Origin of the sequence: Corynebacterium glutamicum ATCC 13032, from assembly GCF_000011325.1 — a bacterium.
GTDB lineage: Bacteria > Actinomycetota > Actinomycetes > Mycobacteriales > Mycobacteriaceae > Corynebacterium > Corynebacterium glutamicum.
In genome coordinates, this window is record NC_003450.3 from 2996591 (window position 1) to 3054261 (window position 57671).

The window sequence follows — 57671 nt, forward strand, 5'->3', positions numbered from 1 at the left end:
TGGTGGTTCCGGCTTTACTGGCCAATCGCCCTCCAAGGCGTGGAGGTCGGTGTGGCAGATGCCGGAGGTGAGTACCTTCACCAATGCCTGGTGTGGCCCTGGCTTTGGAAGGTCAATATCCTTCACGGTCACGTCATGACCGAATTTTTCAACAACAGCAGCGGTAAATTCTTGGGGTGCAGCAGTGGTCATAAAACTCACTCCTTCTCGCTTGGATTACTTGGCAAATTGCTCTTCTGGCACATGTAATTTCACACCGACATAGATGTGCCTTAAATTACAATCCTTGCAATTGTGTGATTTACAACATTCAATTGCTGCCATCGTCCACCCTAGCGAAATCCCAATAAGGTGAAAATAGAAAGTTGAGTTATTACCCCCGAACATTTCAACAACCGTGAATGAACTGGCAATTGTAAAAAAACAAACCACCCCCGCACGTTGAAATTTCGAAAAATAGATTCACAAAACTCCAGCAAATCACCCCCTAATGGAAATGTTTTTCAATTAACTTTTCAAGATTCACACAATTCCCTTTAAAAGCATCAAAGATGCTTTTCGATGCCCCCAGCCACCCATTCCCCACCACCCCAGCGGGCAATTAAGGCACGCGCGCCGTACCTACTAGATAGACTCGACAAACATGCAGTACACAACAACATTCCAAGGATCGTTTTAGTGTCGATTTTCAAATGGAATGAATATATGCTGCCGGTGCTTAAGGCACTGCCCCAAGATCAGATTATGGTCCGTCGGGATTTGATTGAGCTCGTCGCCTAGTCAATAGGAATCACCGAAGAGGATCGAAAGGAATTCATCAGCTCAGGTCAGCTCACTTATGTCAGCCAAATTAACTGGGCAATCACTTATCTTCACAGAGCACTATGCTTAAACCGTCCGCAACGTGCTCACTACGCGATCAATAATCTGGGCAAAAAACTCCAAGCTCAGCACCCGGATGAAATTTCGCAAAGTGACCTTGCCAAGTTCGCCCAAGATCATGGAATAAAGTATCCAAGCGGTGTTGCTCAAAGAAAGCTGAATAATGAAGAACGGTCCGTCGACAAGCAAGAAGCCGAGCTGACGCCGACCGAGCAAATGGAAACCGGCCTTGTGCGGCTGTGCTCTAGGATTTCAGCCGATTTGTTGGAGCGATTGCACAACAACGCTCCGGTGTTATTTGAGCTGGGGTTGCCCGCAAGTGGTGGACACATAATTAAGCTACTTGTTAGTTTCCTACAGGTGAAACAGGGCGATCATGATCCTGCTCAAACTGAACAGGAGAGATAAACCCGAGCGAGGAATGCCTACGCTGGCGGTTATAAAACTCCTTCTTTACCGTTGACCAAAAGACTTAAGCTATCGAATTATCAAAACACACCCCAGTCCGGCCCATCGACTGAGCGATCCCCAATTCCTGACACGCCCGATACAACTGATCCGATGTGAACTGCGAAAAACCACACCATCAGGCACACCACACCGCAACGTATGCGCCATCCGCAACGCACGCCCAACAAGCCGTGTCGTTTGAGTATCATCCATGCCCATCCCAACACACGCCGTGAACAACCATCACGCACCACACATGGACTCAGCCAGCCCCACTTTCCCCTTTCCCATGAAAGATCCACGCGGAAAACTAAAACCCGCCCCGCTTGCGAAGCACTTCGATAGGTTTATGATTGTTTGAATGAGAGGTTTCTGAGTTTCAGCAAGGCTTTCGCAGACTATTCCAAGGAATTACCATTCAGGAAATTCTGCTCACTCTCAGCGAGTGTGAAAAAGCCACATCCGCTTTCCTTCTGAATGAAACAATAGAGTGACCTTAATATCTTTCTCGAATAGAATATTTGTTCTATAATTAGGTTTCACCTACCTGAAGCGGGAAAACGCCCACCCGCGGTGGTGCGGGTGGGCGTCGAAAAGCGTGTTTTAAGTGCTTTTAATCTTTTGGCCCTTTGGTTCGGAGACAACTTCGCTGGAGATGGTCTCGTTGAGGAGATTTTTGCGGTAGCGGCGGAAGCCGAGGTACGTCAGCGGCAGGCCGATGAGGAGGACGGTGACCTGGATGAGGCCGGTGGGGATGAAATCAAGGCCAACCACGTTGAGCACCTTTGGCAGGTTCAGTGTGACAATCAGGGTGCCCACGAAGCCACCGAGGACGGTTGCATTAACGCGAGAGATCATCCAGGCGCCGATTGGTGCTGCGATTGCGCCGCCGATGAGCAACGCGAGAACTGCAGAGAGGTTAGCTACTAGGTCATCCCACAGTCCCACGACGAAGCCCAATGTTGCGGCTAGGGAGACTAAGAATTCTGCGGTGTTGACGGTGCCGACTACTTTGCGGGGTTCGGTGCGTCCCAAAGACAGCAGCGTAGAGGTGGTCACTGGACCCCATCCGCCGCCACCGGATGCGTCAACGAAACCACCGACAATACCGAGTCCGCCGAGGAATCCCCTGCTGTGCGGGCGATCGGAATAGTCGCGGCGGATGCGTCCCTTGCTGAATCGCCAGACTAGGTTCATGCCGATCAGGGCAAGAATCAGGGAGGTGATCGGTGCTGCTGCTTCGGTGGAAATATTGGACAAGAAGGTAGCGCCAGCAAATGCGCCGATAGCGCCGGGGATACCGAGCCGGACAACTACTTTCCAATCCACGTTGCCAAATTTCCAGTGGCTTAAACCAGAAACTAAGGTGGTTCCAACCTCTGCGGTGTGCACGACGGCGGATGCCTGCGCAGGGCCTAAACCTGCGAGCATGATGAGGATGGTGGTTGAGGTGACGCCGAACCCCATGCCGAGGCCGCCATCAACAAGCTGTGCTGCGACGCCTGCAATGGCGATAAAGATTAATGTCTGCATAGCTGATTTCCTTAGCGGTCTTAGATATGTGCCAGCAGTGCGCTCAATGCAGCGTGGTAACGGGCTGCAACAAGTGGTGCGAGGTCAGTAGTTAGGGGTTCGGAATAGGTGAAGTTTGTGCCGGTGGCAGCTGCGATGTTGGCGGATTGATCAATAGCCCGATCCAGCAGCAAACCTTCCGTAACAAACAGCGGCAGGATGTGGACGGCCTTGTGTTTCGAGGCCACCTCTATTACTCCGGCGCCGCCGGCACCTGGCCCACCGGTAGCGGGCACCACCTCAACCGAAAAGCCAGTGAGGAGAGCAATGGTGTGGGCAAGATCGATGACTGATTCATTGGCGGACACGTGTGAGCTGCCAACGGAATACAAAATCACATGGGCATCTGTGGGGGCGTCCGCACTCAACCGCTGCGCAAGCACGCTGGCTACATCGGAGCCAGTGCCCAAATGCGGACCCACGAGAAGTTCCACACCATACTTTTCTGAAGCATCTTTTACTGCCTCAGGAACGTCAATCTTTGCGTGATACGCATTGCTAAACAGCAAAGGAACCAACGCTGCCCTGGTTACACCTTCCGCACTGAGCGTTGCCACAACCTGATCAAGGGAAGGTTCAGCAAGCTCTAAATGCGCTTCCACGGCTGGTGTTTCCAGCATTCGTCCGGCCTCATGAGTCAGCGCAGTAATGCCTGCAGCTGCGGACTTTTTGCGGGAACCGTGGGAAAGCGTAATCAGGGGAATCATGAGGTGTCCTAAATGGGGTCTTGCCTAAGACACTGGTCTAGATCGACCAGTTATTGCGTAGGCGGTGGCCAACCAAGCCAGCTGCGAGGGTATCGCCGGAGGATTGGTCGATGAGGAGGAAGGATCCGATGGCGCCGCGGGCAGCGTAATCTTCAACTTCGAGTTCGCCTGCAACGTCGATGCGCACGTGTGCGATGTCGTTGAGGCCGTAGGTTTCTGGTGCTTCGTTGTCGTTGACGCCGTCGATGTCGAGGACTCGTTCGATGGCTGCGACGCGTCCGCGGACCAGCTCGGTGCCGTAGCGAACCTTGACTGCTGCACCTGGTTTGATGGTGCGATCGGCCAAGCCAACAACAGTGGCGTTGAAGGAGCGAACGGATTCTGGGCGGTCTTCGCCAGCGATGAGTTCGCCGCGGATGAGGTCGATTTCCTGGGCTAGGCGCAGGACAACGGCTTCTCCAACTGATGCGGTCTGGAGGGATCCGTCAGCGGAATCGATGTGGGTGACCTGGGTGGTGCGGCCTTCAGGTAGGTACACGGTATCGCCCACGGAGACGGAACCAGCGTTGATGGTGCCGGCGTAGCCACGGTAGTCGGTGGCGTGCTCGCGGATGACGTACTGGATTGGGAAGCGGAAGCCCAGGTCGTGTGCACGGCCGTGGGAAACTTCTACGTTTTCCAGGATTTCCAGCACGGTTGGTCCGGTGTACCAATCCATGTGGGTGGAAGGTTCTGCAACGTTGTCGCCCTTGAGCGCAGAGATTGGAACAACGTGGGTGTCTGTGACATCAAGTGCAGATGCCAGGCCAACGAATTCCTTTTCAATGTTGCGGAAGACTTCTTCGCTGTAATCAACAAGGTCAATTTTGTTGACTGCGAGGATCACCGTGCGTACGCCCAGCAGAGCCGATACGGACAGGTGGCGGCGGGTCTGCTCGACGACGCCGTGGCGGGCGTCGACAAGCAAAACTACAACCTGGGAGGTGGAGACGCCGGTGACGGTGTTGCGGGTGTACTGCACGTGACCTGGGGTATCAGCCAGGATGAAGGTGCGCTTGTCGGTGGCGAAGTAGCGGTAGGCAACGTCGATGGTGATGCCCTGCTCACGCTCGGCGCGCAGGCCGTCGACGAGGAGTGACAGGTCGAGGCCTTCGAAGCCACGGTCGGCGGAGGTGCGCTCTACGGAAGCCAGCTGATCAGCAAGAACAGACTTGGTGTCGTGCAGGAGGCGGCCGACGAAGGTGGACTTGCCATCATCTACGGAACCTGCGGTGCACAGACGAAGGGTCTCGCGTGATGCAATCTTTTCGGATGCTTTATTCAAGGTTGGAGCAGTCATCAGAAGTAGCCTTCCTTCTTGCGGTCTTCCATTGCGGATTCGCTGAGGCGGTCATCGGCGCGGGTTGCGCCACGTTCGGTAAGGGTGGAGGTGGCGATCTCTTCGATCACATCGTCAATGGTGCGGGCTTCGGAGAGCACAGCACCGGTGCAGGACATATCGCCGACGGTGCGGTAGCGGACAGTCTTGGTGACGATCTCCTCGCCCTTCTTTGGTCCACCCCACTCGCCTGCGGTCAGCCACATGCCGTCGCGCTCGAAAACTTCGCGGTCGTGGGAGAAGTAGATCGGTGGAAGTTCGATGCCACGGGCGCCGATGTACTCCCAAATGTCAGCTTCAGTCCAGTTGGAGATTGGGAAAACACGGATGTTTTCGCCTGGCAGGTGGCCACCGTTGTAGAGGGTCCACAGCTCTGGGCGCTGACGGCGTGGATCCCAACCACCGAAGGAGTCACGCACAGAGAACACACGCTCCTTGGCGCGGGCACGCTCCTCATCGCGGCGAGCGCCACCAAGCACTGCGTCGTAGCCCTGCTCAGCGATGGTCTCCACCAAAGGGACAGTCTGCAGTGGGTTGCGGGTGCCGTCTGGGCGTTCCTGCAGGTCACCGCGATCGATCCAGTCCTGGACTTTAGCTACGCGCAGGCGGGCGCCGGTGCGCTCCACCAGGTTGTCGCGGAATTCCAAAACCTCTGGGAAGTTGTGGCCGGTGTCCACGTGCAGCAATTCAAAAGGCACGTTAGCTGGAGCGAAAGCGCGGCGCGCAAGCTCGTACACCACGACGGAATCCTTACCGCCGGAAAACAGCAGGCCGACCTTATCAAACTGGCCAGCTACCTCGCGGAGGATGTGGATGGATTCATTTTCAAGATCTTTAAGGTGTGGGGATAGTACTGATGCAACGGTTGTGGTCATGAGTGAAGTCCGCATTCTGTCTTGGCGTTTCCAGCCCAACGGCCGGCCCTAGGGTCTTGTCCTTCAGCAACAGGAAGGGTGCAGGTTTCGCATCCAATTGATGGATAACCCTGATGGGTAAGTGGGTGATCGATGAGGTTGTTGTCCGCAATGAACTCGTTGGTTTCCTCCAATGACCAGGTGATAATTGGAGAAATCTTGAGCCTGCCGGTGGCATCCAAGCTCAGCGCAGGGGCTTGAGCACGGGTTGGGCCATCAGCGCGGCGCAGGCCGGTGATCCAGCCAGCGTATGGGCTTAACGACGCCGCCAGCGGTTCAACTTTGCGCATTCGGCAGCACGCCGCTGGGTTGCTGCGGTACAGGTTGAGACCATAAATGGAATCCTGCTCCGTGCGCTTGAGGATCGGCAGCGCGGTGACAAGCTTCTGGGAATAGCGCTCATCTACCTGACGGGCAACTTCAAGGGTCTCCTTGAAGTGGTAACCGGTGTCCAAAAAGAGGAAATCAGCTTCCGGCAGGTGCCGCGCAGCCAGCTCCGCCAGCACGGTGTTTTCCATGCTCAAGGTCACTGCAATAGCGCCCGGCGCGTGCTCGGCTGTCCATTCCAGGATCTCTTGCGCGCTGGCGTCATACAACGCAGCAGCATGCTTTTCGACGAGTTCCTCGTTATGTTTTGCTACCTCTGGTGACAACGGTGTGGTCGTGCGAGGTCCTTCGGGTGAGATCTCGGGATCTTTTACCGAACCAGTATTTTTCAGGGCGTTAACTAGTTGAAAGCTCATTGTTGCGACTCACCTCTTTTGTGTCTTTCGAGAGATTCTTTTAATGCTTGCGATGTGGACTTTGCTGGTGCTGGCCTGTGCACTGGATCGTCCTGGCCGTGATATTTCACTTCAAAAACTCTGGTGCAATCCGCACACAACCACGCGAATTCTGTTTGCTCATCGGGGAAAAGAACTTCTCCCGCGCAGTATGGGCAGTACAGAGGGTGGTTGCGGTTGGGATTGGGTTTCCTCCGAAGACTCACACCAAATCTTCCTCAGCGGCCCGCTGGACCCAATCGCGGAAGTGCTCGTCCTCGTGGCGCTGTTCCTTGAAGTGGGTAACAACGCGAGTGACGTACTCTCCCACTTCATCGGCAATAACCTTGTGGCCCTTGAGCTTGCGTCCGAAGTTTGGATCCAAGTTCATGGAACCGCCCAGGTGAACCTGGAAACCTTCAACGCGGTTGCCGTCAGCATCAGTGACGGTCTGTCCCTTGAATCCGATGTCGGAAACCTGGGTGCGTGCACAAGAGTTAGGGCAACCGTTCAGTGCAATCTTGATGGGAACATCCAAATCGCCGAGGCGCTCTTCCAGTTCGTCGACAAGCTCAATTGCTCGTGACTTGGTGGTTGCGTGCGCAAGCTTGCAGAACTCCAAGCCGGTGCAGGAAATGATGCCGCGGCGGAACTCGGAAGGTGAAGAGTACAGTCCGATTTCATCCAGGTCGCGTGCAACGGTAGTAAGGTTCTTTCTCTCAATATCGAGGAAGAGCAGTTCCTTTTCCGCCGTGGTACGAATCCTGGTGATGCCGTGCTTTTCTGCAACATCAGCAATGGCAATGAGCTGCTCACCGGTGGTGTGTCCAACGGTTGGCTTCACACCGAGGTAGAACTTGCCGTCCTTTTGTGGGTGAATGCCAATGTGGTCACGGTAGCCAGGGTTGGTGGTAACAACTGGGCCATCGATCAGCTTGCGCTCGAGGTATTCGGTCTCAAGAACTTCACGGAACTTCTCAATACCCCACTGTGCCACCAAGAACTTGAGGCGAGCACGGTTACGCAGGCGTCGGAAGCCGTAGTCGCGGAAAATTCCGGCGACGCCAGCCCACACTTCTGGAACCTCATCAAGTGGAATCCAAGAACCAAGTGGCTGAGCAAGCATTGGGTTGGTGGACAGGCCACCGCCCACAAAGCACTCAAATCCTGGGCCGAATTCTGGGTGAATCGAAGGAACGAAGGAAACGTCCTGGATTTCGTGGGTAACATCCTGGCGCTGGTTGCCAGTGATAGCAGTCTTAAACTTACGAGGAAGGTTGTGGAACTCTTCCTTGTCTAGGTAGCGCTCACGAATCGCATCGATAGCCGGGGTGGCATCGATCAGCTCTTCAGCAGCTACGCCAGAAACTGGGGAGCCCAAGATAACACGTGGAACGTCACCGCAACCAAGCATGGTGGACAGTCCGACGGTTTCTAGCTTCTCCCAGATCGCAGGCACATCTTCAATACGAATCCAGTGCAGCTGAATGTTCTGGCGGTCGGTGAAGTCCGCGGTGGAACGAGCATAATCCCTAGAAATTTCACCCACGGCACGCAGGCGCTCAGGGGAAGCCAGTCCGCCATCAAAACGCACACGCATCATGAAGTACTCATCCTGCAGCTCATCATCAGGAAGCTGACCGGTCAGTTCACCGCCCAGATCCTGCTTACGCTGGGTGTAAATGCCCAACCACTTAAAGCGTGGGGCAATGTCATCCGGTGCAATGGAAGAAAAACCCTGCTTGGAGTAAATATCAATGACCCGCTGCTTGACAGCAAAAGCGGGTTCTTCTTGCTTAATTTCCTCGGCATGGTTAAGCGGCTCGGTGCCGTCGATTTTCCATTGGCCTTCGGGCTTAGGCTTCCTGGCGGCACGTGCTGGCCGGGCACTTCCGGTGGTTGTTGTCATGGGGAGTTAATCCTTAAAGAGCTAGTGAAGTACATGTCACTCGGTTTGATCTATCCGCAAACTTAGACGTACCGCTCTGTCTAGACCAACCATTAGATTCATGAGACTGAAAGCAATGGAGTCACCTAATGCCCGTTTAAATGAATTAACCTGGGGATATTAGGTTAGGTTCACCGTGAATATAATAGACCGATCTGTCTAGTTTTTTCATGGAGTTTGAATTTAATTAAGCAAAAGTCTTCGCATTGTCGCATTTCGCTGCTACGTTTACAGACCAAGCGGTCTAGGAGTGTTAAACAGCCTGGACTTGAAACACCTTTAACTACTTGATTTTCACACCCTTGTTTCCATAAAAGGGCTCACGAAAGGCAACTTCAAACACATGACAACTCCCCTGCGCGTAGCCGTCATCGGAGCTGGCCCTGCTGGCATTTACGCATCCGACCTCCTCATCCGCAATGAAGAGCGCGAAGTGTTCGTTGACCTTTTCGAGCAAATGCCTGCACCGTTCGGACTCATCCGTTACGGCGTTGCTCCAGACCACCCACGCATCAAGGGCATCGTTAAGTCCCTGCACAACGTGTTGGACAAGCCACGCCTGCGCCTGCTCGGTAACATTGAAATCGGCAAAGACATCACCGTCGAAGAACTCCGCGACTACTACGATGCAGTCGTGTTCTCCACCGGCGCAGTTGCAGACCGCGACCTCAACATCCCCGGAATTGAAGCAGAAGGCTCCTTCGGTGCCGGCGAGTTCGTTGGCTTCTACGACGGCAACCCACGCTTCGAGCGCTCCTGGGATCTGTCTGCACAGTCCGTCGCTGTTATCGGCGTTGGTAACGTCGGCCTCGACGTAGCCCGCATCCTGGCTAAGACAGGCGACGAGCTCAAAGTCACCGAAATTTCCGACAACGTCTACGACTCCCTCAAAGAAAACAAGGCCACTGAAGTGCACGTTTTCGGACGTCGTGGCCCAGCACAGGTCAAGTTCACCCCACAGGAACTCAAAGAACTCGACCACTCCCCCACCATCAACGTGGTTGTTGATCCAGAAGACATCGACTACGACGGCGCCTCTGAAGAAGCCCGCCGCGCATCCAAGTCCCAGGACCTGGTCTGCCAGATCCTGGAACAGTACGCAATCCGCGAGCCAAAGGACGCTCCGCACACCCTGCAGATCCACCTCTTTGAAAACCCAGTTGAGGTTCTTCAAAAGGACGGCAAGGTTGTTGGCCTGCGCACCGAACGCACCTCACTTGATGGCAACGGCGGCGTAAACGGAACCGGCGAATTCAAGGACTGGCCAGTCCAGGCTGTCTACCGCGCAGTCGGCTACAAGTCCGACCCCATCGACGGCGTCCCATTCGATGAGAACAAGCACGTCATCCCTAATGACGGCGGACATGTCCTCACCGCTCCAGGCGCAGAACCAGTACCAGGCCTCTATGCAACCGGCTGGATCAAGCGTGGACCAATCGGTCTAATCGGCAACACCAAGTCCGACGCCAAGGAAACCACCGACATCCTCATCAAGGATGCCGTCGCCGGTGTACTTGAAGCTCCAAAGCACCAGGGCGAAGAAGCCATCATCGAGCTTCTCGATTCCCGCAACATCCCATTCACCACCTGGGAAGGCTGGTACAAACTCGACGCAGCAGAGCGCGCACTCGGTGAAGCCGAAGGCCGCGAGCGCAAGAAGATTGTTGATTGGGAAGAAATGGTCCGCCAGGCCCGCGAAGCTCCAGCAATTGTCTAAATTGTTTTAACGCGTGAAGCAGTCCCCGCCCGATTTATTCGAGGCGGGGACTTTCGCTTTCCGGGATAAAAATTGCAACGCACTACACTGAGCAGTATGAATGATGAGAATATTCAAAGCTCCAACTATCAGCCATTCCCGAGTTTTGACGATTGGAAACAGATCGAGGTGTCGCTCTTAGATGTCATCGAATCCTCACGCCATTTTTCTGATTTGAAAGATAGCACTGATCGTTCTGCGTTAGATGCTGCGCTAGAGAGAGCAAAAAGAGCTGCCGCAGTTGATACCAATGCCATAGAAGGAATCTTCCAAACTGATCGCGGTTTTACCCATACAGTTGCAACGCAGGTAGGGGCTTGGGAGCAACAAATGGCGATGAAAGGCAAACATGTTAAGCCTGCGTTTGACGATACTCTAGAAGGCTTTGAGTATGTTCTCGATGCAGTAACTGGTAGAACTCCAATCTCTCAGCAATGGATTAGAAATTTGCACGCCGTCATTCTGCGGAGCCAAGAAAGCCACGAGGTTTTTACAGCCGTTGGAGTCCAAAATCAGGCGCTTCAGAAAGGCGAGTATAAAACTCAGCCAAATAGTCCACAGCGCTCAGATGGATCTGTACATGCATACGCCCCAGTTGAAGATACTCCTGCTGAAATGGCTAGATTTATTTCAGAACTTGAATCTAAGGAATTCTTAGCAGCCGAGAAGGTTATTCAAGCTGCCTATGCCCACTATGCTTTCGTATGTATTCATCCTTTTGCAGATGGGAATGGACGAGTTGCACGAGCCTTGGCTAGTGTTTTTCTATACAAAGATCCTGGTGTCCCTCTCGTAATCTACCAAGATCAACGCAGAGATTACATCCATGCTCTAGAAGCAGCGGACAAGAATAACCCGCTCCTGCTGATTAGATTCTTTGCTGAACGAGTGACCGATACTATTAACTCTATTATCGTTGATCTCACTACCCCGATCGCGGGTAAATCTGGTTCGGCTAAGCTTTCGGATGCGCTACGCCCCACTCGCGTATTACCAGAATTACATGATGCTGCACATAGGCTCCAAGAAAGTTTATTTACAGAAATCCGATCTCGATTGGATGAAGAAGGAAAAAGGAATGGGTTGGAGTTTCTACTTCAACGGATTTTTATCGGTTCCCCATTCAATCTGCCAGAGGGCTATAACGCTTTCCCTGATAGCTATTGTCTGACCTTAGCTTTCAATAGCAACTCTCCAAAACAAATCTTCCACCCGCTATCCATAGTAATAGCAGCTCGAGATGGGAAAAGAGCGAGCAGCGACCTCGTGGCAGCTACTTCTATTGGATACAACTTTCACGCTTACGGACGTGAAGTCGAGCCTGTTGTTACTGAAAGCTTTCGAGAACGTGTGAAAATTTACGCCGACGGGATTGTAGATCACTTCTTAACCGAACTGGCTAAAAAGTTTCAACAGAATTAATTAGCCTATCTCGGCTTTCGCCTTCCGATCCTCAGTCTAGGTTTAGCGACTTTTAAAGTCCCCGCTCGTTTTATTCGAGGCGGGGACTTTCGCTTTCCACCTTGCGCGGCCGATTCACCATATAAACCAGCACTGCCACTACCAATCCGGCGATCATAAAACCAAGCGCAACCAGCGCATTGGCATACATGATGCTGATGTACATTCCGGTGAGAACTCCAAGCAAGAAGATAATGAACGCCTTAACAACGGCCCTTCGTTGAAGATCTTCTTTCATGGCAACCACCTTTTCCTCAATGCTCAAAATCAAGCTTTAAGTCCAGAGTTGCAGTTGCCTCACCCGAATTCAATAAGTTTCCAAAAGTTTTAGCCACCGATGTTGAACATCCAGTGAGTTCCAAAGCGATCCTCCAGCGCACCATAAACCGCACCCCAAGGAACAGCTTCCAAAGGCATGGTCACGGTGCCGCCCTCAGACAACTTCTCCCAGTAGCCACGAATTTCCTCTTCCAGCTCAGCGCCACCAGTCAGCGACAACGGAGTGTCCTCGCCCTTCATTCGTTGCATCACGCGCGGAATATCACTGGCAAAAAGCAACTTCTGACCATCAACGACCAGCTCAGCGTGCATGATTTTCTCGCCGTCACCACCAACTTCCTCCTCAGAATGCATGGCGGAAAACGGCATCATCTGAAGCTCGCCACCAAAAACTGTTTGGTAGAACTCCATTGCTTCTTTGGCATTTCCATTGAACTGACGGTACGGGGTGAGATCGGCTTTCATCGGATTCCTGCCTTCCAAGCGAGAGCATTTTCTGTGACCCACATTACGCTAGAAAGCATGCGTCAATCTGCTTCCAGACATGTCACCCTCCTCAGCACCGCCACCCGACCAAAAAATTTACGAGATAGCGCGCGATCTTCCTAGGCTGCCCGCTTGGGCTTCAGGTTTAGCAAGCGGGACGCTTTCGCTTATCGACGCCAACTCCCTCCATTTGGAATCCCCCATGGGCCTAGTTCACACCGAATTCACCCCAATAAACACCTACGGAATCCTCGACCACGTAGTCACCCTCCCCGACGGAACTAAAGTGCTCAACCCTTTCCGAGTCATCCCCCACGACACCGGCTCCGAACTCATTTTCACCGTCCGCCCCAACGAAAACTTCGAAGAAGATTGCCAAGCAGTCGCAGCAGACCTCGAAAGGCTGGTCGCACTGGCCGAAAAATGACCCCACAGAATGGTCTCTAAGCGACTTCGAGGCCTTAAACAAGAAACAGGCAAACCGTAGCCACAGCTACGGTTTGCCTGTTTCTATACGGGGACTTTAAGCGTCGATGGTTTCGAGCTGAGAAGTCAGGTGCTTGCGACGACCGCGGATTGCAGTGATGACACTGACCGCGATGAAGATGGCGAGCACTGCGTAGAGGGACCAGGTGATGGGGCTGGAGACGAGGATGGAGAAATCGCCAACCGAGGACAGTAGTGCGTCGCGGAGGGAGGTTTCAGCCAAAGGTCCAAGAACCATACCGATCATCAGCGGTGCCAGCGGGTAACCGTAGCGACGCATGATCAAAGCCACGACACCGATGCCGAGCAGCATGAGCAGGTCGAACACTGCGCCGGAGGTGGCGTAAATGCCCAGGCCACAGAACAATGCGATGCCGGAGTAGAGGTAGTGGTTTGGAATGAGCAGGAGCTTTGCCCACAGCTGTGCGAACGGCAGGTTGATGAACAGCAGGACGATCATCGCGATGAAGAAGCTGGCAAGAAGTGCCCAGACAAGTTCAGGGTTGCGATCGAAGAGTAGTGGTCCGGGCTGGATTCCGTACTGGCGGAACGCTGCCAACATGATGGCCGCAGTTGCAGAGACTGGGAGACCCAGGGCAAGAAGAGCGCCCATCGCCATGCCTGTGGTGGCGTTACCTGCAGCTTCAGGAGCAGCGAGTCCTCGGATTGCACCTTTATCGCCGAACTGCGGATCTTTGCGTCGTTTATCCAATGCGCGCTCGGTGGAGTAAGCCAAGAAGGTTGGAACTTCAGATCCACCAACAGGGATCACACCGAAAGGCAGACCAATGATGGTTCCGCGTGCCCAGGCTGGAGCGGCTTCTTTGAATTCCGTTCCGGTAAGCCACGGACGGCCTGCAGAGCGCGTCTCCAGATTTGCTTTGTCACGGCGTGCGCGGGCTGCAATGTAAAACACTTCTCCCAGTGCCAAAATCGCGACGGTAACAGTAACGAGGGAAATTCCGTCGAAAAGCTGCGGTGCCCCGAGCGTGAAGCGCTCGATGCCGGTGACCGAATCGATGCCGATGGTCGCAATGCCGAGGCCGAAAATGAGGGACGCAAGTCCCTTAAACACGGAGTCGGACACCACGGAGGAGGTGGCGACGAACGCGAAGAGTGCCAGTGCGAAGTACTCGGCGGGGCCGAATGCGGTGGACAGTTCCGCCAGGGTTGGTGCGAGGAAGACCACGATGAAGGAGGAGACGATACCGCCGATGAAGGCACCGATCGCTGCGGTAGCCAGAGCCTGTGGCGCACGGCCGTTAAGAGCCATGCGGTGGCCCTCGAATGTTGAGGCGATTGCCGATGCCTGACCTGGGGTGTTCATCAAAATTGCCATCGTGGAGTCACCGAAGAGACCACCGAAATATACGCCAGAGAACATAATGAACGCGGCAGTTGGATCAAGCGCGAAGGTCATTGGCAGCAGCAGCGCCACAGCCATGGAGGATCCAAGACCAGGCATGACGCCAACCGCGGTGCCGAGCAAACAGCCGACAATCACCCAGAGGAGGTTCATCGGCGTTAGCGCGCCGGCGAAACCTTCCATCAAGAGGGACAAAATATCCATTAAAAGCCACCACCCAAAAGTCCGGAAGGAAGATTAAGTCCCAAGCCCACATCGAATGCGAGGTAGACCACGGAGCTCATCATGAGGGAAACAAGAACATCGAAACCTGGGCGTTTGGAACCGAAAGCCCTGGTCATTGTCCAGAACAACAAGGAGCCAGCAAGGACCCAGCCAAGATATGGAAGCAAGACTGCAAAGGCGAAGAAGCCACCGATCGCCCACGCGAGTGAGACGTAATCAGAGTGGAATTTCCAGCTTCGGCCAGATTCATTTTCTGGATGCATGGGGTACTTGATGGTTTGAATGGTCAATGCCACTGCCACCAACAAACCCGCGATGCCGAGGATTGTTGGGAAGAATCGAGGTCCTGGGAATGCTGCATTGCCCACATCCATGTTTAAAACACCGATGAGCAAATACAAACTAAATGCCGTAAGAATTGCGGGCATGATGAGCCCGGAGCGGCCTTCCCAGAAAGTGCCCTCGCCAACTGGACGAGGTCCGGGCAGCTGGTGTGATTCCGGGATGTCGATATGGGACTCGCCGGATTGTTCAGTGACGTTCACTAGCCCATCTCCTTGAATAGCTGATCAATTCGGTCAATTTCATCTTCAACAAACTGGTCGAGTTCTTCGCCTTCAAGTGAGGCGTTCATCCAGTAGTTTCGTTCCACCGCGGACTGCCATTCAGCAGTCTCCACAGACTCCGCAACGATTGCTCGAAGTTCCGCAATTTGATCATCGCTCAAACCAGGAGGAGCGAACATGGCACGCCAGTTGGTCAAGGTCACGTCATAGCCTTGTTCCACTAGCGTTGGAATGTCAGAACCTGGAAGGCGTTCTTCTGCAGCAATTCCCAAAACCTTCAATCGACCGGCTTCTACCTGCGGATACATATCAGCAAAACCACCAGTTGATGCCTTTGCGGTTCCGTTCAGTAGCGCCTGAATCGCTTCGCCACCACCATCAGAAGGAATAAAGGTGGTTTGCTTAGGATCTATACCTGCAGACAGTGCAATTTCTGTCATAACAAGCTGGTCAAAGGAACCACCACCGGTCCAGGACACTCCTGCTGGATCTGCCTTCCAACCTTCAATGAGCTCTTCAAGGGTGTTGTATGGAGAATCCGCTGGCACGGTGATGATGTCGAACTCTTCCACCACACGAGCAATTGGGGTGACATCCTGGATTTTCGCAGGGGTATCGAATTGAATTTGTGCTGCGATATGCCCCGTTCCACCCACCATCAAGGTGTTCGGTGCAGTCATGGTAGACAGTTTGCCAAGTGCAATGGTTCCACCAGCTCCAGGGATGTTGACCACCTGAATATTGTTCACGATCTTATTCACGCGCATAGACTGCTGCTGCTCACGTTGGAAAGTATCCCAACCTCCACCTGCAGCTGCAGGAGCAATCAGCGTCATGTTGGAACGAATATCCTCGCCACCGGATGCAGACTGGATGGAGAAAAACGCAGCGATTGCAGTGATGACCACCGCTGCGGTACCTACAACAAATTGTTTAGTTTTGGATTGTGCAGACCCTGCGGGTTCTGCTCCTACTTCGGCCATTTTGGGGGAATCCCTCTCGGTCGGACTTTTGGACAACAAGCTCTTGAATGTTTGATGCCTAAGTGCTTGGGTGATTCACGTCACCGCTTCACTGTGGTGTGGACTACATTAAATGGCTTGCCGTGATCCCTAAAAGTCCTTGATGGAATTCTTTGAGATTCACCCCCAATCAGAGTGTTAAAACTCATTGACCTCGATATATGCTTATTTGGATCATTTTAAATCATTTAGCGCACAGTGATTTGTAGATCATTCTTCAAGGTTTTGTGATCCATTCGAGAACTACTTGTGAGCTAGGACTCCCCCTTGTTGTCCATCATGACGTCCATCATGTACTCAGCAATTTCTTCCGGATCCTCAAAGAAGTCACGTAGCGCTCGAAACGCCGTTGTCACCTCAAAATCAAACCCTCGATGCAGTTCCCCCGATGCACTAAACTCCCAAATTTCTGCACCCGGAATAGCCATCAACACCGGCGAATGCGTCACGATGATAATTTGCGCACCACTTTCCGCCAGAAAATTAAGCTCCGCCAGAATCGCCATCTGTCGAATGAACGATAGCCCCGCTTCAGGCTCATCCATCAGATACAGCCCCTTGCCCACAAAAGCATTCTGCACAATATGCATCACCGACTCCCCGTGCGACATGTGATGAAGGTTCACCCAGCCGGGAGCCTCATCGCGATATCCAGACGCGACGTTGAAATGAGTTTCCGCCCGCAGGAAATACCCCCGCATCGGCTCTTTTCCCTTGTGTGCTTTTGCCACAGTTTGCAAAGGGTTGTCGGAAGGTTTGAACTTTCCGGTGTGTTCACCACCTGCTGTGTCGAAGCCCGCATTGATCGCGATAGCCTCCAGCAATGTCGACTTACCCACACCGTTTTCCCCGGTTATGACGGTGATCGGCGCACGAAAGTCCAGCATGCGCTTTTCTCTCAACACCCGAAAAGCAGGAACCTTCTCTGTCCAAGCAGCAGCCACACCCACATGTTCAAGCGCTGCAATATCGGTGATATACGGCATCATTGGTGATCCTCCTCCGCAGTCAGAAACGCCGCCGTACCTCGCGGATCTGCCACAAATTCCCGAGCCGCACGAACAGCCTCCGCATCCTCAAAATTCACCTTTGCAACACCCGAAGATGTAATTTCAAGGATCTCTGCCCCCGGAATAGCCAACAATATTGGAGAGTGCGTAGCCATGATGATCTGCGCACCACCTCGAGCAAGGTTGCCCAACTTTCCCAACAACTCCAACTGCCTCAGCATGGAAAGGCCTGCCTCAGGCTCGTCCAAAACAAAAAATCCTTGATTGTTAAAACGCCGATCAATCACCGCAAATACCGATTCGCCATGGCTCATCTTGTGAAGATCATGCATGTTCTTTTCCCCCATTAACTCCTCATAATAGGAAGCCACGTTATACATCGTCTCACCCCGAAAAAAGAACGCATCCCGAGGGTTTTCTCTCCGCACCAACTTCAACGACTGATGAAGCGACGACACAATATCGCCTTCCCTGCCAAAGTTTGCATGCCTAGAGCCACCAGACGGATTAAGGCGCATCCCCACCGCCAAAGCCTCAACCAACGTGGATTTACCCACCCCATTTTCACCAGTAATCACAGTAATCGGTGCACGAAACTCCAACGGCTGTTCATGCAGATATTCCACGATCGCCAGGCTCGATAAATACCCCGGCAATGACTCCGGATGATCAAGCAGCGAAACCTTTGTCAAGAACATAGCTCCCCACCCTAGACAAAAGCCCAAATAAATCTGCTCAATAACCTAACCTAAAGTCCATGCACGCCTCGTCGCCCCAACCTCACCCTCAGCGCACCCGTGTTCTCAGCGGCCTGATTTTCGCCCAAATCATGGTTGGTGCATCCAATGGCGTGACGCTATCGATGGGAAGTTTGCTGGCAGCACACTTGGCGGGAGCTTCGTGGGGAGGATCAGCCGCCACATTGACCACGATCGGCGCAGCTATCTTTTCGATTCCCCTTGCCCGCATGGTCTCCACATACGATCGCCGAACTTCACTCAGCACGGGCATGTTGCTTGGTTGCGTGGGCGCACTACTGGCGATCCTCGGCGCACAATTCGGCTTGTTTCCAGTAGTACTTTTGGCATTTTTGTTCCTCGGATCCATGTCGGCGGTTAACCTCCAAGCACGTTTCGCCGCAACCGACGTGGCCAGTGAAGAAACCCGCGGCCGCGACCTCTCGATCGTTGTGTGGTCCACCACCATCGGCGCAATCGCCGGACCAAATTTATTTGAACCAAGCGCCCGATTCAGCGAAACCCTGGGCCTCGAACAACATGCCGGCGCATACCTGCTGTGTTTATTTGGCCAGCTCATCGCCATCGCAGTCTGGCGATTCACCCTCCCCAAAGGCCTCAAACCCGAAGCCACCCCAAATGCACCAACAGAAAAGAAGCGCCTCACCCCGAAAGCCCTCCAAGCCATCACATCGGTTGCAACCGCACACTTCTCCATGGTCGGTCTCATGTCCATGGCCGCCATCCACATGCAAGGCCACGGCGCCAGCCTCACCATCATCGGCTTCACCATCAGTTTGCACGTCGCCGGAATGTACGCACTCTCACCAGTGTTCGGCCTGCTCACAGACAAACTCGGCCGCAATGTCACCATCTATTCCGGCTTCGCCATGCTCGCCACATCCGCAGCATTTCTTATCATTTGGCCCGAACCACAGTGGGCCATGATCACATCCATGATCCTGCTTGGGCTCGGCTGGAACTCTGCCCTCGTCGGTTCTTCAACATTGCTTGTCGACGCCACCCCCATCCACCACCGCACCTACGCCCAGGGGCGCAGCGACCTAACGATGAATCTTGCGGGAGCTTCAGGCGGGTTGATCGCCGGACCGTTAATTGCCATGGGCGGAATGCCCTTGTTGGCAGGCGTCGTTCTTGCAGTTGTGGCGCTTCAAACGGTGCTTAGTTTCAGAACCCGTTCAATTGAAAAGACTCCTGCTTCATGTTTTTAGCCTAGGAATTCACGCACGACGGAGTCATAACCCCGAACAGTCAGTTCAAGATCTTCCAGGTACAGCGCCTCGTCATGGGAGTGAAGTTGCCCCATTGCTTCCGCCAAAGTTCGTTCACGTGCATGAACTGCAAAACCATAACCAACACCGCCTAGTCGACGACCAAAGCGCAGGTCAGAGCCACCAGAGGAAATAATTGGGACCACAGGCGCATCGGGGAAGAAATCACCAAGAACTTTTTCCAAGGTGTTATACAACCTGGAATCAGTTGGGCTCACCGTTGCTTCTTCAGAGATGAGGTGTTCGATTTCTACTTCATCGGCAAGATCGCCCAGAGCAGCACGCAGGGTGTCATCAACATAGTCATTGGTTTGGCCTGGAAGGGTACGGATATCCAGTTCCAAGTACGCATGCGATGGCAATACATTGATGGCTTGACCTGCACGAACCACAGTTTGGGCGATCGTGAGATGAGACACCGCGTGGGCGAAGCGGGAGAGTCCGCCGAACTCTGCGTAGGCCTCAGGGGAGGTCCCGCTAAGAAGCGCCTGCTCCGTTTCTGGGTCGAAACGGTGCGCTTGGACGAAGCCTTGCCAGATATCGTCCTTGGCTACCTTCAGATCGGCGGCAGCGATTCGGCGGGCGACTTCACCGATCTTGACAATAGCGCTGTCACGGTCGAAAGGAATGGAACCATGACCAGCATCGCCATTGACGTGAATACGACGTTGAGCTGCACCTTTTTCTCCAACGTTAATTACTACTGCGTCGCTGCCGTCGTGGACTGGAAGGTGCGATCCACCGGATTCGGAGAGGCAGTTTTTCCAGCTGAAGAGGTTTTGGTGTTCTTCGGAAAGCCACTTCGCTCCGAGTCCGCCGCGGGCTTCCTCATCAGCAACGCCAACGAATGTCAGCGTGCCACGCAGGCCGCCTTCACGGGCTACTTGACGGGTGACGGCCGCTTGGGTTGCGGTAATAAAGAGCATATCGACGGACCCTCTACCCCAAATCTGTCCATCCGAAATCTCCGCACCGAATGGATCTTTAGTCCATTTAGGCAGATCAACAGGCACAACATCAGTATGTCCAAGCAGTGTTAAAGGCTCAGCATCTGGATCGCTGCCTGGAACAGTCACGATAATTGAGGTCCGGCCCGGATGCGGTTCCAGCTTGGTGATTTTAACGTTGGGGGTTCCTTCAAAGAAACGTTCTAGGCTTTCCGCGTTTCTAATTTCCTGACCTGAATCTGGGGTTAGATCATTCACGCAGGCGTTGCGGATAAGTTCCTGAAGGAGGGTGAGGGTTTCGTCGTAAAGCGTCATCTTTTTCTTTCTAATATCGCGTTCATCGCCACTGTATCGAATTTCCGGCTAACTGACGCTGGATTCTGTCTGTTTTCCCTGGAGTTTTAGACCGTATCGTTCAATGCGTATAGACTATGCAGTCTAGTAATGTTTCTTCGAACACGCTAACCATGCACCAGCCCACATGACTTTCCAGCGTGCCCGATTCGAAAGCATCACCCACCCAACACAACGTCACAGTATGAAACAAACCAGCTCACGATATGGAATTTCACCAAATGCGAACTACCCTAAATACCAAAGACAGACAGTGACAGCCCCTTCGAGAATGCAGCAAGAGACGACACCTCCTATGGACGGCACCTCGCCACAGAACAAAATTTCCACCACTCCCCCAGCGCCAGGAAATGCTATTCCTGCACCTGGAGGCGCCATTCCTACACCAGCGAAAACTGAGCAGGACGCAGTACCTCCAACTGTGGCGGCGAAACTACCCGTACCTGGAAGTTCTATTCCAGCACCCGGTAGAGCATTGCCAACTCCAGTGGCTCCGGGAGGTTCCGTCCCAGCTCCGAGAGCGTCCGCACCTGCGGTTCCTAACGTTCCTGCAGCTCCCGGCGCTGCTGTTCCAGCTCCGGGAATCTCGATCCCGGCAGCACCTAGTGCCCCAGGCAGTGCAATTCCAACACCAGGCACAGCAATCCCTGTGCCTGGAAGTGCAACTCCTGTCCCAGCACCTGGGGTTAGTGCACCTGGCGCAAGCGTTCCAAGCATTCCAGTACCAGGATCTGTCACCCCACCTGCACCAGGAATTTCCGCACCTGGCGGTGCACTTCCGACTCCTGGCAGTGCGCCCCCAACACCTGGCGGTGCCCTTCCGACTCCAGGTGAGGCACTTCCCGTTCCCGGAGCACCTGGTGCACCCGGAGCATCCGGAATCCCAAGTCCTGGCCTTCCAACCCCAGGTGTCCCAACTCCCGGAGCTTCCTTACCAGTCCCAGGAGCACCAGACGCACCTGGAACCCCAAGCATTCCCGCAGCTCCCGGCATTCAAGCACCAGGAATTCCAGCAGCACCAGGAGCCCCTGCCCAAGCTGCTGCTCACGCAAAGCCAGTATTCCAAGATGCAGAGAAACGACCTCGCACAGATGAAGCTGGAAATGCGAAGAAGGAACTGCCGCTGAGAGTTCGGTTGGCGCAGCCAATTACACGTAAGCAGTGGGCAATGACTCTTGGTGTCCTGGTTCTCGGAGCAATTGTCGTGGCTGCAATCGCGGTGGTCCTTGCCAAATGGGCGTTTACCACGGAGTGGTTGCAGGACTTCGTCGAGAAGTATCCGGGTAAATATGACAACCCCGAAGGTGCGCCAGTAGGAATTCCAACGTGGCTGAGTTGGCAGCACTTCTTCAACATGTTCTTCATGGTGTTGATTATCAAGACGGGCATTGAGATCAATAGAACCCGCAGGCCAAAGGGTTATTGGACGCCGAAAAAGGGTGGCAAGAAGATCTCCTTGACGTTGTGGATCCACCTGGTTTTGGATTTGTTGTGGATCATCAACGGTGCGGTGTTCATCATTTTGTTGTTCGCGACGGGTCAGTGGATGCGCATTGTTCCAACCAGTTGGGATGTGTTCCCGAACGCGCTGAGTGCTGGTTTGCAGTATGTGTCGTTGGATTGGCCGACTGAGAATGGTTGGGCGAATTACAACAGTTTGCAGGAGCTGACGTACTTCTTCACTGTCTTTATTGCGGCACCGTTGTCGATTGTGTCTGGTTTCCGGATGTCGAGTTACTGGCCTAAGAACAATGCGACGATGAATAAGTTGATCCCCATCGGGTTTGCTCGTGCGCTGCACATGCCAGTGATGGTGTATTACATCGTGTTCATTTGTATCCACGTGTTCTTGGTGTTGGCGACCGGCGCGTTGCGCAATTTCAACCATATGTATGCAGGTCAAGACGTTGTGAACTGGGTTGGTTTTGGTTGGTTCGTGGCGTCGTTGGTGGTGATCATTGGAGCATTTGTGGCATTGCGTCCAACGATTATCGCTCCGGTGGCCAAGCTGTTTGGTCAGGTCACTGCCCGTTAAGCGAGATCCCTTATGGCCCTTCAGATGTAATTCTGAAGGGCCTTTTCTGTTGAGTGCTCATCTAACGGGTCGAAGTCATGAGATGAGCTCTTTGTATAGCTTGGGTGCGTTCAGGCTCTTAGACGCGATTCTGAGAGGTCGCTTCTTTCAGACCCCGAGGTAGATTCCTGACTGCACCAGACCACAGTGCCCACGAAGCCTCGAAACCCAAAACTTGGGCATCTGTGACCGGTATCGAGGGCGATAAAACAAACCACAGTGCCCACGAACTCGGAAAACCCGATCCGTGGGCACTGTGGTTTGGTCCAAAGAAACCTAGAGCCCCATTTCCTTCACTATCGCGTATTCAGCTACCTCTGCCACGAAGGTTTCATCATGGCAGGTCAGGATCAGCGCTCCCCCATTCCCTAAGAAATCCGCAAAGCGCTGGTGGATGGCGTTTCGACCGCCGACATCAAGGCCGACGTCGGGTTCATCAGCAAGCAAAACTTCCGGGTTATTACCCAGGGCTGCGTCGCATTGGGCAAGGCGGAGTTCGCGTTGCGATAAATCCAGCGGATGTTCTTCACTGTTACTGCCTGGCACCCAATTAGCAACAGTGGAGTCAATGACTTGATCGCTAGGGTTTTGCAGCATCAATTCAGTGCCGGGTTCATTGGCAAGACCACGCAGGAGTGTGGACTTCCCTGAACCATTGGGACCCTGCAACCACAGCACTTGACCTGCAGAAACAGTAATATCCAGGGGGCCGATCTGAAACTGTGGTTGGGATTCGTTGAATTGCCACCAGCGTCGGCGTTGTTGTCCGCGGGTTCCTGTAATCGCTGAAAACGTTCGCGATGGACCGGAAAATTCCACCCGCGCAGGCAGGGACAGCTCCTCCAAATCCCCTAAGTACACAGTCGGCGCGTCGAGCCACCGCTTGTGCGCAGCGACGATGACATCGCCCTCATATGATTCCAACATTGTGATGAGTTGGGCTCGCGAGGAGGTATCAAGACCGGAGAGGGGGTCGTCGAGAAGCATCGTTGGCGCCTCTAAGATGGCGACGGTGCCGATCGCCAGCCGCCGTGTTTGCCCGCCGGAAAGTTGCGCGGGTGCGCGGTCTAGCAGATTCTCGAGGCCGAGCCCGATGTTTCGGACGCGCTCCCACATCTGCGCGGGTACGATGCCGCGTTGTTCCAGCCCAAAGGCCAGCTCCTCGGCGACTGTCGCGCGCAGGTAGGTGATATGCGCGCGCGGGTCGGCGGTCAGCATCACCGCTCCGGGCGTTTCCCGGTAGCGTTTTTCCAATTCCCGCGTGAGCCCGGAGCCGGACGGTCCGACGATTTGAGTTAGAGCCACCACGCCATCCCGACTGCCAAAAGCGGCAACAACCAGCGACAATGCTTTTCGACGCGCCCCTCCACCACCTCAACCAACACCGTACGCGGCCCCGGCCTGTCCAGGCCTGCGACCTCCAAGGGAATCGCTCGCGCGGCACCTGCACTAAGTAAATGTGTAATCAGGGGCAAACCCACATATTTCACCGCGCGCACGGGACCTTTAACGCTGCGCCCGCGCAAAGCATTGGCATCACGAACCAACGCCAAGGTCTGTTTACCCTGCGGAATCATCTGCAATGCAGAACCCACGATATACGCCAGCTTGGGCCAACGATATAGGGATTTCACCAGCTCAGGAATAGTAATCGCTGTTGCTGCAAGGAGGAAAATAGACATCAACGCACTAAAACGAGCCGTCAAGGTAAGAGCAATCAACCAGCCGTCGGAAGAATACGGCATGTGAATCAGCGCCATCGAGGCCAATGCAGGAACCGATAACAATGCTGTTGAAGCCAACACAGATACATTGCGCACCCGAATCATCGCCACGACCTGCGCGATGATGATCACTGCGATGCTTAAACCAAGCTTATTAACGCCCAGCACCACGATCCACATGCTGAATGCGCCAATGATCCATGTCAAAGGATTCATGTTTAAGCGACGTCCTCCGGAACCCGCTGCGGAACCAATGCCCTAGTGGTGCGCTTGGGTAGCGACTTGACCACCACAAACACAATGAGCATAACAATGGCCTTATCCAAAGGATCGGAAATAAACGACTGCCAGGTTACCGATGCGAGCAAAGAGTTACCCATTTCGCGGAAGAGGCTAACCACCGCACCAGTTCCCACACCGGCGGTTCCGCCATAAACAAACGCCGCAACCGGGGCAGCGACAGCACCCGTGATCAAACCAATGACCGCACCAGAGATGATGGTGGCGAAGATATTCTTAAACGCACCCTTTTTAATCACCACACCGGTCAACCAACCAGTCAGCGCGGAACCTGCAGCAAACGGCAAAGCCAGCGGATTGAACAACGCCCACACCACAGAACTTAAAGCACCTGTTGCCAAACCAGCACTAGGACCAGCAAGAGCTGCGACCAGCACTGTGCCCACCGCATCTAAATACAGCGGAATGACAAAAGAACCAGTGACTTGGCCTAACAAAATATTGAGCACCAAAGCCACAGGAATGATCGCAATGGTCCTGGCTGGAAGCGTAGGCAGCACACCAACCAACAACGCGATCGTGCCGGCAACATAGCCCACCAACGTGATCAACGCTTCCGTGGAACCACCCACTGATTCCCAATCGGTAGGCCTGACCAAGACCAAATACAGCCAGGTAGCAGCGATGAGTAGGCCACCAAACGCGACCGAAATTTTAGATGAGCGTGACATAGTAATCCCCATGCAGATCGTCGAATGCAAAAACAAGCCAGCAGTATGTCACCTCGTGCTGGCGGAAACGATTTGAAAGTATATCGGACTAACGGAAAATTCTTTGCATGCAGAGAAACCTTGAGGGGAGGGAGGCGTCGATAAGCATGCTTTTATCTCAGCCCAAACCCGGCGCGCTCAAACACGCGCCTAAGGAACTGCCTGTTGGTTTTTGTAATGCTTTTCGACGCCGCCCTATGCGCCGTCTGCTTCGACCAGAGCTGGTGCTGGCCGTAGCGAGAATAGTAAGTGTCGAGGGCGCGGTCGTAGGAATCGATAAGTTCGAGGTTTTTCTCGGTGTAGGTATCCCAGTGAACAATGGCTTCTTGTGGCAGGCGAGGTTTAATTCCGGCAGGTTCAGACGGATCCGCATGCCCAATTTCCAAGCCCACGACAGGCACGATCTCAGGTGGAAGGCCAAGCAATTTCTGCACGGCTTCCGCATCGTTGCGCACCGAACCCAAATAGAGCGTTCCCAATCCAAGTGACTCCGCAGCAATTGCAGCGTTTTGAGCTGCGATTCCGGCGTCGAGGAACCCCAACGCGGCCTCATCGAGATAATCAAGAGCCCCTGTTGGGAGATCTTCTCTGGCTGCCACCGCACTGATTCGGGAATAATCAATCAACCAAATCAGCACCGCGGGAACCTGCTCAAGGTGCGGAAACATCTGGCGAGTGATCCCCGCGAGGCCTTTCCTCAGCTCAGGATCTTTAACCACGATGACAGAAATGACCTGCTTATTGGAAGAGGTTCCAGCCGATTGTGCGGCGGAAATAATGGTGCGGATGGTGTCATCATCAACCGGTTTATCCAACCACCTGCGAACTGATCGATGCTGGTGAATGACATCAAGCGTCTCATTCCACTGCGGTGGCGTCCAGGTTGCAGGTTGTCCGTAGCGGGCGGCTAAAAGTTCTCCTGGTGACGGCATGGGCTTCTTTCTCTCGCTGTTGTCTGCCAGATTAAGCGAGTTGCCCTGCATCAGCACCGGATTATTTCATTCCACTGCTCTTAGAAGTTCCGCGTGGGCGGCCTCAATGTCTGCGGTTTCCACAAGAAATGCGTTAGCTGGCTTGCCCCAATGTCCGCGAATATCTGCAACAGTGGTGCCACGCATCAAGGGCGAATCAGCCTCCACGTCCACGGTTACTTCACGGCCTGAAAATGGGATTTTATCCAAGGCAATCATGCAGGTCAGCAGGTCATGAATTTGAGCAAGGTAACCTTCGCCCTGCACTTCGTGAAATTCAAAGTAAAAGCGCAGCATCTCAGGTAAATGCTCTGCGATGGGTTGGCTGCCAAGCGTGTTGATAAGTGTAGAAAGGATGTCCGGGTTCAGCGTAAACTGCTCGGTCACGCCCAAGGAACACACCGTAATGGGCTTTTGGGCTGCCGCGAATGCTTCTTTAGCTCCGTGTGGATCAACCCAGGTATTCCATTCTGCCGTTGGAGTGGTGTTGCCTGGATAAAGGTAGGTGCCACCCATCAGCGTGACGTTTTCCACTGGCCCGAATTCCGCAAGGTTGGTGGCGGGCCCGGTGACAATCAGCTTAGTTTCTGGGTTACTGAGGTGTTCTTTCCACAGCTGCTTCCAGTCACCTTCTGGAATTTCGACGTGACCTGGGTTTATATAACCAAGGCCATGGTCGCCGTGTGTTTCTGGAGTAGTCACTAGCGGCACGTGCTTTGGTTCAGGTTGTCCTGCGAGGACCGGGATGTCCGCTAATCCACACTGATCCAACACCCACCTGGTATTGATGGCGGTTTGTTTCACATCAACATTTCCTGCGGTGGTCGTTGCTCCAAAAAGTTGGATTTCACCACGTTTATGCAAAGCAACCAGGTAGATCAGGGCGAGGGCGTCGTCGATGCCGGTGTCGCAGTCGATGAGAACAGGAATCATGTCTCACGAGCTTAGTGTTTTCTGGTTTTGGGGTTGGGTTCTAGTTGGGGTCTAGTGCTGGATAGGCTCCTCTGGCAGGCTTGCTGCCATAGAGGACTAATAGGGGAAAGGATGTGCGAAAATACACCACAAATTCCTGGCGGGTTACAGTTTGTGGTGGATCCTTGCGTCCCAGAGTCGGTTTAATGCAAAAATCAGTTCGATCAACTGGTTGGACCTCACGGATGTGGTGAGAATTTGATCAGCAACCTTTCAGGTTTCACTCCTGCCCCACTAGTCACAAAATGGACACTCTCCAGATTTGCCCCTAAGCACTCAAATCAACCCCGCCCACACTTGAGAACATTCCGGAAATCTAACCCTTTAAACCGCCTCCCACCCTCCCGAAATTAGAAATCCCCTTTTAATGTGATATCACTTTCTGTTAAACTGATATCACATTCTTTTTCAGCACCCCAGACTTAAAAGGAGCACCACCATGAGCACCATAGAAGAGCGCACTCCTGGAGCTGTCGCCACAGAACCAGTGGGACACGAAGGCGCACGCGTCAGCATTAATGAGAAGAACGTGTGGTCTTTGGGCGCAGGTCCAGCAGCTTTCGCACTGCTCGCAATGATTGTGCTCATGATTGCCAGTGGAGTTTTCTTCGCTCAATCCATCAACACTTTAGAAAACGATGGCGGTGGAACACTTGCGGTTACGGGACTGATTGCCAGCATCGTCGTTTTCACTGTTGCATTGGTGGTCACCATAACTTCGGTGAAGGTGGTCAGCCCTGGACATACTCTGACTGTGCAGTTCTTTGGACGATACATCGGAACCCTGCGTCGAACTGGGTTGTCTTTCGTTCCCCCACTGTCTGTGACGAAGAAAGTGTCCGTGAGGGTCCGAAACTTTGAAACCAACGAAGCCAAAGTTAATGACTACAACGGCAACCCCATCAACATTGCAGCGATCATCGTGTGGCAGGTAGCCGATACTGCACAGGCTAGCTTCTCTGTGGAGGATTTCGAAGAGTTCCTGCACCAGCAGGCCGAGTCCGCACTGCGTCACGTGGCAACCCAGCACCCCTATGATTCCCCAGTTGATGGTCGTGTTTCCTTGCGTGGCGCTACCGATGAGGTCAGTGAAGAACTCGCAGATGAGGTGGCACAACGAGCAGCTGTTGCAGGTCTTGAAATCGTCGAAGCCCGCATCTCTTCCTTGAGCTACGCACCGGAAATTGCCCAGGCGATGCTGCAGCGCCAGCAGGCTTCCGCGATTGTTGATGCCCGCGAAAAGATCGTCGAGGGCGCTGTCACCATGGTGGAAACCGCACTTGACCAGCTTGAGCAACGTGAAATTGTGGATTTGGATCCAGAGCGACGCGCCGCGATGGTTTCCAACCTGTTGGTTGTGTTGTGTTCCGACACCAATGCTCAGCCAATCGTCAACGCCGGTAGCCTCTACCAATAAGACAATGGCCCGCAAACAGGTGCCACTGCGCCTTGATCCGGCAGTCTACGACGCAATCGCGAAGTGGGCTGCCGATGAAGCTCGCAGCACTAATGCACAAATTGAAATGATGCTCAGGGAACAATTGCGCAAGGCTGGTCGGTTGCCTAAAAATATTGGGGATATCCCGAGACCCGGCCGCCCCAAGGAGAATCCATGAGTTCATTAATCGTTGGCACGGACGGCCTCAGTCGCCCGAGTTGGGCTGCGCAAGATCCCCTGATGCGCGATTATTACGACACCGAGTGGGGAATGCCGATTCGCGATGAACAGGGATTATTCGAAAGAGTTAGTCTGGAAGCTTTTCAATCCGGGCTGTCCTGGGCGACGATTTTGCGCAAGCGCGATAGTTTCCGCGCAGCTTTCTCTCAGTTTGATCCGGAATTAGTCGCAAAATTCACCGATGCTGACATCGAACGCCTCATGGAGGACGCCGGCATCGTGCGCAACAAACGTAAAATTTTGGCCACCATTAACAACGCCAAAGCCACCCTTCAATTGCGTGAGAAGGGTGGCTTGGTGGAATTTGTATGGGGTTTCAAACCGATTGATACCCCACAGCCGGAGACCCTGGAGGAGATTCCGACGCAGTCGCCGGAGTCAGTTGCACTGTCTAAGGCGCTGAAGAAGGAAGGTTTTTCCTTCGTTGGTCCCACGACGATGTTTGCCCTTATGGAAGCCATAGGAATCGTCGACACCCATTTGGTGGGCAGCCATCGCCGCGGAAGTTCTGGGGTGTGGGCTTAGGAAATCAGCCAGTCGTTTGGTGCGAAGAGCTCGAAGTTTACGTCGCGAGGCTGCTCATCGAGCGCCTCGATCTGCTCACGCACGTTCTTCAAGAATTCCACGCCACCGCACAGGTACACGGACGCACCTGATGGAATGCGGCCAGCGACCTCGAGCCACTGGTCGTTGTCGCGGTAGAAGATTTCAAACGCAGCCTTAGGGAGCTTTTCGACGAGCCCCTGCACTTCCTCCACCTGCGCGTAGGTGGACTCGGCCTGGTCAGCATGCAAAACCACAACGTCACGTTCAGGGTTCATACCTGCGAGCATGCCCACCATTGGGGTGGAGCCGATGCCCTGGGAAATCAGCACAACTGGATTGGTGTCCTTGTTAAGAACCAGGTCGCCGGCCGCGATGGTGGCTTCAATCTTGTCACCAACGGATACGCGATCACGCAGGAATCCAGAAACCTCGCCGTTATCCTCAACCGCAATGCGGTACTCGGTGTCGGAGCCGCCGAGCAAGCTGTACTGGCGCAGCTGGCGGGCGCCGTCGTCAAGCACTACTCCGATGGAGGTGTACTGACCTGGCTCTGGGGCAACCAGCTCACCTGCCAGGGTGTATTCCCAGACGGTTGCGCTGAGCTGCTTCTTCGCGGTCACGGTGACTTCGCGGAAGACGTCGCCAGGCTCCAGATCGTTGGAAGCATAAAGGTTGTTCTCAAAACCGATCAGCACATTTGCCATGATCCAGTAGACAGCATCCCAGGCTTCAGCGACAGGTGCGGTGACAGTTTCCGCTCCCAAAACCTCAACGATTGCGGCGAACAGGTGCTCGTGAACAATGTCGTACTGATCAGCAGTAATGCCGAGGGACACGTGCTTGTGGCCAATGCGGGACAGCAGCTGAACTGGGTCAGGAGCATCAGGAGTAACGAGCATGGTGGCAAACGTTGCAATCGAAGCCGCCAGCGCCTTCTGCTGATCGCCTTGCTTCTGATTGCCACGGTTGAAGGTGTTAGCGATCAATTCTGGGTGAGCCGCAAACATCTTGTTGTAGAAAACCGGCGTGATCTCATTAATCTTGCCGCCCACGAGAGGAAGCGTTGCTTTGATCACCTCTGCGTGTTCTGCCGAGAGTGCGCTGCGATCAGTAATGGGCTGGGTGGAAACGATCAAGGGGTTTTCGCCTTTCCATGCTTCATGGGCTAATTTCTACGGATTTAATCTAATTAAATAAATCCCAGGATCCAAGCAATTTGGCCTTAATATGATGGCAATCACTAATTGGAAAAATGTTTAAACGGGCATTAAAAACGGATTCAACCGGGTTTAATGCCGTTTTATCGCTATTTAATACAGGCCTACCCCCACTACCCCCATTCAGTTCAGGGAATCCCCGGATTTAAAACAATTAAAAACCCTCTAGAATGAGACATTATGGGCGAACAATTTCCAGGCGATAAAAACATCCGAGTCAGCGACACCGAAAGATCAGCAGCACTAGCAGCACTCGGCCAGTTCTACGCAGAAGGTCGCCTCTCCCTAGAAGAAACCGACGACCGCTGCGAAGCCGTCGCCGACGCCAAAACCCGCGGCGACCTCAACGCCATCTTCTACGATCTGCCCAACCAACAAATCGCAGTCGTCGACCGCTCCGAACAAACCTACACAGCCACCGAAGTTGCCGAACTCCACCGCAAAGGCGCACGCCCACGCGCCGGAATCCTCGGACTCACCACAGTTTTAGCCATCACCGGTACCGCTGCTTTCGCCAGCACCACAGCTTTTGCAACAGTACTTTTAGCCCTGATTCCGATCGTGTTCATCATGCTGTACGTGATGAAAATTGGTCCTGAATCCTGGCACGCACCAACACCTCGCCAACTTCAGCGAAAGCGCATGATCGAACTGCGTGAAAAGGAAAAACTCCGCGACATGGAGCTCAAAGCCCAGCGCAAGGAACGCACCCACGCATTAACCAACCGCGCGTTGGATGCTGCTGAAACTGCTTTCAACACCAAGCCCTGGAAGAAGAACAAATAGGGCTTTTGAAGTGTGTCGCGTGTGCGGACTGAAATAGTTTCCGCTTCAACTTGGTTGCTAAGGATAGGCTCCATAAAAATAACCAAAGGCGGAAAATTTCAATGTCACACACTAAGCCATCCATTGCCATCCTCGGTGCTGGCCGAGTGGGTTCTTCACTTGCCAGGTCAGCGGTCGCCGCAGGCTATGAGGTAAAGGTTGCTGGTTCAGGTGCTGTGGACAAAATCGCTCTTACCGCTGAGATCCTTATGCCCGGCGCGGTTCCAAGCACTGCTGACCAGGCTGTAAAGGATGCAGATATTGTGTTCTTGGCTGTTCCCCTGCATAAATTCCGCAGTGTCAATCCAGCCACTTTAGAGGGCAAGATCGTTATTGACACGATGAACCACTGGGTTCCGGTCAATGGTGAGTTGGAGGAAATTGATCAGGATCCGCGCAGCACTTCGGAGATTATTGCGGAGTTTTTCGCGGGATCAACCATGGTGAAGTCTTTTAACCACATTGGTTATCACGAGATTGAGCAGGATGCGGGTACCGGGCGTGCGATTGCGTATGCCACGGATGATGTGGATGCAGGTGCCCAGGTTGCACAGCTAATTAAGAGTTTTGGGTTTGTTCCTTTAAATATTGGCGCATTGGAAAACGGCCGTATTCTGGAACCTGGCCAAGAAGCTTTCGGCGCGCACCTTAATAAAGATTCGCGCCTAGAACTTGTTAATCAGCGGTAGTACCTCGATCTTCAGCCAACCTCGCGACATGGAGCGCGAGGTAGGTTTGCTCGTCGGAGGAAAGTTCGGCACCCAATCGAAGGCTGAGGATTTGGCTGAGTCTTTCCGCACATGCCACCGAATCCGGGTGGGAAATTTCTAGGCTGTTGCGCAGCACGGACATGCCGTCGTTGAGTTGTCCGTCGTGGTGAACGCGAACAAAGAAGTAGCGCATGTGGGTGATAAACCGTGCGGCGTTGACGGATTGTCGGTCAAGGGTGATGCCAAACGAGGAATCGATTACCTCAAAGAGCTGCTCGAAAACGCCAGTCATCACGTAGGTTTCTGCGAGGTCTTCCGTGCGGAAACCAGCATTAACCAGGTGTAATGAGATGGCTACAACTTCCGCTGGTGGCAGCGGAGGGATCCCTTTTTCAGCAAGCCAATTGTTGGTGCGTTCCAGGATCTCCGTTGCAAGACGAGTTTCCTCAGGATACAAATGATGCACTTCTGCGCTTAATGGGTTGGGGTTGGACGTCAGCTCGGGTTCCAACTCATTACGTTTCACCGCCATTTGAAGGTGATCCGCCAACGCCACCACCGTGGTACTTCCGCCAGCAAGCTGACCGTATGATCAGCGTCGCGGTTATTTTCTGGCACAAACACCTGCGCCACTTTGGACTAATCAATATCTTCACCTGGTTTTTTCTGGAAACCCACACCTCATCCGGTCAGTACCACCTCGGCACCGTCTTTCATGGCAAGCACAACATTATTGTTGAGCACTCTCAACCCTTTCACCGAAGTGACACCTACCTTTATTTCTTAGGATTCCAGGCTTTCGCCATTGGTGGCGATGATGTCGCGGCACCAATCAAAGGACTTCTTCTTGTAGCGCTTCAAGATTCCTGAGCCGCCGTCGTCGAGGTATTTGATGCGGTAGTCATCGTTTACTGTTGGGCCGGAGGGTCCGTCGATAAGCACGTCCTTTGCTCCTAGTCCGTTTTCGACGATGAACAGTGGCTTCTGCCAGCGCTCCCAGTAGTTGTTCAGGACGATGCGCAAACCGAGGGGATCAACTTGCCAACCCCATTCGGAAGCCGCGAGAGTGGGGCTGACCACTCCGCCGATGATGTTACCGCCACCGGTTGAGTAGTTTTCGGGGTTGTGGGCTTCACATACGGACATGTAATAGGAGAAGGAAATGAAATCGACGGTGTTTTTTTAAGATCTCACGGTCTTCATCTGTGATGTCGATGGTGATACCCTTTCGCGGAATTTGTGCAGCAAGTAGCCTGGGTATTCGCCACGGACGTGAATATTGCCGAAGGCATAGTCCTCGTGGGACTTTTGCTGGGCGGTAAGTTGATCGCGTGGGTCCGGGGTAATGCCATAACGAGGAACGGCAATAATCATGCAACCGATCTGGTTTTGTGGGTCGATCTCATGAGCAATCTTAGTTGCCAAAGCACTTGCTACTCAATCATGGTAAACAGCCTGGTCGCAGTCCTTCACGATTCAAACTTTGCCTTCCGCTACGCCTTCCACCTGATCATCATAGAAGACGGTGAAGTAACAGCAGCCGGAGATCCCACAGAGATCGTCACTGCGGGACTGATCGAAGAAGTCTACAACGTCAAAGCCTGTGCATCCCAGACCCCGTGAACAGCAAACCGATGATCGTGCCACTGGAAAGATCTTAGGCAGCCGTGGGATTACACCCTTTTAGAGCTAGAACAGTAAAAATTCACCCAATAGCTTTCAACTACGCACACAAAGTGGCAACATTGAGCGGGTGACTACAGACAAGCGCAAAACCTCTAAGACCACCGACACCGCCAACAAGGCTGTGGGCGCGGATCAGGCAGCGCGTCCCACTCGGCGAACAACTCGCCGCATCTTCGATCAGTCGGAGAAGATGAAGGACGTGCTGTACGAGATCCGTGGCCCGGTGGCCGCGGAGGCGGAACGCATGGAGCTTGATGGGCATAACATCTTAAAGCTCAACACGGGAAATCCAGCCGTGTTCGGATTCGATGCCCCCGACGTGATTATGCGTGACATGATCGCCAACCTTCCAACTTCCCAAGGGTATTCCACCTCCAAAGGCATTATTCCGGCCCGGCGAGCAGTGGTCACCCGCTACGAAGTTGTGCCCGGATTCCCCCACTTCGATGTTGATGATGTGTTCTTAGGCAACGGTGTCTCAGAACTAATCACCATGACCACCCAAGCACTCCTCAACGACGGCGATGAAGTTCTTATCCCCGCACCGGACTACCCACTGTGGACTGCCGCAACCTCCCTGGCTGGTGGTAAGCCTGTGCACTACCTCTGTGATGAGGAAGATGACTGGAACCCATCCATCGAAGACATCAAGTCCAAAATCTCAGAGAAAACCAAAGCTATTGTGGTGATCAACCCCAACAACCCCACGGGAGCTGTCTACCCGCGCCGGGTGTTGGAACAAATCGTCGAGATTGCACGCGAGCATGACCTGCTGATTTTGGCCGATGAAATCTACGACCGCATTCTCTACGATGATGCCGAGCACATCAGCCTGGCAACCCTTGCACCAGATCTCCTTTGCATCACATACAACGGTCTATCCAAGGCATACCGCGTCGCAGGATACCGAGCTGGCTGGATGGTATTGACTGGACCAAAGCAATACGCACGTGGATTTATTGAGGGCCTCGAACTCCTCGCAGGCACTCGACTCTGCCCAAATGTCCCAGCTCAGCACGCTATTCAGGTAGCTCTCGGTGGACGCCAGTCCATCTACGACCTCACTGGCGAACACGGCCGACTCCTGGAACAGCGCAACATGGCATGGACGAAACTCAACGAAATCCCAGGTGTCAGCTGTGTGAAACCAATGGGAGCTCTATACGCGTTCCCCAAGCTCGACCCCAACGTGTACGAAATCCACGACGACACCCAACTCATGCTGGATCTTCTCCGTGCCGAGAAAATCCTCATGGTTCAGGGCACTGGCTTCAACTGGCCACATCACGATCACTTCCGAGTGGTCACCCTGCCATGGGCATCCCAGTTGGAAAACGCAATTGAGCGCCTGGGTAACTTCCTGTCCACTTACAAGCAGTAGTAGTTGTTAGGATTCACCACGAATCTCAGGATTTTTGAGATTCGTGGTGAATTTTTGCGTTTTCCAGTCAGGCTCCTGCAACTTTCGGACCGATTTCAGAGGGGCGGAGCTGGTTTGTGGTGGATCCTTGAAATGGAACCTCGCAGGAAGCTTTCAGGAAGACCAAGTTGGGCCTAGGGGTGGCGGGATTGCAAAAATCCGTCCCCGGTTCGCCATGAAATGCTGATTTTGATCGAATCTTTGCGCTAACTGTAGGGCGGGTTCAGGGGGTGAATGCACCACGAGCAACCCGAAGGGTGCGAAGTGGGCATTCGTAGAACAATCCCAGAGGAAAGCCGTACGGCTTTCCTCGACATGATCAATCAAGGTATGTCAGGTCTTGCTGCGTCTACAGCGGTCGGGGTCAGTGAATTCACCGGGCGAAAGTGGGCGAAGGCCGCCGGGGTGAAACTGACCCGCGGCCCGCGAGGTGGCAATGCTTTTGACACCGCCGAGAAACTTGAGATTGCAGCCAGCATGCTAGAGAAAGGATGCCTACCCCGAGAAATCGGCGAGTATGTCGGCATGACTCGGGCCAATATATCCCTATGGCGCAAACAAGGCCCAGACAAGCTTCGCCAACGCGCAGCCACCTTGCGCACCGGCAAGCGAGCAGCTGAATTCATCCACGCCCCGGTGATGGGCCCTTATTATGGGCCACGCACACTCCATCAAGTGTTGCGTGAGGACTACACAACACTGTTTGACGAGTTATCTGCGTTGGGGTTGCCAGCACAGGTGTGTGGGGCCTTACTTCATCTTGCTCCACCACCATCATTACGCTTTTCTTATATGTCGTGTGTAGTGCCGTTATTTGCTGATGAAATCAAAGTCGTAGGACAAGGCACACGATTATCGTTAGAAGAGAAAATGATGATCCAACGTTTCCATGACACCGGGGTCAGTGCAGCAGAAATCGGTCGACGCCTGGGTCGGTGTCGGCAAACAATTTCCAGGGAACTTCGACGTGGTCAAGATGATGATGGACGTTATCGTGCACGCGACTCCTATGAAGGTGCGATCAGGAAACTAGCGCGTCCGAAAACACCGAAACTTGATGCCAATCGTAGGCTTCGGGCTGTGGTGGTCGAGGCGTTGAATAATAAATTATCTCCGGAGCAGATTTCTGGTCTTTTAGCCACCGAGCATGCTAACGATAGCTCTATGCAGATTAGTCATGAAACTATTTACCAGGCGTTATATGTTCAAGGTAAAGGGGCGTTGCGTGATGAATTGAAGGTGGAGAAATTTCTTCGTACCGGTCGGAAGGGACGTAAACCGCAGTCGAAGTTGCCATCGAGAGGTAAGCCGTGGGTGGAGGGTGCGTTGATTAGTCAACGCCCAGCAGAAGTTGCTGATCGTGCTGTGCCTGGGCACTGGGAGGGCGATTTAGTAATTGGTGGTGAAAACCAAGCGACAGCGTTGGTGACGTTGGTGGAGCGCACGAGCCGGTTGACGTTGATTAAGCGGTTGGGGGTTAATCATGAGGCGTCGACTGTGACGGATGCGTTGGTGGAGATGATGGGTGATTTGCCGCAGGCGTTGCGTCGGAGTTTGACGTGGGATCAGGGTGTGGAGATGGCAGAGCATGCGCGGTTTAGCGTGGTGACCAAGTGTCCGGTGTTTTTCTGTGATCCTCATTCGCCGTGGCAGCGTGGGTCGAATGAGAATACGAATGGATTGGTCAGGGATTTTTTCCCGAAGGGCACTAATTTTGCTAAAGTAAGTGACGAAGAAGTTCAGCGGGCACAGGATCTGCTGAATTACCGGCCGCGGAAAATGCATGGTTTTAAAAGCGCGACGCAGGTATATGAAAAAATCGTAGTTGGTGCATCCACCGATTGAATTCGCCTAGGAGATTGTACGAAAATTCGTTCGGCTTTCGGATTTCCTGGCGATCTGAGACGAGAAGTTGAACAGCTAACCTGCAGAAACCTTGCAAGAATCACAACAGCCCCAATGGCCTCAAAAGTCACGCCCTCAGAATCGCTGCCAGGCGTCTAAATCCCCTAAAACGGGACAATAGGTCACTGGGCGATCCCAAGCCCTTAAAACGTGATCCTTAAATACCCACTGTCCTCTATTCTGGGTTAGGCTTCACTGGGTAAAAGTGCCTGCCTATGCCTGAAACTTGAGCATGGCAACAGCAAGGAGACACCGTGGGAAAACATGCAGCTGAAACATCGGAACCGAAGAAAAATTCACCGTGGCGCATTGGTTTGTTGACGTTTTTGATTTCTTCAGTTGTCGTGACGCTGGTGGGCATGGTGATGCTGTGGCCGGATTCTGATGATGTGGTGTTGGCGGATAACTTTTCGCAGACGTTTGCGGGAAATCATGAGCAGGTGGATGGAACGATCACGCTCGTTGATAATTCTGCGTGTAATTCGCCAGACACCGGCCGAGTTTTTGCGGAAAGCCCCACGATTTCTGCGGAGCCGGCAACGTTGGAGTGCGTGCGTGCACTCGTAGACATCACATCGGGTGCCAATGAGGGGCAGAAAACTCAGCTGATCACTTACGCGCAACCTGGTGATCCGGAGTTTTCCGAGGGCGACAAGATCCGCATGGTGGAAACACCGGATACAAATGGCGAGATCATCTACACCTTTGCTGATTACCAGCGCGGACCGGCGTTGATCATTTGGGGTGTGGTTCTCATTGTGGCGATGGGAGCTTTCGCGGCGTGGCGAGGTGTGCGTGCGCTGGTTGGTTTGGTCGTCACCTTGGGAATTGTTGGTATTTTCTTGCTGCCAGGATTGGCCAGCGGGCACGATGCGATGTGGTTGGCGCTGGTGTGTGGCGCGGCGATCTTGTTGATTGTGGTGCCGATGGTTCACGGAATCAACTGGAAATCGGCAGCTGCGTTGGCGGGCACGCTGGTGGCATTGTTGTTGTCGGCGGTGTTGTCGTGGGCGTCGATCGTCACCACGAATTTGCGCGGACTGGGCGATGAGAATCATCTGAAGATCATCAACTATTTGCCGGAGGTGTCGATCTCTGGGTTGCTGTTGGCATCGTTCATCATTGGTACCTTGGGTGTGCTCAACGATGTGACGATCTCACAGGCGTCGACCATCAATGAGCTCGCGGAAATCGATGAAGATGCCACACCGTGGAGGCTGTTTACCGGCGCGATGTCGGTTGGTCGCGACCACATTTCCTCAATGATTTACACCCTGGTGTTGGGCTACACCGGCGCAGCTTTGCCACTGTTGCTGCTGCTTTCCTTGGCAGAGCGTCCGCTGATTCAGACTCTGAGCAGCGATGTTATGGCCGGCGAGCTGCTGCGTTCAGGTGTCGGTGCGCTGACGTTGACACTGGCGGTGCCGATCACGACGCTGATCGCCGCATGGACGGTACCCGGCGATGAGCCTGCCCCAGATGATGGCAAGCCCCGCCTGATCCACCGCCACTAAAGGTTGCGGCCGAGCGCTTCCATTTCCCAACCGGCGGCCTTCCATTTGGCAACATCGAGGACGTTTCGGCCATCAATAATAGCGCGCTTCTCGACGACCCCTCCCGCCACTTCGGGGTCAAGGTCGCGGAATTCTTGCCATTCAGTGGCAAGAACGACGAGGTGGGCGTCGATAAGCGCCTCTTTAGTGCTGGACGCATAGCTGAGCGTCGGGAAGACGCGTCGAGCGTTGTCCATAGCTTCCGGGTCGTAGACCGAGACCGCCGCACCCTGGAGCGACAGCGAACCCGCGACCGACAGCGCCGGAGAATCGCGGACATCGTCCGAGTTGGGTTTGAATGCGGCGCCGAGCACTGTAACCCGCTTGCCCAGCAGCGAACCGCCACACATCTCTTTGGCCAGCTGCACCACACGGTCGCGACGACGCATATTGATGGAATCGACCTCACGCAAGAACGTTAATGCCTGGTCAGCACCCAATTCGCCCGCGCGTGCCATGAAAGCGCGGATGTCTTTAGGCAAACAACCGCCACCGAATCCCAGGCCCGCGCCTAAGAACTTTCGGCCGATACGATCGTCGTGACCGATGGCATCCGCAAGCGCAACCACATCGGCGCCGGTCTGCTCACAAATCTCAGCGACCGCATTGATGAAGGAAATCTTGGTGGCCAAGAACGCATTCGCGGAAACTTTCACCAGCTCAGCGGTAGCAAGATCAGTCACCAAAAATGGGGTATCGGCAGCAATCGCGGTGGCGTAAACCTCGCGAGCGATCGCCTCTGCTGTCGCCCCCTCACGCACACCCACCACGATGCGGTCCGGAGTGATGGTGTCTTTGACCGCGTAGCCCTCACGCAAGAACTCCGGATTCCACGCGATCTCCACGTGCGAACCAGGCTTGACCAGAGAATCAGCAAGCTCCTGCAACTGCTCAGCAGTACCAACCGGAACCGTAGACTTGCCGAAAATAATGTGCTCGCCCTCAAGCAGCGGCACCAAATCCTCAACAACCTGACGAACATACGTCAGATCCGCCGCATAAGTACCCTTCTGCTGAGGAGTACCCACGCCCAAGAAATGCACCTGCGCGAAAGCCGCAGCCTCCGCATAATCAGTAGTGAAGTTCAGGCGACCATTTTCCAGATTGCGCTCCAAAACCTCAGGCAAACCCGGCTCAAAAAATGGGACCTTGCTGTCCTTCAACGACGCAATCTTTGCCTCATCGACATCAACACCAAGAACCTCATGGCTAAGCTCAGCCATGCAGGCCGCGTGCGTAGCGCCAAGGTAACCCGTACCAATCACTGTCATCCGCATGTAGGGTGATTCCTTTCAATGAAGAGTGGACTGGAGATTATCTCAACACGTTTTGATACAGCCCGCGACCGGAACACATGATTGCTTACTTGTTGGGGAAATTCAGGTACGCCTTCGAAGGAGTAGGACCACGCTGCCCCTGATACTTCGAACCAAGCTTGCCGGAACCATACGGAGTCTCCGCAGGGGAACTCATCTGGAACAAAGCCAACTGCCCCACCTTCATACCCGGCCACAACGTGATCGGCAGATTAGCCACATTGGACAACTCCAACGTGATGTAACCACTAAAACCAGGATCAATGAAACCAGCAGTAGAGTGCGTCAACAAGCCAAGACGACCAAGAGACGACTTACCCTCCAAACGACCAGCCAGATGCGCAGGCAAAGTGAACTTTTCCAGCGTGGACGCCAGCACAAACTCACCCGGATGCAGCACAAAGCCCTCGCCGTCCTCAACCTCAACAAGGCTGGTCAGCTCATCCTGATTCAACTTAGGGTCAATGTGGGTGTACTTAGAGTTATTGAAAACCCGGAAGTAGCGGTCCATGCGGACATCGACACTCGACGGCTGAATCAGCTCAGCGTCGAAAGGTTCAATTCCCAAGTCGCCTGCGTCAATTGATTTACGAATGTCACGATCTGAAAGAAGCACGTCAACCAGTGTAGCGTTCAGCGTTCAGGGTTGGGCCACGGGTTGCTGCGATGAGGTTCCTGGGGCGCGTGGTGCTGGCGCTGATTTTTATCGTGCTAGCCTTATTCTCGGCCCTTAATTAAGCGCCACCTTTTACACTGCCGGTGTAGTTCAATGGTAGAACTCCTGCTTCCCAAGCAGGCGGCGCGGGTTCGATTCCCGTCACCGGCTCCAAATAAGCCCCTGACCTCTCAATACGCAATGAAGGTCAAGGGCTTAATTCTATGGAAACTACAAAAAGCACCCACTTAAATACACGCTTTAAATCCCCTCACGGTGCGATCATCAGCCCTTTTACATTTTTAGAAAAAGCTTTGCAGTTTTCCATCGCAGCCGAAAACCGCTCCAGTGCGAAATTGCGCACTACATCACACCGAACACTCGACGACATCTTTAATTTTCAACATATCCCCACCCCCAGAAATTATTCACCACTTACACTTCACATACTCACCAATGCATAACCCAAAAAGCGTTAGATGAAACTTCCCACCCGAATCCACAAGAACTCGGGTGCCCTCAATTTCACATACCCCTAAGCGCAACACTGTGCGAGCTTTCCGCCAGTAGGCCAAGCACCCTTTCGATTGACCCCGACAAACTTTTAAGGCAAGCCTAAATTAGGTAAACCTTAAACAGTCGCCATTGAAGAATTTTAAAAACAAACAACCTTCAACGCGCTAACAAGCATCTTCCCACTCTCGTTACCGGAGTTTCTCACATGTCTCACAAGTTTTCCCGCCGTGCTTTCGCAGTACTGACCGCTGCCGCAATTTCCACTTCCGCTTTCGCAACCACTGCTCCGTCTGCGATTGCAGAGCCAGTTTCTAATGTCGCCACTGCAGACGATTCCAGCGTCGCAACTTCAGAAAACTCCCTCGACTGGGGCTTCAAGGCTTCCTGGCGCACCTATGTCACCGGACCTTGGACTGGTGGAACCGTTGACGCAACTGGCGGTGCAACTGTCAACGAAGATGGAACCTACAACTTCACCCTCGGAACTGGCTCCAATTACGACGTCGACACCGAGAAGGGCCAGCTGAACTACGAAGGAACTGTTGCCTTCGCCAGTGACGCTCACGGCTTCAACATCACCTTGTCCAACCCGCAGATCACCGTCGAGGGCGACACTGCAACTTTGAGCGCCGAGCTGTCTGACAATGCCGCTCCCGAAGAGACCTCCACTACTCGCGTTGATGTTGCTGAGTTCGAACTGACCGCTCCTGAGGTTTCAGAAACCGATGCGGACATTACCTACACCTGGACCGATGCTTCCGGCACTTTCTTGGAGACCCTGCAGCCTGAAGAATTGAGCCGTTACGCAGGCCAGGAAGCGGATGCGCTGAGCTTCTCCATCACCGTGGACAAGGCTTCAGAGAACCCTTCCGATGATGTTGCTACCGGATCTTCCTCCAGCTTCCTCTCCACCATCTTGAACTTCCTTCAGCAGCTGGCGAGCCCACTGCTCAAGCTCTTCGGTTCGCTTTCTTCCTAAATAATCAGTAATGCCCCACCAGATATCTGGTGGGGCATTTTGTTTTAGGAGCAGACCACGTTTGGTGAAGGATCGTAAACCGTGGTGACGGTTTCTCTGGTGATTTCGTTGCCAGAAAGATCGCTGATGATTCGGGTGTCTGAGGTGGTAAATCCTGGTGCACCGGTTGATGGCACACAATCTGAACCCGATACTCGAACTGTGTTGGGCTGGGTGGTGGACCAACGTCCGTTGTTGATGGATTCCACGGAGGTGGTGTCCACACCCATGATGCGCACGGTCACGTTTGAGGCGTCGGCAGAGGTGCTGATCATGACGGGGTATGGGGAGTTGTTGCGGAATTGGAGGTCGATGGCGCCATCGAAAATCGTAGCTTCACGTCCGGCTGGGTAGCGGGAAATGTAGTAGCTGTGCGGGGTGTGCGTGATGTCTTCCAGACCTGCGAAGTAGTACGCGTTGTACAAGGTGGTGGCGAACTGACTGATGCCACCGCCGACTGCGGTGTCGGAACGACCATTCAAAATGATGCCGGAATCAACAAAGCCTTGGGCTGCGCCACGTGGGCCGGTGTAGTTGTTGAGGGAGAATGTATCGCCAGGTGAAACGACTGCGCCGTCGACCATTTGCGCGGTGAGGCGGATGTTTGTTCCGGAGGCAGCAGAGAAGCCGCCGGTGGTGAACTCGCCCATGACCTCATTGAAGGTAGCGTTTTGGGCGTCGGTGGCGGTGAATGTTGCTGGGGTGTCCTCGTAGATTGCGTCGATGGTGCGGGGGCCATCGCCGGTGAGGTTGTTGGGCAGATCGGCCAGGGTTTCTTCCCAGTTGATTCCGTGTCCGGTGACTTCTGGGGTGACTACGCGGGAGCCTGAGGAGAAACTGATTTGAGCGTTGGTGGGCTCGATCTCTGTTTCTTTGAGACCTTCGGCCAGCATTGCTGTTGCTGCTTCTGCATTGATGTCGACGCGGATGGTGCCGTTTTCTTCTGGGAAACTCACCACTTCACCCATGCGCTCGACGGGGATGGTGCCTTCAATTCCGTCATCGCCTCGGACGACGAAAGGGCTAGATACTGCTTTAGCTCCGGCGCCTTCTGCAAGTTTATCGATGGTGTCTTGGCTGATCGCAGCGGGAACAACGTATGGCTCGGCTTTTACGCCCTCTGGGTTGAGCCAGTTTTCTGTGACTGCTTGTTCCAAAATGGTGCGGTCTACGGCTTGTCCGTCGATGGTGTCGTTGACCACGAGGGTGCCGGCGTCGATATGCAGGTTTCCGGAAATGGGATCTCGATAGAGTTCGCCGACCATGCGATCAAGGGTCGGGCCGAAGGCTGCGGGATCGACGGTGCTCACGATGGGAGATTCGGATTCTTTGAACAGCGCCACGAAGCGGGTAATGGGGTTCCAAGACTGCTCGCCGGTGCCTTCGATGGTTGCGTCCCAATCGATGCCGACGCCGGAGGCAACTGGATCAAAAGTGGTGCTCTGCTCCCCTGCCGTCACGGTGACGGGCTGCACCACATCATTGGCCAGTTCGGTTTCCAACTTTGTGCGGGCTTCTTGTGCACTGAGGTTGGAAATACTGACGCCACCGACGGTTGTTCCACGAGGGATGTTGTCCTTGTTGAGGAAAACATCGACCGCATAGATGCCTGCAAAAATGGCAATCAGACCAACGAGAACCCCGATTAGGATCCCTTTGGTCCGATTCTTTGCCGAATTTTTCCCAGAGTTCTTCACACCTGAAAGGCTAGTTGCACTGATGCGAAATTCCTACTCAGAAGGGGTTACGGACTGGTAACTTCACTTTTGTTCGAGACGTGTGATGTAGAGCAATTGGACTCTTAACGCAGATGCCAGCATTTGTTCTTGAGGGTATTCACCGCTGCTAACGGCAGCATCAACGCGATCAATCGCGGAGCCCAACGACCCATAGTCGATCCATAGTGCTTGGTCTGCGCCTGCTTTGAGGGAGGCAAGCACTGCTTCTGCGGGTGAATGGGTGGCGGAAATGGCACTCATTCCAGAGAGATCGTCGGTGTAGATCACGCCATCGAAAGGCACGCCACCTGGGTAATCGCCACTGCGGAGCAGTTGATAGGTGGCGGGGTCGATAGAGGATGGAACTCCGTCGGTGCCAAGACCTGGAACAATCATGTGGCCCACCATGACGGCTCCGTCAGTTTCAGAAAGTGCTTGACCATAAGGGATGAGGTCGTAAGTTTTAAGCTCATCAAGTGCGGGGGTCACCACATCTTGGGTGTGCGAATCGCCACTTGCACGACCGTGACCTGGGAAATGTTTGAATACTGGGGTAATTCCTACTTTGCTTAAGCCCTTTGCAAAAGCTGTGGCATAAGTAGCTGCTACGGCTGGGTCGTTGGAAAAGGAACGATCGCCAACGACGGGGAGACCCCAAGCATCTACATCTACAACAGGTGCAAAGTTAACTGTCACACCATGTGCAGCTAAACCAGTGCCTAGGATTTCTGCGAGATCTTCTACTTGTTCCGGCGTCATGGTTTGCGCCATCACGCGCGGTGAGGGGAAATCACCAAGAATATTGGTGGCACGCTGGACGCGGCCGCCTTCGAAGTCGATGCTGACGGAGAAATCCCTGCCGACGGCTTCGCGGAGCGCCTCAATATTACGGCCAGGTTCCGTGAGCAGATTTTCATCTGTCCAGGAACCAATAAAGATGCCACCCACCCCCTGATTGAGCGCATCCAATGCCTGATCATAATTCGCAACTCCAACCATCATCAGCGACGCGACTTGGTCGCGTTGCTGTTCAGGGATTTGCGCGCGCGCCAAATCCTCCGCGGTCGGTGCGGGAGGGGTGGAGGGGGACGTCGATAAGCGGCTTATTGCTTTTTGCTGTTCCGGCTCTTCTGCGCAGCCCGCAAGGAGCACACCGGCTACCGCGACGGCTGCTGCGAGGGGTTTCAATCGCTTCCACACGGCTCTAACTATAGGAAAAGACGGCAGCAAAGCATTAATCGTCGGTAGGCTGAAGTGAAGTACTTTCCGAAAGATTCACAGGGAGCATGCAATGACGAACAAAACCATGCTGGTTGCTTTTGATGGCTCACCGGAATCCCGGCGCGCTTTGGAATATGCGGCGAAATTGTTGCAGCCGCGCACCGTGGAAATTTTAACTGCGTGGGAGCCATTGCATCGGCAAGCTGCGCGCTCGGTTTCGTTGATCACCTTGGGGGTGGAACCCGAAGACCCCGCCCATTCCGCTGCACTAAAAACCTGCCAGGAAGGCGTAGAGCTAGCCCAATCTCTAGGTCTGGAAGCGCGAGCCCACATGGTGGAATCCGCAACGGCCGTGTGGAGCGCCATCGTTGATGCTGCTGACGAGCTCCGCCCCGACGTGATTGTCACCGGCACCCGCGGGATCTCCGGATGGAAATCCCTGTGGCAATCCTCCACCTCAGACAGCGTGCTCCACCACGCCGACGTACCAGTTTTTGTCGTTCCACCCCTGGACTAAAACCGAGACGAGAACCAAGAAGATGAAACCAAGGGGTAAAAACTGGTAGTCTCTTCCACGTCATGGCATACGAAACTGATTCCCTCAACCGACGCACCCTCGGGCCCGCGATTGCAAGCGCAGTCGTGGGAATCGCCGTCGGCGCAGTCGCAGTAGTTGGGGTTTCAATGATCTCAGGGCAGGACACTGTTCCCACTGGTAACGCCGTAACTGCAGACGATGCCCTGCTCGGTGGCCCTGAGTATGGTTCACGCGAAGCAGACTAAGAAGCCACTTCCCCGTTTTCTTCACTCGGCGCATTTCTATGTCTGGATTGTGCTGGGTTTTGTGGTGTTTGCGCAACCTTATGGTCAGGTTGCTGCCGATACTAAACTAGATTTGCTGCTCAACCCCGCAGGATTTTTAACCGGTGCGCTTCATGCGTGGACTGACACGTTCACCTTGGGTCAGTTGCAAAACCAAGCTTATGGCTATCTGTTTCCCCAAGGGTTTTTCTTCCTCATAACTGATTTCCTCCCTGACTGGATTGCGCAGCGACTGTGGTGGTGGCTTGTTCTTGGCCTGGGATTTTCTGGATTCTACGCACTGGTAGCCCGGCTGGGGATTGGCAATCCTGCATTCAGGGTGATCGCCGCGCTGCTGTTTGCTCTGTCCCCGCGCACGCTCACCACCCTCACTGCAATCTCCTCCGAAACTTGGCCTATCATGCTCGCGCCATGGGTATGTCTGCCTCTGCTTTCGCGAAATGTGGATGCACGGGCCATCGCGTTGTCCTTACTTCCCGCGGCATGCATGGGTGCAGTTAATGCCACCGCCACGATGGCAGCACTCATCCCGGCAGCGCTGATCTTGCTGTATAGAGGGCTCTTCTTAAGGCTGCTTCTGTGGGGAATGGGCGTTCTCGCTGTTAATTCATGGTGGATCGGACCTTTGTTGGTGCTTGGCAAATACGCCCCGCCCTTCACCGAATTCATCGAAAGTTCCTCCGTCACCACTTCCTGGCTCAACCCAGTAGAAATACTCCGCGGAACCACCAGTTGGACACCCTTCGTAGACACTGAACGACAAGCCGGATATCTCCTGGTCAACGATGCTCTCTTTGTCACCCTCAGCGTTCTCGTCGCAGCCCTCGGCTTGATCGGCCTCACCTTGATGAAACACCGTGGACTGTGGGCATTCATGCTGGCCATCGGACTCCTCATCCTCGGCAGCGCCCACCTAACGGCTGTTCAAGAATTCCTCGACGGCCCAGGCGCAGCACTTCGAAACATCCACAAATTTGATCTATTAGTCCGCATGCCGTTGATGGTGGGCGTTGCCGCATTGGGGTCGCATATCAGTCTGCCCTTGCTTGGGACGACTGCATTGACCAGCGGACAAGGCAAACACCACACCATCCCGCTGCCTCTCCAAAAACGCCAAGCCGCAGGACTCCTCGTGGTGATCATCGCTGTCGGTGCTCTTGCTCCCGCATGGTCGGCACGGCTGCTACCTCAGGGAACGTGGGATGAAGTGCCTGACTACTGGTACGAAGCCACAGAATTCCTCAACCAAAACGCCACAGGCACCCGCACGTTGATTTGGCCTAGCTCGCCGTTTGCCCGCCAGGACTGGGGATGGACTCGGGATGAACCAGCTCAACCACTTCTTGATGTTCCGTGGGCTGTCCGCGATGCCATTCCTTTGGTTCCCCCGGAGGCGATTCGCGGATTAGATGGTCTCGACGACCTAGGCACTCTAGGCACCGGTCTAAACGACGAGGCTTTAAAACGTCTAGGCATCGGCGCAGTACTGGTGAGGCATGATCTGGAAGCCGACCCAGATATTGAGGTGGATCTGCCTGGGGAAAAGCACACTTTTGGCTCCCAAGGCCAAGTAGACGTCTACCTCACCGACCCCGACCGCAATATGTGGATCACTTCCGGCACATCCAAGCAGCTGCCCACCGTCGCTGGCGGCGGCGAAATCCTCTCGCTCCTAGACACCATCAACGGCTATTCCCCGAGGACTTTGGTGAGTGAGAATGCCCAGATCGTCACCGATACCCCTCAGCTAGTCGGCACAAATTACGGCGATGGCACCAGTTCCGCAGCATTGGCCAGCCTTGATGAGACTGAGGTGAAAAACCGCATCGTGGATTATCCTTCCGCGGGGCCAATGACGCAGGTGGTGCAGGAAGGTTCCATCACGGCGTCTTCGTCTGGTTCCGATGCCACTTCTTTCGGCGGCGCGGATCCTGATCGTTCCCTTAATTCACTTCTTGATCATCGTTACAACACCGCCTGGTACCCGACACCTGGCGATACGTCTCCGTGGCTCGAAGTCTCCGGTACCGGCACCACATTATCGATCTCCCCCCGCAGCACCGTCACCGCCACCATCACCTCCGGCGATTCCGTGATGGTCCGCGAGTTCGAAAAAGGCCGCACCACCACAGTTACGTTGGCGGAGCCTGAAGCTCGCATTGAATTCGATGGTTTCGTAGGAATTTCCGAGCTGTCCCTAGAGGGTCTCAGCCGCACCATCACTGTGCCGGAGACCTCTCCTGACGTGCAGCAATTCGTTTTCCAACGCCTCACAGTGCCCACCTCGTTCCTCGACCGCACTTTCACAGTCCCCCGCCACATGTCCGTCACCGTGGAGGCCCAATCCTGCGTCACATTGGAACTCGACGGCGATCGCATCGACTGTGGCCCCCTCGAACTCACCCCCGGAACCCACACGCTGCGCACCCAATCGGAATGGGTCACCCTCACCGAATCCGCTCCGCTCGCCGCTGTTCAGCCAGCAACAAACATCGAGGCAGCACCCACCGACCGCGTGCTCGTCACCACGCGCGCTTTCAATTCAGGTACCAGCGCGCTTATCGACGCCACCCCCCTTTCCCCAATCCAACTCGACGCCTCCTCCCAAGGTTTCATCATCCCCGCGAACGCCTCCGGCGAGTTGAGCTTCGCTTTCGACGGCGAAAAACCCTACAAACTGTCCCTTTTCGGTGGCGCAACCATCGCATTAATCGTGGTGTTGGGTTGTGTTGTTGTGGGGAGGCGTCGAGAAGCAATAAACCCCGTGTGGCAGGACACCCGCAACGCGCAATGGGCGGTGGTGGCATTGATCCCGATGTTGGGGTGGTGGTTCGTGCCGGCGGTGGCGTCGTGGCTAGTTCTGCGATTCACCCTCATCCCGAAATGGGTGCTGGCAGGGCTCCCGTTGGCTATCTGCGGATTGTGGCTCGCCCAAGCTCCCTGGCCGGCTGCCGCATACCCAGGAGATTCCCCCGCATTGGCCCTGCTAGCGGGCATTTCCGTGGCTGCGCTATTTGCTGGCGATTTAAGGCCTCCAAAGCGCTAAATGGGTGTCAGTTCATTCTGACGATTCTAGGCCCTTGGAGGCGATTGTAGAGAGGGTAGAATTTGTGACCATTGGGGCTCCTGTGATTCCTGTCAGCTTGTTGATCAAGGATCCACCACAATCCTGTGGCCAGACCTTCAAATCGAACGGATTTTTGCATAAAACCGCCGGCGAGTTGCAAAAATCCACCACAAACGGCTGAAAATCCGGATCCTGTGGTGAGTATTAGCAAATTAGTTCCCTTACCGGCTTGCCATGCCCCGTCCCCGTCTTGACGTGGTGCCAATTCATCATTTTCCAGACCTACCCCCAGAAAAATGGTGAATCCTAACGACCCCCAGCCTGAATGGCGCGCCGGGTCCACCGCATGATGGGCTCTTCGATGAAGGTGTAGCTGATGGCGGCAACTGGGATCGTCAACAAGACCGTCACGATGAACACCAACAGGAAATTTCCACTAAATAAAGGCAACCCGAGCAGTGGGAACACAATCGTCAGCACGGGAAGGTGCCAGAGGAAGATGGAATACGACCAGGTGCCGAGCGTTTTCATCCAACTGGAATCAAGAAGCCGAGAGGGCGTACCCAGCGCGTAGGGAACCACCAGAAATACAGCGAAAAGTGTGCCCGCGAGGACTCTTAAGTTGAATTCCCAGGGGCTGGGGTGCACTAAACCTAGTGGTCCGAACCATTCTTGGCCCGCGATCCAAGCGACCACTAAAGCTAAACCCACCCACACAAAGCTCGGAACCCGTGGGAATCGAACTCCTTCAATTTCTGCGGCGATCATGCCGACTGCAAACCAGCAAGCGTAAGCGGGTGGCCAGATCTGCATGTTCGCCCACCCCTCGTCCAACGCATGCTCCACAAGGGGAATCCACGGCCACGCCAGACTCAACACTGCCCCACCAACAATCAACAGGATGCGCACCGGCCGACCAAACCTATCCAACACCCACGCGAGAAGCGGCATCACCAGGTAAAACGCCACTTCCACGCACAGGGACCAAAGGTGGGTGAGGCCTGTCATGAGGCCGTCTGGCCAGTAGATTTGGGTCATCGTCAGGTTGGCTAACCAGGGGCCGGTGGGAATAAACAGCAGGACTGCAATGACCGTTGCCCAGTATGCGGGCATGATGCGGGCTAGGCGTTTGAGGTAGTACAGTCCCACTGGTTGCCCGGCGCGGCGTCGCCAAAGAACGAAGGCGGAGAGGGCGAAGAAGACGGCGACGAAAAAGTCGAAACGCGCGAGTACTGCACCGATGTTGCTGGCGGGGTCGACGGAGGTTTGGAATGCAACGTGGGTCGCCAAGACTCCCAGGGAGGCGATTGCGCGTAGTCCCTCGAGTGAGCTGATGAATCCGCGATGGCGGATGGGTGCATATGATTGGGTAGACATTATTTCAACATGCGAGTTTAGCGGAAAGGTGTGGGCTGTTTTTATGAAGCGATCTGCAACGGTCCTCATTATTGCGGGCGTGCTGTTCCTCATTTTTGCCTTCACGGTACCGCCGTATGTGACTGGTCAGGCGCGGACGATTCCGAAGGATTTGGATCTGACGTTGGTGAGCGAAAGTCCGCAGGGGTTTGTGCGCACTGAACATATTGTGACTGCTCCGACGGAAAAGGTCGATGAGATCGCGACGCATGTGGATCAGACAGTTACGGATGTGCAGGGGAAAACTGTTGCGGAAATTTCGGATGATGTGGTGTTGATTGGACACTCTCGTTATCCGGTGATTAAGCCGACTGCCACCATTTCGGGTTCGCCGGCGGATAGTAGCAATGTGGTGCGGGAGGGGTTGCATTACTTCTTCCCGGCTAATACGTTGCGGAATTCTTATCCCTATTATGACATCGTATTGGGTGAGGATTCCCCGGTGGATTATGTCTCGCGCGAGGGCAATACTTATACCTTCTACCAGCATCTTCGTTATGTTCCATTGGATGATTCTCACACCTATTCGGTGGAGCGGACCCTGAAAGTGGATCGTTTTTCCGGCATCATTGTGGCTAAAGATGAGGCGATGACGTTTCATGGCCCAGACGGCGATGACACAGTAGAATTCACTTATACTGCGGATACGTTGAAGCTTCTGCAGGATCATGCGCATGATATTGATCAGCGGTTGTCGTGGGCTAAGGGGTTTGATTTCTTTTCTAAATTCTTAGGCCTGTCGTTGCTTGCGATTGGTGTGTTCCTCACGGGAATTTTCAAGCGCGGCCAGCTGATGAGCACTGTGAATAAACTCAGGAGTTAAATCCTTATGACCCCGACCCGCCGTATCCTGCTGTGGGCATGGACGACTGTGCTTTTGGGTTCTTTGCTGTGGCCGTTGGCTGCGCCTGGCGAGTTGTTGTTGCGGGATATGTCGGTGGTGGACCATCCTGCGTTGTCGTTGAATGCGTTGGGTTTTGGTGATTTGCCGTCGCGGAACGCCCCGCAGGATGGTGTGCTGGCGTTGCTTGGCTTTTTGCCGGTGAGTTGGATCGTTCGAACCATGCTGCTTGTGGCGGGTTTCGCGGGCGCGTGGGGTGCGATGCGCCTTGGGCCTTCCAAGTTTTTGGCCGTTACCGTGGCGATTTACAATCCCTTCGTGGTGGAGCGTCTGCTGCAGGGCCATTGGTCGTTGGTGATGGCGGTGTGGCTGTTGCCGCTGGTTGTGGCGCTGCGCAGGCATCCGCGTTGGCAGGTTGTGGCGATCTGGGCGGCGTCGTTGACGCCCACGGGTGCGGTGGTTGCGGCGGTCACGGGCGTGGCGAGTTCTAAAAGAAAACGCTTTACGACGCTATGTTCCTTCCTTTCGTGGCTTCCTTGGCTAATACCTGCGCTTCTTGCCACCCCCACTTCGGGAGGTGCGCTGACCTTCGCCATTCGTTCTGAAACATATGCAGGAACGTTGGGAACTGCGCTGGGCCTGGGTGGAATTTGGAACGCGGGGGCCGTGCCGGCCTCACGCGAACTGGGTTTCGCGGTTGCTGGAATTTTGTTATTTGCGATTCTGCTGGCGGGTTTCAAAAACTGTCCGTGGGTTCTCGCACTGCTGGCGGTCGTAGGTTTTATGGGGGCGATCGGTCCGTGGCTGATGCCGAATCTGTTCACGTGGACCATCGCATATGTTCCAGGCGCCGCGCTGTTTAGGGATTCTCAAAAACTCCTCATGCTGGCTATCCCTGCCTATGTGTGTTTGGCCGCCGGGGTGAAAAGCCCACTGTCGTGGGTGGCTACCGGTTTGGCGTTGCTCCAGATTCCTGATGCACCACGTGAGGTTTCCGTGATACGCCCAAGTTCAGCGCATGTGGAATCAGTGGAAGCACTGGCAGAAATCGCTGATGGCCGCGACATCTTAATCATCGGCCAAGGCCCCTTGGTGACCCGCGAGGATGGGATCCCGGTTGTCGATCCCAAAACCAAAGCCCTCTCCGTGGTGGAATCCGGCGAACTGCGTGTGGACGGAATCATCACCGACGCGCCCTCACAGCGGTGGACCGAAGCAACGCAGGCATGGGCGGCCGGGGATATCGAGCGCCTTGAAGAACTTGGCGTTGGTGTCGTGGTGGATGGAGATACGATCACAGAAACTGGCGCACCACCGCAGCATGGCTGGAAATACTACCTCGGTGTGGGCCTGACCGTGCTGTGGATGGCGTTGCCGCTGGGACTACTTTTTCGACGCAAGACCAAGAAGTAGTTCCTCGAACTGCGCTCCCGCGGTGTCCCACTTGTAGTTTTCGGCGCGCTGCTTCGCGCTGGCGCCGAGCTTGGAGCGGAGGGAGGCGTCGATAAGCAGGGTTTTGGTGGCTGAAATAAGCTCGGCCTTGGAGTCGACAAGCAGGCCGGTTTCGCCGTCGACGACGGAATCGCGCAGGCCGCCTGAGCTTCGGTAACCGATCGTCGGAACGCCGTGCTGCGCCGCCTCCGTGACCGCCAGGCCCCAGCCTTCCTTGCGCGAAGGCATGAGATGAATCGTGGCGCGCTCCAGCAGGGCGTGCTTGTGATCCTCGGCGACCTGGCCGTGGAAAACCACGCGATCGCTCACACCCAGCGTGCGGGCATAATCGACCAGTTCCTCCTGCCACCAACCGCTTCCGACTACATCCAGCACCACGCCGTCGAGCGCCGCGACGACATCCATCGCATGCTCAATCTGCTTGTGCGGAACCAGGCGCGACAACGTCACCGCATGCTGGCCATCGCGATCCAGCTTCGGCGTGTGCAGCGGCACGGGATCCACGCCATTGCGCACGATATGAATCCGCTGCTGATCCACACCCAACGCAATGAGCTCCTCAGCGCTCGGCTCTGAAACAGTCACATACGGCGCAGTTTTGTAAGCGCGCGGCGCGATCTGGCTCTCAATCAGCCAACCAACCTTCGCCAGCACCCGACCCACCACCGGCCACTGCTCCTTATGGCAATGATGCGTGAGCAACACAGTCGGCTTACCGGAGAAAAACTTTCCAAAAAACGGAATGCCATTCTGCGTATCCACCACCACATCAACCTTGGAAAACGTGCCAATCCCCACACGACCCAACATCATGGCCACCCACGCCTTGGGATACACACTAAACTTCCCACCGCTCCTGGAATACCTCACACCATCGCGGAAAGAACGCCGTGGCGCATCCGTGTGCCCAGCAGTACGAAACACCACCTCATGGCCCTGATCCGCCAAAAACTCACCCACCCGCTCCAGATAGCGTTCACTTCCGCCACCTTGAGGATGAGTGGTATCACGCCAGCACAACAAAAGGATCTTCATAGGGTTATTCAGTCTAGCTGCTTTTAAACAAGCCATAATGGAAGCCATGGCCACAACGATCACCGTTTTCTCTCCCACCCACTCCCCCGCACAAATCCGCGAAACCATCCTCAGCGCCGCGAAAGAAGACGACGTGGACTTCCTCGGAGTCCCCTTTACCCACCCCAGAAACGTCACCATCGAAGTCGACGACGAACTGATCAACGACTGCTTAGGCTGGCTCGACGACGTGGCACTCGCCTCCGGCCTGGGCATCCAATACAACGACGAAGTGCTCCGCTACGGCGACGAAGACATTTCCTTTACCGTCCAAACCAAAAATGACGATGACGCCCGCATCGGCGCCTCCCGCCTTGGACTCGAGCACCAGTTGAACGTCATTGCCGGGGGCTCTGGAGATTCCGGGGATTCCGGGGATTATTTGAAGATTGCACACTTCGACCTAGACAACCCCGCCGACGAGTCCTCCTACATCTCCGCGCGCAGCCTCGCAGAAGTAGACGGCTGGACCCTAGAATTCGGCGTCGCAGGAGTAAAAAACACCACCATTGTTTCCTCCATCGACGATGCCATCACCACCATTTTGCGATGGATGAACGGCGAAGACATCCGCGACCTCAACTGGACCCGCGCATAAATGGCCTCATTTCCGGAGCTTCCGGCTCTTCGTCGCTTGGCTACCTTGGGCAGGTCGTGGGGTTTACTGTCTGATTTCAAATACGAACAAACCCGACCTGACATCTTTTACGGAAACCTGGCCCTCGATACCTCGAGTCTGGTGGCGGCTTTGTCTGAAGATATTTCTGGCGCCGGATTAAATGACCTGAAAGTTCTCGACGTCGGCGGCGGACCCGGATACTTCGCCGAAGCCTTTGAGACACTGGGCGCCACCTACTTCTCCGTCGAACCCGACGTTGGCGAAATGTCCGCAGCTGGCATCGACGTCCACGGATCAGTCCGCGGATCCGGCCTCGACCTGCCGTTTCTTCCCGATTCCTTTGACGTGGTGTACTCCTCCAACGTTGCAGAACATGTCTCCGCACCGTGGGAATTGGGAGAAGAAATGCTCCGCGTCACCCGCAGCGGCGGCCTGGCAATCCTGAGCTACACCATTTGGTTAGGGCCCTTCGGCGGCCATGAAACCGGACTGTGGGAACACTACGTTGGCGGAGAATTTGCCCGCGATCGCTACACGAAGAAACACGGGCACCCGCCTAAGAACGTTTTCGGGGAGTCACTGTTTAATGTGTCCTGCCGGGAGGGGCTGGAATGGGGAGCCTCCGTGGGCAATGCGGAATTGGTTGCCGCTTTTCCCCGCTACCACCCGTATTGGGTCTGGTGGATGGTTAAAGTCCCAGTGCTCCGAGAATTCGCGGTAAGTAACTTGGTGTTGGTGTTTAAAAAGCACTGAGGTTTTGAGGAATTCATCGCTTAACGACAAGAAAGGCTCCCACTTTCGGTGGGAGCCTTTCTTGTTATTTAGCAGTTCTTAAGCGTGAACTTTAAGCGTGAGCTGCTGAAATGCGGGCCTTCAGAGCATCGAACTGGCTGTGAACCTCTGCAGGAACACGTGGTCCGAGGAAAGTGAGGTACTCGGCGTTGTCTTCAACGTCGTTTGCCCACTGCTCTGCAGGAGCGGTCAGTGCTTCCTTGACATCCTCAATTGGGGTGTCGAGGCCGTCGAGGTCGAGGTCTTCGGCCTTAGCGGTGTGTCCAACAACGGTCTCGTCTGCGCCAACGTGGCCTTCGATGCGGTCGATGACCCACTTCAGAACGCGAGAGTTGTCGCCGAAGCCAGGCCACAGGAAGCGTCCATCTTCGCCACGGCGGAACCAGTTGACCAGGAAGATGGATGGCATCTTGTCGCCACCCTTGTTACCCATGTCAATCCAGTTCTGCAGGTATTCACCAGCGTTGTAGCCAATGAATGGGAGCATTGCCATTGGGTCGTGGCGGAGTGTGCCGACCTTTGCTTCTGCGGAAGCTGCGGTCTGACCGGATGCGAGCAGTGCACCAACCATGGTGCCGTGCTCCCAGTCGTAGGTCTGGGTAACCAGTGGGACGGTGTCTGCGCGACGTCCACCGAAGAGGATTGCGTCGATCTTGACGCCTTCCCAGTCGTTGAACTCAGGTGCTGCTGCTGGGGACTGGTCGATTGCTACGCAGTAACGGGAGTTAGGGTGAGCAGCGTTTTCGTCGGACTCTGGGGTCCAGTCGTTGCCCATCCAGTCAATGAGGTGAGCTGGGGCGTCGCCGTCCATGCCTTCCCACCAGATGTCGCCGTCGTCGGTGAGTGCCACGTTGGTGAACAGGGTGTTGCCTGGTTCCATGGTCTTCATCGCGATTGGGTTGGATGCGTAGTTGGTGCCTGGAGCAACACCGAAGAAACCATTTTCTGGGTTAACTGCGTAGAGGCCGTCCTCGCGCAGCTTCAGCCAAGCGATGTCGTCGCCAACAACCTGAGCGGTCCAGCCTGGGATGGTTGGAGTGATCATGGCGAGGTTGGTCTTGCCACAAGCAGATGGGAATGCTGCTGCGATGTGGTACGCCTTGCCCTCTGGGTTGATCAGCTTCAGGATGAGCATGTGCTCAGCCATCCATCCTTCTTCGCGAGCCATGACAGATGCGATACGCAGTGCGTAGCACTTCTTTGCCAGGATTGCGTTTCCGCCGTAGCCGGAACCGTAGGACCAAATTTCCTTGGTCTCTGGGAACTGGGTGATGTACTTGGTGTCGTTGCAAGGCCATGCAACGTCTTCCTGGCCTGGCTCCAAAGGAGCACCAACGGAGTGGAGGCACCTGACGAAGCTGCCGTTCGCGCCGATCTTGTCCAGCGCTTCAATACCCATGCGGGTCATGATGCGCATGGACATGACAACGTACTCGGAGTCAGTGAGCTGCACACCAAGCTTAGGGTCCGGATCGCTGATTGGACCCATGCAGAAAGGCACGACGTACATGGTGCGCCCCTTCATGGAACCAGCGTAATGCTTGGACATTTCGTCCTTCATTGCCTGTGGTGGAGCCCAGTTGTTGGTTGGGCCAGCATCTTCTTCCTTCTCGGAGCAGATGAAGGTGCGGGACTCAACGCGCGCAACGTCAGATGGGTTGGAACGAGCTAGGTAGCTGTTCGGACGCTTTTCCTCGTTGAGCTTGATGAGGGTACCGGCTTCAACAAGATCCTCCGCCATGCGATCCCACTCAGCCTGGGATCCATCAACGAACACAACAGCCTCAGGCTGGAAGAGCTCGACGGCGTCTGCGATCCAGTTCAGCAGTTCCTTATTCTTGGTCGGCGCCTCGCCCTGAAGGCCCCTGATTGCAGCAGTAGTCATTACTTCTCCAGATTTTGTGTCATTCGACAGAGTTCTCGCCCCCTAGCGTAGCTTTCAGATACAGAACTAGTTAAAACTTTAGGTGAGACAACGGACACATTTGTCATTACCAGTGGACCTACCCCCTGCCCACACGCATCTACACACTTTCTTTAATATGAGAGCACCCGTTTAAATAGCCTATTTTGGGGGTGGTTTCAAGAATTAACCTCAACCGTTCTCCGACAGTTCATTCCCCGTCCATGGCCATTGGGTTCAGATTTGGGCAATTCTCACACATTCCAGGGGACAACTTTCCCAGTTTTCCCACCATTAACACTTAACATTCGGACAATAGGCAACAAAACGCCAAGAACAGCGGTAATGGTA

52 protein-coding genes, 1 tRNA gene and 3 pseudogenes (1 of these 56 cut by a window edge) are annotated in these 57671 nt (G+C 54.4%); 24 read left to right on the plus strand and 32 right to left on the minus strand.

All coding sequences use genetic code 11. The features are described 5' to 3' along the window. On the minus strand, positions 1-192 hold the 5' end (the start) of the coding sequence (gene adhP / locus CGL_RS13985) for an alcohol dehydrogenase AdhP (RefSeq protein WP_011015397.1). The gene continues 846 nt to the left of window position 1, outside the view; the window shows 192 of its 1038 coding nt (coding positions 1-192); the start codon lies at positions 190-192; the stop codon falls past the left edge of the window. A gap of 624 nt (positions 193-816) precedes the next feature. Between adhP and CGL_RS15755 the strand changes: the two are divergent. Next, positions 817-885 (plus strand): annotated as a pseudogene (locus CGL_RS15755) (hypothetical protein); the annotation flags it as partial. A gap of 3 nt (positions 886-888) precedes the next feature. Here CGL_RS15755 and CGL_RS15760 read toward each other — a convergent pair. The 8 genes and pseudogenes from CGL_RS15760 to CGL_RS14030 form a co-directional block, all read right to left on the minus strand. Next, positions 889-1098 carry a hypothetical protein gene (locus CGL_RS15760; protein WP_011015399.1) on the minus strand — a complete coding sequence of 70 codons (210 nt, stop codon included), beginning with the start codon at positions 1096-1098 and terminating at the stop codon, positions 889-891. Positions 1099-1228: 130 nt separating this feature from the next. Continuing rightward, positions 1229-1631 (minus strand): annotated as a pseudogene (locus CGL_RS15765) (transposase); the annotation flags it as partial. A 304-nt stretch (positions 1632-1935) separates the two neighbouring features. Further along, a complete protein-coding gene (locus tag CGL_RS14000) occupies positions 1936-2865 on the minus strand; it encodes a sulfite exporter TauE/SafE family protein (protein ID WP_011015401.1) in 930 nt (309 codons plus the stop codon). Between the two features lie 20 nt (positions 2866-2885). Next, entirely contained in the window at positions 2886-3611 is a 726-nt protein-coding gene (locus CGL_RS14005) for a sirohydrochlorin chelatase (protein WP_011015402.1), read from the minus strand. A gap of 37 nt (positions 3612-3648) precedes the next feature. Further along, entirely contained in the window at positions 3649-4950 is a 1302-nt protein-coding gene (locus CGL_RS14010; protein WP_003862775.1) for a GTP-binding protein, read from the minus strand. Beyond that, the gene (gene cysD / locus CGL_RS14015) at positions 4950-5864 is read right to left on the minus strand and encodes a sulfate adenylyltransferase subunit CysD (RefSeq protein ID WP_011015403.1); all 915 of its coding nucleotides are present in this window, start codon (positions 5862-5864) and stop codon (positions 4950-4952) included. Before cysD ends, CGL_RS14010 begins: the two co-directional genes overlap by 1 nt. Further along, positions 5861-6646, minus strand: a complete 786-nt coding sequence (locus CGL_RS14020; protein ID WP_003853541.1) for a phosphoadenylyl-sulfate reductase — start codon at positions 6644-6646, stop codon at positions 5861-5863. The genes cysD and CGL_RS14020 overlap by 4 nt, the downstream gene beginning before the upstream one ends. Positions 6647-6887: 241 nt before the next feature. Further along, positions 6888-8573: a nitrite/sulfite reductase gene (locus CGL_RS14030; RefSeq protein ID WP_011015405.1), complete on the minus strand. Its 1686-nt coding sequence runs from the start codon at positions 8571-8573 to the stop codon at positions 6888-6890. A 382-nt stretch (positions 8574-8955) separates the two neighbouring features. Here CGL_RS14030 and CGL_RS14035 point away from each other — a divergent pair, with 382 nt between their 5' ends. Together CGL_RS14035 and CGL_RS14040 are read left to right on the plus strand one after the other, a co-directional pair. Continuing rightward, a complete protein-coding gene (locus CGL_RS14035) occupies positions 8956-10329 on the plus strand; it encodes an FAD-dependent oxidoreductase (RefSeq protein WP_011015406.1) in 1374 nt (457 codons plus the stop codon). Positions 10330-10425: 96 nt separating this feature from the next. Continuing rightward, the gene (locus CGL_RS14040; protein ID WP_003862769.1) at positions 10426-11790 is read left to right on the plus strand and encodes a Fic family protein; all 1365 of its coding nucleotides are present in this window, start codon (positions 10426-10428) and stop codon (positions 11788-11790) included. A 70-nt stretch (positions 11791-11860) separates the two neighbouring features. Here the strand turns inward: CGL_RS14040 and CGL_RS14045 are convergent, their stop codons facing one another. Then, a complete protein-coding gene (locus CGL_RS14045) occupies positions 11861-12067 on the minus strand; it encodes a hypothetical protein (protein ID WP_020948647.1) in 207 nt (68 codons plus the stop codon). An 89-nt stretch (positions 12068-12156) separates the two neighbouring features. After that, on the minus strand, positions 12157-12573 hold the full coding sequence (locus tag CGL_RS14050; RefSeq protein ID WP_003853529.1) for a VOC family protein: 417 nt from the start codon (positions 12571-12573) through the stop codon (positions 12157-12159). Positions 12574-12652: 79 nt separating this feature from the next. On the opposite strand from CGL_RS14050, the gene CGL_RS14055 reads away from it, so the two are divergent. After that, positions 12653-13021 carry a hypothetical protein gene (locus CGL_RS14055; protein WP_011015408.1) on the plus strand — a complete coding sequence of 123 codons (369 nt, stop codon included), beginning with the start codon at positions 12653-12655 and terminating at the stop codon, positions 13019-13021. 96 nt (positions 13022-13117) lie between these two features. Here CGL_RS14055 and tctA read toward each other — a convergent pair whose 3' ends face one another. From tctA to CGL_RS14080, 5 genes are all read right to left on the minus strand, one after another. Beyond that, a complete protein-coding gene (gene tctA, locus CGL_RS14060) occupies positions 13118-14650 on the minus strand; it encodes a tripartite tricarboxylate transporter permease TctA (protein ID WP_011015409.1) in 1533 nt (510 codons plus the stop codon). Further along, positions 14650-15216: a tripartite tricarboxylate transporter TctB gene (gene tctB, locus CGL_RS14065; protein ID WP_011015410.1), complete on the minus strand. Its 567-nt coding sequence runs from the start codon at positions 15214-15216 to the stop codon at positions 14650-14652. The genes tctA and tctB overlap by 1 nt, the downstream gene beginning before the upstream one ends. Then, positions 15216-16220, minus strand: coding sequence for a tripartite tricarboxylate transporter substrate binding protein TctC (gene tctC / locus CGL_RS14070; RefSeq protein ID WP_011015411.1), 1005 nt, complete (start codon positions 16218-16220; stop codon positions 15216-15218). Before tctC ends, tctB begins: the two co-directional genes overlap by 1 nt. A 293-nt stretch (positions 16221-16513) precedes the next feature. Next, the gene (locus CGL_RS14075) at positions 16514-17248 is read right to left on the minus strand and encodes an AAA family ATPase (protein ID WP_011015412.1); all 735 of its coding nucleotides are present in this window, start codon (positions 17246-17248) and stop codon (positions 16514-16516) included. Continuing rightward, entirely contained in the window at positions 17245-17967 is a 723-nt protein-coding gene (locus CGL_RS14080; protein WP_011015413.1) for an AAA family ATPase, read from the minus strand. The genes CGL_RS14075 and CGL_RS14080 overlap by 4 nt, the downstream gene beginning before the upstream one ends. Positions 17968-18026: 59 nt before the next feature. Here CGL_RS14080 and CGL_RS14085 point away from each other — a divergent pair, with 59 nt between their 5' ends. Next, positions 18027-19238 (plus strand): MFS transporter, encoded by a 1212-nt coding sequence (locus CGL_RS14085; RefSeq protein WP_011015414.1) that lies wholly within the window; start codon positions 18027-18029, stop codon positions 19236-19238. Here CGL_RS14085 and CGL_RS14090 read toward each other — a convergent pair. Further along, complete coding sequence (locus CGL_RS14090) at positions 19235-20560, minus strand: M20/M25/M40 family metallo-hydrolase (RefSeq protein WP_011015415.1); 1326 nt, start codon at positions 20558-20560, stop codon at positions 19235-19237. The two genes, CGL_RS14085 and CGL_RS14090, sit on opposite strands and share 4 nt — an antisense overlap. Positions 20561-20894: 334 nt before the next feature. Here CGL_RS14090 and CGL_RS15845 point away from each other — a divergent pair, with 334 nt between their 5' ends. After that, on the plus strand, positions 20895-22634 hold the full coding sequence (locus CGL_RS15845) for a cytochrome b/b6 domain-containing protein (protein WP_011015416.1): 1740 nt from the start codon (positions 20895-20897) through the stop codon (positions 22632-22634). Positions 22635-22949: 315 nt separating this feature from the next. Here CGL_RS15845 and CGL_RS14100 read toward each other — a convergent pair whose 3' ends face one another. The 5 genes from CGL_RS14100 to CGL_RS14120 all read right to left on the minus strand — a co-directional run bounded on the left by CGL_RS14100 (position 22950) and on the right by CGL_RS14120 (position 27311). Next, positions 22950-23978: an ATP-binding cassette domain-containing protein gene (locus tag CGL_RS14100; RefSeq protein WP_011266014.1), complete on the minus strand. Its 1029-nt coding sequence runs from the start codon at positions 23976-23978 to the stop codon at positions 22950-22952. Continuing rightward, positions 23969-24613, minus strand: a complete 645-nt coding sequence (locus CGL_RS14105) for an energy-coupling factor transporter transmembrane component T family protein (protein ID WP_011015418.1) — start codon at positions 24611-24613, stop codon at positions 23969-23971. Before CGL_RS14105 ends, CGL_RS14100 begins: the two co-directional genes overlap by 10 nt. Before the next feature lie 2 nt (positions 24614-24615). After that, a complete protein-coding gene (locus CGL_RS14110) occupies positions 24616-25368 on the minus strand; it encodes a hypothetical protein (protein ID WP_011015419.1) in 753 nt (250 codons plus the stop codon). Between the two features lie 152 nt (positions 25369-25520). Next, positions 25521-26339, minus strand: a complete 819-nt coding sequence (locus tag CGL_RS14115) for an NADPH-dependent oxidoreductase (RefSeq protein ID WP_011015420.1) — start codon at positions 26337-26339, stop codon at positions 25521-25523. Between the two features lie 66 nt (positions 26340-26405). After that, positions 26406-27311, minus strand: coding sequence for a nucleoside hydrolase (locus CGL_RS14120; protein ID WP_011015421.1), 906 nt, complete (start codon positions 27309-27311; stop codon positions 26406-26408). Between the two features lie 478 nt (positions 27312-27789). Here CGL_RS14120 and CGL_RS14125 point away from each other — a divergent pair, with 478 nt between their 5' ends. Genes CGL_RS14125 through CGL_RS14135 form a run of 3 tightly spaced genes read left to right on the plus strand, consistent with a single transcriptional unit; the run spans position 27790 to position 29553 of the window. Continuing rightward, positions 27790-28767 (plus strand): SPFH domain-containing protein, encoded by a 978-nt coding sequence (locus CGL_RS14125; RefSeq protein ID WP_011015422.1) that lies wholly within the window; start codon positions 27790-27792, stop codon positions 28765-28767. Between the two features lie 4 nt (positions 28768-28771). Next, entirely contained in the window at positions 28772-28966 is a 195-nt protein-coding gene (locus CGL_RS14130; protein WP_011015423.1) for a hypothetical protein, read from the plus strand. Beyond that, complete coding sequence (locus CGL_RS14135; RefSeq protein ID WP_011015424.1) at positions 28963-29553, plus strand: DNA-3-methyladenine glycosylase I; 591 nt, start codon at positions 28963-28965, stop codon at positions 29551-29553. The genes CGL_RS14130 and CGL_RS14135 overlap by 4 nt, the downstream gene beginning before the upstream one ends. Here the strand turns inward: CGL_RS14135 and CGL_RS14140 are convergent. Beyond that, positions 29550-30710: a globin domain-containing protein gene (locus CGL_RS14140; RefSeq protein ID WP_011015425.1), complete on the minus strand. Its 1161-nt coding sequence runs from the start codon at positions 30708-30710 to the stop codon at positions 29550-29552. The genes CGL_RS14135 and CGL_RS14140 overlap by 4 nt on opposite strands. A 261-nt stretch (positions 30711-30971) precedes the next feature. Here CGL_RS14140 and CGL_RS14145 point away from each other — a divergent pair, with 261 nt between their 5' ends. Both CGL_RS14145 and CGL_RS14150 read left to right on the plus strand, forming a co-directional pair. After that, complete coding sequence (locus CGL_RS14145) at positions 30972-31577, plus strand: DUF1707 SHOCT-like domain-containing protein (RefSeq protein ID WP_003853486.1); 606 nt, start codon at positions 30972-30974, stop codon at positions 31575-31577. A gap of 101 nt (positions 31578-31678) precedes the next feature. Beyond that, the gene (locus tag CGL_RS14150) at positions 31679-32305 is read left to right on the plus strand and encodes an NADPH-dependent F420 reductase (RefSeq protein ID WP_011015426.1); all 627 of its coding nucleotides are present in this window, start codon (positions 31679-31681) and stop codon (positions 32303-32305) included. Here the strand turns inward: CGL_RS14150 and CGL_RS14155 are convergent. Then, positions 32292-32876 carry a PRD domain-containing protein gene (locus tag CGL_RS14155; RefSeq protein ID WP_227747698.1) on the minus strand — a complete coding sequence of 195 codons (585 nt, stop codon included), beginning with the start codon at positions 32874-32876 and terminating at the stop codon, positions 32292-32294. The genes CGL_RS14150 and CGL_RS14155 overlap by 14 nt on opposite strands. Before the next feature lie 233 nt (positions 32877-33109). Beyond that, positions 33110-33784 (minus strand): annotated as a pseudogene (locus CGL_RS15880) (family 1 glycosylhydrolase); the annotation flags it as partial. Here CGL_RS15880 and CGL_RS15550 point away from each other — a divergent pair. The 4 genes from CGL_RS15550 (at position 33770) to CGL_RS14180 (ending at position 38851) form a co-directional block, all read left to right on the plus strand. Further along, on the plus strand, positions 33770-33949 hold the full coding sequence (locus CGL_RS15550; RefSeq protein WP_003862692.1) for an ABC transporter ATP-binding protein: 180 nt from the start codon (positions 33770-33772) through the stop codon (positions 33947-33949). The pseudogene CGL_RS15880 and the gene CGL_RS15550 sit on opposite strands and share 15 nt — an antisense overlap. Positions 33950-34079: 130 nt before the next feature. Beyond that, on the plus strand, positions 34080-35393 hold the full coding sequence (locus tag CGL_RS14170) for a pyridoxal phosphate-dependent aminotransferase (RefSeq protein WP_003862691.1): 1314 nt from the start codon (positions 34080-34082) through the stop codon (positions 35391-35393). Positions 35394-36071: 678 nt separating this feature from the next. After that, positions 36072-37277: an IS30-like element ISCg2 family transposase gene (locus tag CGL_RS14175; protein ID WP_011015431.1), complete on the plus strand. Its 1206-nt coding sequence runs from the start codon at positions 36072-36074 to the stop codon at positions 37275-37277. Positions 37278-37591: 314 nt separating this feature from the next. Then, the gene (locus CGL_RS14180) at positions 37592-38851 is read left to right on the plus strand and encodes a YibE/F family protein (protein WP_011015432.1); all 1260 of its coding nucleotides are present in this window, start codon (positions 37592-37594) and stop codon (positions 38849-38851) included. Here the strand turns inward: CGL_RS14180 and CGL_RS14185 are convergent. After that, a complete protein-coding gene (locus CGL_RS14185) occupies positions 38848-40167 on the minus strand; it encodes a UDP-glucose dehydrogenase family protein (protein ID WP_011015433.1) in 1320 nt (439 codons plus the stop codon). The two genes, CGL_RS14180 and CGL_RS14185, sit on opposite strands and share 4 nt — an antisense overlap. A gap of 85 nt (positions 40168-40252) precedes the next feature. After that, entirely contained in the window at positions 40253-40822 is a 570-nt protein-coding gene (gene dcd / locus CGL_RS14190; RefSeq protein WP_003853460.1) for a dCTP deaminase, read from the minus strand. Positions 40823-40961: 139 nt separating this feature from the next. Here dcd and CGL_RS14195 point away from each other — a divergent pair. Both CGL_RS14195 and CGL_RS14200 read left to right on the plus strand, forming a co-directional pair. After that, positions 40962-41035: transfer RNA gene (locus tag CGL_RS14195), tRNA-Gly, on the plus strand. Positions 41036-41582: 547 nt separating this feature from the next. Further along, complete coding sequence (locus CGL_RS14200; RefSeq protein WP_011015434.1) at positions 41583-42356, plus strand: HtaA domain-containing protein; 774 nt, start codon at positions 41583-41585, stop codon at positions 42354-42356. Between the two features lie 44 nt (positions 42357-42400). Here the strand turns inward: CGL_RS14200 and CGL_RS14205 are convergent, their stop codons facing one another. Both CGL_RS14205 and CGL_RS14210 read right to left on the minus strand, forming a co-directional pair. Further along, positions 42401-44092 (minus strand): VanW family protein, encoded by a 1692-nt coding sequence (locus CGL_RS14205; RefSeq protein WP_011015435.1) that lies wholly within the window; start codon positions 44090-44092, stop codon positions 42401-42403. A 63-nt stretch (positions 44093-44155) separates the two neighbouring features. Further along, positions 44156-45313 (minus strand): glycoside hydrolase family 3 N-terminal domain-containing protein, encoded by a 1158-nt coding sequence (locus CGL_RS14210; RefSeq protein WP_011266018.1) that lies wholly within the window; start codon positions 45311-45313, stop codon positions 44156-44158. A 91-nt stretch (positions 45314-45404) separates the two neighbouring features. Between CGL_RS14210 and CGL_RS14215 the strand changes: the two genes are divergently transcribed. The 3 genes from CGL_RS14215 (at position 45405) to CGL_RS14225 (ending at position 49202) form a co-directional block, all read left to right on the plus strand. Next, the gene (locus CGL_RS14215; protein ID WP_011015437.1) at positions 45405-45851 is read left to right on the plus strand and encodes a universal stress protein; all 447 of its coding nucleotides are present in this window, start codon (positions 45405-45407) and stop codon (positions 45849-45851) included. Positions 45852-45913: 62 nt separating this feature from the next. Continuing rightward, on the plus strand, positions 45914-46117 hold the full coding sequence (locus CGL_RS14220) for a DUF2613 domain-containing protein (RefSeq protein ID WP_003853449.1): 204 nt from the start codon (positions 45914-45916) through the stop codon (positions 46115-46117). Then, entirely contained in the window at positions 46095-49202 is a 3108-nt protein-coding gene (locus CGL_RS14225; protein ID WP_041625594.1) for a DUF3367 domain-containing protein, read from the plus strand. Before CGL_RS14220 ends, CGL_RS14225 begins: the two co-directional genes overlap by 23 nt. 327 nt (positions 49203-49529) lie before the next feature. Here CGL_RS14225 and tmaT read toward each other — a convergent pair whose 3' ends face one another. After that, a complete protein-coding gene (gene tmaT / locus CGL_RS14235) occupies positions 49530-50600 on the minus strand; it encodes a trehalose corynomycolate mycolyl acetyltransferase TmaT (RefSeq protein ID WP_011015440.1) in 1071 nt (356 codons plus the stop codon). Between the two features lie 43 nt (positions 50601-50643). Here tmaT and CGL_RS14240 point away from each other — a divergent pair, with 43 nt between their 5' ends. Together CGL_RS14240 and CGL_RS14245 are read left to right on the plus strand one after the other, a co-directional pair. Continuing rightward, entirely contained in the window at positions 50644-51462 is an 819-nt protein-coding gene (locus CGL_RS14240) for a porin PorA family protein (protein WP_011015441.1), read from the plus strand. A 6-nt stretch (positions 51463-51468) separates the two neighbouring features. Then, complete coding sequence (locus CGL_RS14245; protein ID WP_011015442.1) at positions 51469-52893, plus strand: hypothetical protein; 1425 nt, start codon at positions 51469-51471, stop codon at positions 52891-52893. On the opposite strand, the gene CGL_RS14250 is transcribed toward CGL_RS14245, so the two are convergent. Next, a complete protein-coding gene (locus tag CGL_RS14250; RefSeq protein ID WP_011015443.1) occupies positions 52864-53967 on the minus strand; it encodes a glycosyltransferase family 4 protein in 1104 nt (367 codons plus the stop codon). The two genes, CGL_RS14245 and CGL_RS14250, sit on opposite strands and share 30 nt — an antisense overlap. Before the next feature lie 46 nt (positions 53968-54013). On the opposite strand from CGL_RS14250, the gene CGL_RS14255 reads away from it, so the two are divergent. Beyond that, positions 54014-54604 (plus strand): hypothetical protein, encoded by a 591-nt coding sequence (locus tag CGL_RS14255; RefSeq protein WP_011266020.1) that lies wholly within the window; start codon positions 54014-54016, stop codon positions 54602-54604. Further along, entirely contained in the window at positions 54605-55378 is a 774-nt protein-coding gene (locus tag CGL_RS14260) for a class I SAM-dependent methyltransferase (RefSeq protein ID WP_011015445.1), read from the plus strand. It abuts the gene before it with no gap. 91 nt (positions 55379-55469) lie between these two features. On the opposite strand, the gene CGL_RS14265 is transcribed toward CGL_RS14260, so the two are convergent. Further along, positions 55470-57302 carry a phosphoenolpyruvate carboxykinase (GTP) gene (locus CGL_RS14265; RefSeq protein WP_011015446.1) on the minus strand — a complete coding sequence of 611 codons (1833 nt, stop codon included), beginning with the start codon at positions 57300-57302 and terminating at the stop codon, positions 55470-55472. Between the last annotated feature and the right edge of the window lie 369 nt (positions 57303-57671).

Excerpts from the sequence above, each read along its gene's own strand:
- CGL_RS14000 (WP_011015401.1), bottom strand. The coding sequence starts at position 2,865 with ATGCAGACATTAATCTTTATCGCCATTGCAGGCGTCGCAGCACAGCTT.
- CGL_RS14005 (WP_011015402.1), bottom strand. The coding sequence starts at position 3,611 with ATGATTCCCCTGATTACGCTTTCCCACGGTTCCCGCAAAAAGTCCGCA.
- CGL_RS14010 (WP_003862775.1), bottom strand. The coding sequence starts at position 4,950 with ATGACTGCTCCAACCTTGAATAAAGCATCCGAAAAGATTGCATCACGC.
- cysD (WP_011015403.1), bottom strand. The coding sequence starts at position 5,864 with ATGACCACAACCGTTGCATCAGTACTATCCCCACACCTTAAAGATCTT.
- CGL_RS14020 (WP_003853541.1), bottom strand. The coding sequence starts at position 6,646 with ATGAGCTTTCAACTAGTTAACGCCCTGAAAAATACTGGTTCGGTAAAA.
- CGL_RS14030 (WP_011015405.1), bottom strand. The coding sequence starts at position 8,573 with ATGACAACAACCACCGGAAGTGCCCGGCCAGCACGTGCCGCCAGGAAG.
- CGL_RS14035 (WP_011015406.1), top strand. The coding sequence starts at position 8,956 with ATGACAACTCCCCTGCGCGTAGCCGTCATCGGAGCTGGCCCTGCTGGC.
- CGL_RS14040 (WP_003862769.1), top strand. The coding sequence starts at position 10,426 with ATGAATGATGAGAATATTCAAAGCTCCAACTATCAGCCATTCCCGAGT.
- CGL_RS14045 (WP_020948647.1), bottom strand. The coding sequence starts at position 12,067 with ATGAAAGAAGATCTTCAACGAAGGGCCGTTGTTAAGGCGTTCATTATC.
- CGL_RS14050 (WP_003853529.1), bottom strand. The coding sequence starts at position 12,573 with ATGAAAGCCGATCTCACCCCGTACCGTCAGTTCAATGGAAATGCCAAA.
- CGL_RS14055 (WP_011015408.1), top strand. The coding sequence starts at position 12,653 with ATGTCACCCTCCTCAGCACCGCCACCCGACCAAAAAATTTACGAGATA.
- tctA (WP_011015409.1), bottom strand. The coding sequence starts at position 14,650 with ATGGATATTTTGTCCCTCTTGATGGAAGGTTTCGCCGGCGCGCTAACG.
- tctC (WP_011015411.1), bottom strand. The coding sequence starts at position 16,220 with ATGGCCGAAGTAGGAGCAGAACCCGCAGGGTCTGCACAATCCAAAACT.
- CGL_RS14075 (WP_011015412.1), bottom strand. The coding sequence starts at position 17,248 with ATGATGCCGTATATCACCGATATTGCAGCGCTTGAACATGTGGGTGTG.
- CGL_RS14080 (WP_011015413.1), bottom strand. The coding sequence starts at position 17,967 with ATGTTCTTGACAAAGGTTTCGCTGCTTGATCATCCGGAGTCATTGCCG.
- CGL_RS14085 (WP_011015414.1), top strand. The coding sequence starts at position 18,027 with ATGCACGCCTCGTCGCCCCAACCTCACCCTCAGCGCACCCGTGTTCTC.
- CGL_RS14090 (WP_011015415.1), bottom strand. The coding sequence starts at position 20,560 with ATGACGCTTTACGACGAAACCCTCACCCTCCTTCAGGAACTTATCCGC.
- CGL_RS15845 (WP_011015416.1), top strand. The coding sequence starts at position 20,895 with ATGGACGGCACCTCGCCACAGAACAAAATTTCCACCACTCCCCCAGCG.
- CGL_RS14105 (WP_011015418.1), bottom strand. The coding sequence starts at position 24,613 with ATGAATCCTTTGACATGGATCATTGGCGCATTCAGCATGTGGATCGTG.
- CGL_RS14110 (WP_011015419.1), bottom strand. The coding sequence starts at position 25,368 with ATGTCACGCTCATCTAAAATTTCGGTCGCGTTTGGTGGCCTACTCATC.
- CGL_RS14115 (WP_011015420.1), bottom strand. The coding sequence starts at position 26,339 with ATGCCGTCACCAGGAGAACTTTTAGCCGCCCGCTACGGACAACCTGCA.
- CGL_RS14120 (WP_011015421.1), bottom strand. The coding sequence starts at position 27,311 with ATGATTCCTGTTCTCATCGACTGCGACACCGGCATCGACGACGCCCTC.
- CGL_RS14125 (WP_011015422.1), top strand. The coding sequence starts at position 27,790 with ATGAGCACCATAGAAGAGCGCACTCCTGGAGCTGTCGCCACAGAACCA.
- CGL_RS14130 (WP_011015423.1), top strand. The coding sequence starts at position 28,772 with ATGGCCCGCAAACAGGTGCCACTGCGCCTTGATCCGGCAGTCTACGAC.
- CGL_RS14135 (WP_011015424.1), top strand. The coding sequence starts at position 28,963 with ATGAGTTCATTAATCGTTGGCACGGACGGCCTCAGTCGCCCGAGTTGG.
- CGL_RS14145 (WP_003853486.1), top strand. The coding sequence starts at position 30,972 with ATGGGCGAACAATTTCCAGGCGATAAAAACATCCGAGTCAGCGACACC.
- CGL_RS14150 (WP_011015426.1), top strand. The coding sequence starts at position 31,679 with ATGTCACACACTAAGCCATCCATTGCCATCCTCGGTGCTGGCCGAGTG.
- CGL_RS15550 (WP_003862692.1), top strand. The coding sequence starts at position 33,770 with ATGGTAAACAGCCTGGTCGCAGTCCTTCACGATTCAAACTTTGCCTTC.
- CGL_RS14175 (WP_011015431.1), top strand. The coding sequence starts at position 36,072 with ATGGGCCCTTATTATGGGCCACGCACACTCCATCAAGTGTTGCGTGAG.
- CGL_RS14185 (WP_011015433.1), bottom strand. The coding sequence starts at position 40,167 with ATGCGGATGACAGTGATTGGTACGGGTTACCTTGGCGCTACGCACGCG.
- CGL_RS14200 (WP_011015434.1), top strand. The coding sequence starts at position 41,583 with ATGTCTCACAAGTTTTCCCGCCGTGCTTTCGCAGTACTGACCGCTGCC.
- CGL_RS14215 (WP_011015437.1), top strand. The coding sequence starts at position 45,405 with ATGACGAACAAAACCATGCTGGTTGCTTTTGATGGCTCACCGGAATCC.
- CGL_RS14220 (WP_003853449.1), top strand. The coding sequence starts at position 45,914 with ATGGCATACGAAACTGATTCCCTCAACCGACGCACCCTCGGGCCCGCG.
- CGL_RS14225 (WP_041625594.1), top strand. The coding sequence starts at position 46,095 with ATGGTTCACGCGAAGCAGACTAAGAAGCCACTTCCCCGTTTTCTTCAC.
- tmaT (WP_011015440.1), bottom strand. The coding sequence starts at position 50,600 with ATGTCTACCCAATCATATGCACCCATCCGCCATCGCGGATTCATCAGC.
- CGL_RS14240 (WP_011015441.1), top strand. The coding sequence starts at position 50,644 with ATGAAGCGATCTGCAACGGTCCTCATTATTGCGGGCGTGCTGTTCCTC.
- CGL_RS14245 (WP_011015442.1), top strand. The coding sequence starts at position 51,469 with ATGACCCCGACCCGCCGTATCCTGCTGTGGGCATGGACGACTGTGCTT.
- CGL_RS14250 (WP_011015443.1), bottom strand. The coding sequence starts at position 53,967 with ATGAAGATCCTTTTGTTGTGCTGGCGTGATACCACTCATCCTCAAGGT.
- CGL_RS14255 (WP_011266020.1), top strand. The coding sequence starts at position 54,014 with ATGGCCACAACGATCACCGTTTTCTCTCCCACCCACTCCCCCGCACAA.
- CGL_RS14260 (WP_011015445.1), top strand. The coding sequence starts at position 54,605 with ATGGCCTCATTTCCGGAGCTTCCGGCTCTTCGTCGCTTGGCTACCTTG.
- CGL_RS14265 (WP_011015446.1), bottom strand. The coding sequence starts at position 57,302 with ATGACTACTGCTGCAATCAGGGGCCTTCAGGGCGAGGCGCCGACCAAG.